The following is a 57671-nucleotide window of genomic DNA, read 5'->3' on the forward strand; positions in this document are numbered from 1 at the left end:
ATGCACAACGGGTACTGAATATAATAATGTAAAGTTATTTCTTTAAAGATGTTGATAAATAAAAAAAATACTTAACTTTTTGGAAATCTTAAAAAAAAGTTAGAGTTTTGTCTAAAATGTTATAAAATATAAAACTATGAGGAGAAGATTAACATCTTTGGGTTTACTAGCTTTCCTAGGATTAGGAACAATGGCTTTTGCTCAAGTTACGGGTGTAGTTAACGATGCTAACAATTTTCCAGAGTCAGACGTAGAGGTTACTGTAAAGGGTACAGATAAAGTTGCGTATACTGACGAGAACGGAAATTTTAACATTGATGCTAAAGTTGGTGATACAATTATTATCAATGGAAAAGAATTTAAAGTAACTTCTACTAATTTAGGAGCTTTAAAATATGATACTGAATCTAAAGATATTTCTTTAGGGGAAGTTACTATATTAGGAGGTATTAAATTAGATCCTGCACAAAAGATTGGATCTTACGAAACAGTAAAAAAAGAAGCTTTTGAAAATACTCCTGTGGCTTCTGTTGATGAGGTATTAAATGGACGTGTCGCTGGTTTAAACTTTTCTACAGGAGGAGGGCAACCAGGATCAGCTAATATTATTGCTATTCGTGGAGCAGGATCCTTTGTTGGTACAACAAATCCTTTGTATGTAATTGATGGAGTTGTTGTTGGAAAAGGAGCAGATAATGCTGGTTTAATGACGTCATTTAATCCATTGTCTTCAATTGATCCTAATCAAATAGAGTCTGTAACAGTTCTTAAAGATGCTTCAGCAACTGCATTATATGGTGCTCGTGGGGCAAATGGTGTTATTGTAGTAACTACTAAACGTGGTAAGTTTAATCAGGCTACTAAATTTAATATTTCTACCGATTTTGCTGTTCAAGGCGAAGCTTATAATGAAAATAAGTACATGAATGCTCAAGAATTTATTCAATGGGGAGGTTTATTAAGATATAATTCTGGATTAGCTACTTCAAGAGAGGCAGGAGAGGAGTACTTTAAAACTTATACTGGATGGGATGGAGTAACTGATACGGATTGGAGAGATGCCGTACAGCGAAATACATCTACGGTTAAAACATATAATTTTTCAGCTCAAGGAGGTGGAGAAAACACTTCATTTAGAGCAGGATTTAGCTACTATGAAAATAACCCTTTAACTCTTTATAGTGGGTTTGATAGATTGAGTACAAGTCTTGCATTTGACCATAAAGCATCAGAAAAATTTAAGTTAGGTGCAAATGTTAATTTTACTACAGTAAAAAATAATACTTATATGGATGGTGGGGCTTTCTCTAACCCTTGGTTAACACAATGGACAGTAAGACCAATTACACCTATTTACAATGCAGATGGTTCATATAACGTTAATCTTGGTGGTGCAGGAGGTCATAACCCTGTAGCAGTACAGGAATATAGTCATATACAAGGTAATATTAATACATTTTTAGCTTCTGTTTACGGAACATATAATTTTACTAAAGATTTAACTTTTGATACGAACTTTGGTGCACAATACCAAACTTTAGCAGAAGAACAATGGTATAACCCTTGGTATGGAGATGGTGTTTCTGTGAACGGACGTCTTTACGAAACAGATTCTAAATATTTTGATTGGAACTGGGTTAATACATTAGGATATAGAAAAGTAATTAATGAGGTTCATGATTTTCAAGCTAATGTTGGTATGGAATACCAAGAGCATAAAATGAAATATGCTTTTGCTCATGGAACAGATTTCTTAATTCCCAAGCCTCAAATGTCAAATGCTGGAACAATTATGGAGGCTGAATCATTTGACAGAAAATGGATTCAATATTCATACTTTGCAAGATTAAATTATATCTTTAATAATAGATTAACTGTCTCAGGACAAGTTCGTAATGATAATAATTCAACTTTAGGAGAAAATAATAAAGGAGGATGGTTTTGGTCTGCAGGAGCGTCTTATAATTTTGCAAAAGATATTAATTCATCTGCAATCGATGTATTAACTATTAGAGGTAATTATGGTGAATTAGGAAATATACCTTATGCAGATTCATGGGGGTCAGTATATAATGGAGTTTCTTTTATGGGAGTATCTAGTATATATAATGAAGACAAAGGTTTCATTGTATCTAATGTAGGAAACCCTGACTTAAAATGGGAAACAACAAAACAATTAAATATTGGTTTAGAATATGGATTTGGTAATGGATTAATTAGTGGTTCTGTTGATGTTTATAGAAAGTTAACAACTGATGCTATTTTTCCTTCTGAAATTTCTTATGATACTCCATCTCCAGTTAATCGTAGTTTTACTAATATTGGAGAAATTGAAAATAAAGGTATTGAAGCAATTTTGACAGTTCGTCCATTTAATAAAGGAGACTTTAGATGGTCATTAACAGCAAATGCTTCTTATAATAAATCAGAAGTAGGTAAAATGTTAGATCCAGATGCCAGATATTTAGCAGGAGGTATGAAAGCTATACAAGAAGGACGTGAGTTTGGAGAATACTATACTTACGGATGGGCAGGTGTTGATAAAGAAACTGGAGCAGGATTGTACTGGACAGATGAGACAAAAACAGCTACAACAACTAATAGAACAGAAGCTGAACAATTCTTTCAGGGTTCTACTCCTTTTCCTAAATGGATGGCAGGTTTAAGAACAGATATGTCTTGGAAAAATATAACATTAAGCGCATTTTTTGCAGGTTCATTTGACTATCAAGTTTATGACTCTTGGCAATCTTACACTTTATCTGATGGTGCTTCTGTTACATATAACCAATTATCGAGTGCATTATATGATTCTTGGACTCCAGAAAATACAGATGCTTCAAATCCTATTCAAACATGGGGGAATGGAACAAATTCAAGAGCTGCATCTTCAAGATATTTAAAAGATGGTGATTTTATTCGCCTAAAAGAATTAAAGTTGGCATATAGTTTTGGAGATAAATTAAAAAATGCAGGTATCGATAATTTAACGATTTATTTAAAAGGTCAGAATTTAATCACTTGGGTTTTTGATGATACATTAACATTTGATCCAGAATCTAATTCTAATGCTTACTCTTATGGCTGGCAAGGAAAAGGAGTGTTCGATTATACTTCTCCTATTATGAAAAGTTATTCAATTGGATTATCTATTGACTTCTAAAAAATTATAAAAAAATGAAAAAAAATATATTTGTATTATCATTATTTACTATAACTTTAGGTTTTACATCATGTAGTGAAGATGATTTGAACCAATTTCCTGATTACGGTATTGGTATGCCAAATGGAGGGAATCCTATAACTGATGAGACAACTATGGCAAAAGTATTAACAGGAATGTATCAACAAATGTCAACTGCTGATGCTTTTGCGTCAACAATCCCAGTTGTTGGTAGTCTTGCATCTGATGACTTTTTTGTTAGTACAAACAATAGTGGTTATTATTTAACAACGAGCAATTTATCTTGGACACCATCATCTTCAGATTTTACAGTTGCTTATAATGAGTTGTATGATGTTGTTGCTCAGGCTAATATTGTGCTAAATGCTACTATTGAAGAAACTACTGCAGTTAAAAAATATAAAGCACAAGCATATACTGCAAGAGGAATGGCTCACTTATATTTAGCAATGGGATGGGCAGAGAATCCTACATCTGGAAAAAACCAAGAATATGGTATAGCTATCTATACTGGTAATTTTGATCCAAACTTAAAATCACCTCGATCTACAGTTGAAGAAACATACAATTCTATTATCGAAGATTTGAAAAAAGGGATTGATTCTTCTAATGACACACCTGCAAGTAAAGCATATTTATCAGCTACATCTGCTAGATTATTATTAGCTAAAGCATATTTATGGAAAGGAGATTATGCAAACGCAATATCTATGGCAAATGAAGCTATTAATAGCGCTCCTGCTAGTTTTTCTTTACTAAAAAATAGTCAAGTTGTTAATTATTTTTATGGTGCAACAGGAGCTTCTGAGAGAGAGTTTGAAAATCAACCTGAGACAGTTTGGGAAGTAGGTTTAACAGCTTTAAATAACCCAGGTGTTAATACATCTATGGGTGTGTTATTTGATTATTTAGATCCAACAAATAAAACAGGTGCTGAAGCAGGTTTGAATGCAAGAAGATCAATTTTAGCAAGACAATCATTATATGATTTATACAATGATGGAGATATACGTAAGACTTTATTTGTAAAAGATACACGTACTTTTGATACTCCTAGTGGTTATTTTATAAACAAGTATAGAAAAACTGTTGGAGGAGTTAATAATATTGGTAATATCAAAATTTTACGTTTAACTGAAGCTAAATTTATCAAGTGGGAGGCAATGGCTAAATCAGGTCAAGGAGCAACTGCTCTAGCTGAACTTAATACATTTGCATTAGAGAGAGGTGGAACTACTTATTCAGGGGACGCCTTAACAGCAGTTTTAACTGAGAAGAGAAAAGAGTTTGCTGGTGAAGGACAACGTTTTTATGATTTAAAACGTAATAATTTACCTATGAACAAAATCTCTAATGTTCCTGCAGGAGCTGTTTCTACTGTAGCGGCTGGAGATAAATTATTTGTTTTCCCAATCCCGTCTTATTCGATTAATGTTAATACGAATATGACACAATATCCTGGTTGGGTTAATTAATAAAATTGATAATCTCAAAAAACCCTCGAAGTAGACTTCGGGGTTTTTGTTTTTTTTATGTTATTTAACAAACTCCCAAGCTCTAATTTCAGCCCAAGAATGTTTATTGTTTTCTAAAGGGAAGCCGCAATGTCCACCGTATTTTGGCATTTCAAATGTGCAGAATTTATGGTTTTTAAAACGTTCGATAGGATAACAATCATTTCCTAAAAAAGGATCATTAGCAGCGTTAACAATCAAACACGATGTTTTGATATAATCTAAAACAGTTGCAGGAGAAGCTTTATGGTAATAATCTTCTTTGGATGAATAACCATGTAAAGCTGCTGTAAAATATTCATCTACTTCGTCAAAAGTTTTGATTTTATCAATCATTTTTTCATTCAGAACTCCTGGAAATTGTTTAGCTTTTACTTTAAATTTTGGAACTAAAGTGCGTTTGAAATTTTTAAAGTAAACAGTATTCGGAAATATCTTTAATGTATCAGCACAAGATTTCAGAGAAATAGGTGCAGAAAATACAACACCACATTTTATCTTATTCGAAACTTCATAACTTCCAAGATAATTCAAAATCAAAGCGCCACCCATCGAATAGCCAATCAAATAAACTTCTTGATAATTTTCTTTCAACGCTTTTTCTACAACTCTGTGTACATCATCAATTGATCCATGATGATACAAACGACAAGTGTCATTCATTTCACCTCCACAAGAGCGATGATTCCAAGCTAGAATATTAAATCCTTTATCATAAAAATAATCTGAACACGAATTAAGATACGTTCGTTTCGAATCGCCTTCTAATCCGTGAAAAAGTATAACTAATTTGTCTTTATTTTCTTGAAATCGCCAATCCAAATTCAGAAAATCACCATCATCAGTTTCCATTTTTTCTCTAGTGTAATCTGGAACAGAATATTTCTTGAATTTCGCTGGAATAATGGTAGAAAGATGTGCGTTTCGATTGATGAAATTAGGTTTCGGATAACTCGAATGTTCTATGTAAGGCATTTAAAATATTTTTACGTCAATTAAGAAATCCTTTTTAATTTCCTCGTTTATATTAGCTAGAATTTTCGATTTTCCCATCAATAATTCTTGTCGCATTGCAGGAGAATTAATTTTTACATACAAAATCCTTTGCCTTACTTCAACTCGATCTGTATATTTCTCGAAAAACTTTCCCATCACCGTTTGCCAAGCCTCTTCTGCTTTGACTTCCCAAATCAATTCTTCCTTTCCACTTTGTTTAATGAAATGCTCCAAAGCTTGTCCAAGCGTTTGCTGATTACTTCTTTTTTCGTACTTTTTCATAAACGGAAAACTTTACTTTCAGAATTAATTTGTTTAATGATTTGCTCTGTTCTTTCGGGATGTGTATCGGTGATAAAAATTTGACCGAATCGTTCCTCGTTCACTAATTTAATCAATTGTGTTACACGATGTTCGTCCAATTTATCAAAAATATCGTCCAATAATAATAAAGGAGTAATGTTTAATGAAGATTTGATCACTTCTAATTGGGCTAATTTCAATGCGATTAAATATGATTTTTGTTGACCTTGCGAACCAAATTTCTTGATAGGATAATTGGTAATCGTAAACAACAAATCATCTTTATGGATTCCGGCTGTCGAATATTGGGCCGAACGATCTTTGTACAAAGCCTCTTTCAGAACCGTTTCAAAAGGTGCATCATTAAGTTGTGAAATATATTCGATGTTTACTTTTTCTCGACCTTCCGAAATTTCATTGTAATATTTCAAGAAGGCATCCAAAAAAGTTTGAATAAATTCTTTTCGAACCTCGTGTATTTTTTTTCCTAAATGAATCAATTCTTCATCATAAATTTCCAAAGAAGTTGAATCAAATGTATTATTCGCAGCAAAGTATTTTAGCAAGGCATTTCGTTGAACTAAAACTTTATTGTATCGCATCAAATCAGCTAAATATTGCTTATTCGATTGCGAAATAATATTATCCAAAAATTTGCGACGAACTTCGCTTCCTTCTTTGATTAAATCACTGTCATAAGGAGAAATCATCACCAAAGGATATTGTCCAATATGATCAGAAATACGATCATAAGATTTTGAATTTCGCTTTAATTGTTTGGGCTGACCAGAACGAACCAAGCAAAAAATCAGGTCATCAGATTCATTTCGATCAAAAGTTCCTTCTAATATAAAAAAATCACAATCGAACTGAATATTCATCGCATCCGAATGATTTAGATACGATTTACTTAAAGCCAAATAGTGAATAGCATCCAAAACATTGGTTTTGCCTTTGCCATTTTGTCCTACAAAAGCATTAATTTTTGGTGAAAATTCGAAATTATTTTCATCAAAATTCTTGAATTGTCGCGCTTTAAGTTCTTTCAAATACATAAAAGCAAAATTACGATATTAATTAGGATTTACGATTGACGAAGTTTGATTTATGAATTTTTATAATGATTTTCAATCCTAAAACAATGATTTTGAAACAAAATGTCGAGTTAAAAATCAAAATGATGTATTTTTGCATCTTTAAAAGAAAGATTTAGAAAAATGGCAATTCAAAAACCATCGATTCCAAAAGGGACAAGAGATTTCTCGCCTTTAGAAGTGAATCGTCGTCAATATATTATCAATACGATTAAGAAACAATTCGTGTTATTCGGATTTTCTCCAATCGAAACTCCATCATTCGAGAATTTATCAACTTTAACAGGTAAATATGGAGAAGAAGGAGATCGATTAATTTTCAAGATTTTGAATTCTGGCGATTATTTAGCAAAAGTTGATGAGCAATTGTTAACAGATAAAAATAGTCAAAAAGTAATTGCGCAAATTTCTGAAAAAGCATTACGTTATGATTTAACTGTGCCTTTCGCACGTTACGTGGTGCAACATCAGAATGAAATTACTTTCCCATTTAAGCGTTACCAAATTCAACCAGTTTGGCGTGCCGATCGTCCTCAAAAAGGTCGTTTTCGTGAGTTTTTTCAATGTGATGCGGATGTTGTAGGTTCGGATTCGTTGTTACAAGAAGTTGATTTTGTACAATTATATGATTCAGTTTTTACAGAATTAAAAACGCCAGTTGAAATTCATATCAACAATCGTAAAATTTTATCAGGTTTAGCAGAAGTAGCAGATATTTCGGCTCAATTGATTGATTTTACAGTGGCTTTAGATAAGTTGGATAAAATTGGTGAAGAAGCGGTAAAAGAAGAAATGCGTGGAAAAGGAATTTCTGATTCTGCCATCGAAATTTTATCACCTTTATTCTCAATGAACGGTGATTATAAAACTCAATTTGCACAATTAAAAGAAATTTTAAAATCTTCGGAAACTGGATTAAAAGGAATTGAAGAATTAGAATTTGTTTTTGAAAATACAACAACTATTGGTTTACAATCGGCTGAATTAGTTTTGAACTTGACATTAGCACGTGGTTTAGATTATTATACTGGAGCTATTTTCGAAGTGAAAGCGAAAATCGGAGAATTCTCTTCATCTATTGGTGGAGGAGGTCGCTACGATGATTTGACAGGAATTTTTGGATTGAAAGATATTTCTGGAGTAGGAATTTCTTTTGGATTAGATCGTACATATTTAGTTTTAGAAGAAAATAATTTATTCCCAGCTTTAGAAGATTCAACAAATATCCAAGCATTGTTCATTAATTTCGGAACGAAAGAAGCTGCTGAGGCAATGAAATTGGTAAAACAATTACGTCAAAGTGGAATTAATACAGAGGTTTATCCTGATGATGCAAAAATGAAAAAGCAAATGGGATATGCTGATAAAAAAAGAATTAAGAAAGTAATTCTTTTGGGTGAGAAAGAAATTGCAGAGCAAAAAGCGACTGTAAAAGATATGATTTCGGGAGAACAAACTGAAGTTGCTTTTGCTGATTTGGCTAATGCGTTATAGATTTTGGAAAGAATCTAATTGTATTTGTTTAATATATAACAAGTTAAATAAGGTTTAGATACAAAATAATAAATAGGCATTATGCCTTAATTCAAATCTATTCAATATATTTGCAAACTATTTAATCAAGAATATAAAATGAGTTTATTAACAGTTGGTACAGTTGCCTTTGATAAATTAGAATCTCCTTTTGGGAAAACAGATAAAATCTTAGGTGGTGCCGCTACATATATCGGTATGGCGTCTTCTTTATTGGGCGTGGATACAGCAATCGTTTCAGTTGTTGGTGGAGATTTTCCACAAGAATACATCGATTTATTAATTTCAAAAGGAATTAATTTAGATGGTTTAGAAATCGTAAAAGAAGGAAAAACATTCTTTTGGGAAGGTAAATACCACAACGATTTGAACACACGTGATACGTTAGCAACAGAATTAAATGTTTTAGAAACTTTCAATCCAGTTGTTCCTCAAGATCGCAAATCTCCAGACGTTTTGATGTTAGGAAACTTACATCCATTGGTACAAAAAGGAGTGTTGACACAGTTAGATAATCGTCCAGGTTTGGTTGTTTTAGATACAATGAACTTTTGGATGGATTGTGCTTGGAATGAGTTAATGGATGTAATCAAAGATGTTGATGTAATTTCTATTAATGATGAAGAAGCGCGTCAAATGTCAGGTGAATATAGTTTAGTGAAAGCAGCTAAAAAAATTATGACATTCGGGCCAAAAACAGTTATCATCAAAAAAGGTGAGCACGGAGCTTTATTATTCCAAGAAGAACAAGTTTTCTTTGCACCAGCTTTACCATTAGAAGATGTTTTCGATCCAACAGGAGCTGGAGATACATTCGCAGGTGGTTTCTCTGGATACTTAGCAAAAACAAACGATTTTTCTTTCGATAACATGAAACGTGCAATTGTTTACGGATCTGCATTAGCATCTGTAACATGTGAAAAATTTGGAACAGAATCATTAGGAGCTTTAACACGTGATGGTTTAGCTGAACGTTTGAAAGAATTCAATAAATTAATGGATTTCTCAATAAATTTATAAGAAAATTATTCATCAAAATATTTAAAGCCTTGCATTTGCAAGGCTTTTTTGTTTTATATTAGATTGTAAATAATTTATATGCAAGCTATTTTTGAAATAATTTTTATTGTGATTGGTGAACTTATAGTAGAAATTTTTGGAATAAGAGTTCGATATATTATTTTAAAACTATTTAATCCGAAGTTAAATTTTGAGGAATTTTCTCAAAATAAATCGGGTTGGCATAAATGTTATAATGCCGTAGTAGGTATGTTAATTCTAATTGGATTAATATTTGGTGTTGCTTTTTTATATTTTAATTAAAATGAAAAATAAAATTATTCACGTTTTGATCCTCGCATTTTCCTCTTTACTTTCTGGAATAATGATTTCGAAAATGTCATTTATCGGAAAAGTTGGAATCACAATTATTTACAACGAATATACGATCCTGAAATCGTGGTGGAAAACAGCCTTGTTATTATTTGTCATACAAGCTGTTATTTTTATTGTATTATCCATTTGGAATGAGAAAACAACGAAACGTTTTAAACGTTTGTTATTGCCTCTCATTTTCCTTTTTATGGGAATTATTGGATTAATTTATTGCTATTACGATTTTACTGAAACCTCACATCGTTTATTGAAAAAGACGTTCCATTTCGGATTTTATATTTTTTGGTTTACATGGTTTGGGAATTGTATATTCTTTATGACAAAAAAATCTCAAAAAGTAGAAGAAATTCCACAAGAAACAGAAGTGTATTAAAATAAAAAAGCTCATCAAATTTTGATGAGCTTTTGCTTTTGTGACCGAGACAGGATTCAAACCTGTAACCTCTTGAGCCGTAATCAAGTGCGCTATTCAGTTGCGCCACTCGGCCATTCCTGATAAGAAACTATTGTTCTTATTTTGGACTGCAAATATACAGACTATTTTTGAATCTGCAAATATTTTTTTAATAAAATTATCCTCGATCTCTGTCTGTAATTAACATCAAGATAAAACTCAAAACAAAAAGTGTATCATTTTCAGTTGATTGATATTGATTTAGTTTAAATTTTCGTCCAAAGAATGAAGGTTCTTTTGATACTTCCATCATTTCTCTTCCTTGTAAATCAGTTAAAACATATTTTGGATTGAAAATATAACCGGAGAAAAATCCTACAACGGGAATTTCACCAACCATTCCGTCCATCATGCGTGTAAAACCACTACGTTCGTTGATTGTAAATAAATGATTATCATTTGCGTCGTAAATATGAAAAGTCGCTTTCCAAAAGGATTTGAAAGTTTTTCGTTTTGCTTTACCAACAACATTTCCGTTCGCATCTGTAATGGTAAAAGTTTGTTGAAAATCGATGATTTTATTCGAACGAAGTTGAAAAAGTTCTTCTTTTTTTGATGAATCACGGTAGATTTTAATCACATCTCGCCACGAAAGAATTTTTTCGCGTACATAAAACACAGGTTGATTATTAGCGTCCGTTACAGAAAAATCATTGGAAAAAGTTGCAATATGAAACTTTATATCAAGCGGAAATTTTAGGTTGTTTAAATTCATAAGTGTTGAGTAATTTTTATCAAAAATAGATTTTTTTCTGACATAAAAAAGGTTCAGAATTTCTGAACCTTAAGTTTATAAATAATTTCTTACTTCATCTAAATGTGTAATTGTAGGAACATCATCCATCGAAAAATTATCATCTAATCGATCAAAGAAAATAGCCGACATTCCGAAAGCTTTTGCGCCAACAGCATCCGCAATCCAATCGTCACCAATGTAAATTGATTCATCTTTTTTAGCACCAGATTTTTCCATTGCCAAAGAAAAAATACGAGGATCAGGTTTCAAGATTTTGATTTCGTCTGCATAAGTCACCGTATCAAAAAAACCATTTAATTCTGATGTTTCAATTTTACGTTTCGAAACTTCGATAAATCCATTTGTGATAATGTGTAATTGATATTTTGGTTTCAAATAATCCAACAATTCCATTGCTCCATCCACCACTTCATTGTAATTGGTAATCGTTTCCATGTATTCTTCTTCAAAAATCTTTGCTAGAGCATCATTATCAATCCCAAGATTATCAAAAGCTTCTTTGAAACGACGAGCACGTAATTCTTCTTTTGTAATTTTTTTGTCACGAATCAAAGCCCAAAGACCTTCGTTGCTATCGTGATAAAATGGATGAAATTCCTCGAATGTAAAACCATATCTATTTTCTACATCATACTTTTTGTAAAGCTCATCTAGCGCGAATTTTGCATTTTTTCTGAAATCCCAAAGTGTGTTATCAAGATCGAAAAAAACGTGTTTTATTGTGTTCATAAATGCAAAGCTAAGGATTTTATGTAGATTTGCTGATGAAGAAAATATCAATTGAAAGCGAAGTTAGAAAAATTTAAAACGAAGAATGCCAAAGGTGTTTTGTCTTTGTTGGCAGGTAACACAATTGCGCAAGTGATTATGTTTATTGGCGGAATTATTTTGGCTCGAATTTATGGTCCAGAAGCATCGGGAACTTACAATGCTTTTTTGAGTTTTGTGGCCATTCTTTCTATTTTGACAACATTTCGTTTAGAGAATATTTTCGTGATTTCAAAATCATCGAAAGCGATTAGAAATTTGTTTACAACCTTATTATTAGTGAGTAGTATTGTAACGATTTTATTCTTTTTGGGTTATGCTATTTTAGAAAAAATTTTCACATTCAAAACCTCCTTATTTATTGTTTTCTTAAGTTGTGTTGCAGGGGTATTTACAGCTTGGAACAATGTACAAAATACGTTGTTTACAAAGTATAAATTATTCAAAAGTATTTCAACTGGATTTGTGATTAATGCACTGTTTTCGGTTTTTTTTCAGTTCATTTTTTATTGGATAGGCTACAAAGAAACAGGATTGATTTATGGAACAATTTTCGGAACTATTTTGTCTTGTGCATATTATTTTTCAATTACAAAAGGACGATTTTCTTCCATTGACTTTGGGTTGGCTAAACGAACAATTTCTAAGAACAAAGAAATCATAAAATATACATTACCCTCAGAATCGTTGAATGCAATTGCTAACAATTTATTGCCAATTATGATCGCGATTTATTTCTTGAAAGAAGATGTAGCTTTTGTGGGAAATTCAGCTAAAGTTTTGGTTGTTCCTTTGACGTTGCTTTCCAATTCGATGTCGAAAGTTTTCTTTCAGAAATCTGCTGCAATGATTGATCATCGTTCGCATCAATTATATGATTTATCGAAAAAAGTGGTGCTGTACAACGTTGGAGCAATTGCTGTTTTTCTTTTGTTGATGAATTGTATCGGAATTTTTATTCTCGAGTGGATGCTTGGACCAGAATGGAGAGGTTTACATATTATGACATGGATACTTTCATTTTGGATTTTGTGTCGTTCTGCAATGAATCCTATTCAGCAAATTGTTGTGGTGATTAAGAAAAATCATTACGCACTATACTTCAATATTTATTTGGTTTTCGTCACATTGATTACTTGTGTGATTGGCGGACTAAATAAAAACATACTTTTGACGTTATCTCTATATTCTTTCTTTGCAGGAATGGGCTATTTGGTTCAACTTTACTTTGTAATGAAAGAACTGAAACGTTATAAAAAGTTAGGTGAATAATTCGAGAAAAAATATTTTAGCTTTAGCATCTTGGTATCCGAGTAGAATTTTTTTAGATAATGGAGATTTTATTCAGCGCCATTTACGTTCTATCTCTACTTTAAATAATGTGACGCTTGTTCATGCAGTAAAAGATGAAAATTTAAAATCTAATTTTGAAATAGATGATTCTATCAACCAAAATGTAAGAGAAATAATTGTTTATTTTAAACCATCTTTTTTTCGCCCGTTTAATTTAATCAAACAATTTATAGCTTTTCTGAAAGGAGTTTCTTTGATTAATAATTTTGATATAATTCATCTCAATGTTGTTTATCCGGCAGGTTTAGTTGCTTTATTTTTGAAAAATAAATACAAAAAACCAATAGTTTTAACAGAGCATTGGACAGGATTTTCTCCAGAACGTTTTATTTCATTTCCATTTTACAAGAAGTTTTTAATTAAAAAAATACTTAGAAAGGTAGATGTTTTAACGCCTGTTTCAAATGATTTAGCACAGAAAATACTTAAAATTTATCCTATAACAATTGTAAAAATTATTCCAAATGTTGTGGATGTAGAATTGTTTTCGGTAAAAGAAGATTGTAAAATAAAAAGAATAACTTTTTTACATCTTTCGCATTTAGAAAATGAACATAAAAATATTTTAGGAATGTTGAATGTTGTTAAAAAGTTAGTTGATAATGGCTATAATTTTGAATTTCAGATTGGAGGAAATGGAGATTTAACTTTGATTAATAATTTTGTTGAAGAAAATAATTTGTCTGCTTTTGTAAAATCTTTTGGGCGATTACAACATTTTGAAGTGAATCAAAAGATGAAAAATGTGAATTGTTTTGTACTTTTTAGTAATTATGAAAATCAACCTTGTGTACAAATAGAAGCTTTTGCTTCGGGAATTCCTGTTATCGCAAGTGATGTTGGTGGAATTAAAGAATTTATGCCAAATAATTTTGGATTTATTGTGAATAAAAATGATGAATCAGCACTTTATAAAGCAATGGTTGAGGTGATAGAAGGTTATGAATTTGCAACACCAAAGGAATTAAATAATTATGTTTTGAATAATTTTTCTAAGGAAGAAATTGCTCAACAATTTGATGATGTCTACACGAAAGTTTTAGAATGAAAGATTTAATCAAATTCATACAATCCTTTTTACAAAACAATGGTTTTTACGTTTTTTTATCTTTTGTGGTAGAAAAATTAGTGATGTTGATTAATACCATTTTCATTGTAAAAATGATTCCTCAAGATGAATTTGGTCGTATAACACTTATCGCATCTATCATTGGGTTTGTTACGCCATGGAATGGATTAGGTTCATTACAGGTTTTGATGAAATTTGGTGCTGGTGAAGAAAATGAACAAACACGTAAAGACCTAAGTCGAAAATTATTTAGAAATGGTGTTATTAATCAGCTTATTTTATGTAGTCTTTTTATTGTAATTGCTAATTTTTATGCCATAAAATTTGATCATTTATTGTGGATTATTCTCTTGTTTTCTGTTCGTCTTTTGGGCTTATTTTTCCAATCACATCTTACAATTGATTATCGTATAAATGGTTTTAATAAAAAGTTTGCTTCATTAAATATATTGATTAACTGTTTGGGACTGATTTTTACATTTTTCTTAACCATCAACTTTGGAGCAATTGGTTATATGATTTCGCTGGCGATTACACCTTTTATTAGTTTATTTTTCTATTCTAAAACAATTTTACAACAATCAATAAGTGGTTTAAGTGAAATGAATTGGAAAATGATGTGGAAATATGGAAGAATGGAATCTTTGGCTTATTTCGCTTCAGAGTTATTGTTTTCGATTGATATTGGAATGATTGCGATTTTTATGACAGATAAAGATATTGCTTTGTATAAAGTTGCGATTCTTTTGCCTATGAATTTATTATTTATTCCGACTATATTATTTCAAACCGATTTTCCTCGAATTATTAAAAATAGTCAGAACAAGGATTTTCTAAAATTTTATATCAAAAATTATTATAAGCTATTCATTCCTATAGGAATTAGTATTCTTTTAGGAAGTTATTTTCTTAGAGATTTTATAATCGAGTTATTTTTCAATAAAAGTTATTTAACTGGTGGTACAGTTTTTTTTATTGCAACAATAGCAGTTGTTTTAGCAATGTTGTTTAGAGTATTATACATTAACTTGAATAGTACAATAGGAAGATCAGATTGGAATGTAAGAGTATCAATCCTCTCAATTGTTTGTTTAGTTATTTTTGATGCGCTATTAATTCCTTTTTATGGAATAGAAGGAGCAGCTTTAGGTATGTTAATAACTTTCTTAATTTCTGGATTATACGCATATTATTTGTTTAATAAGTATTTAAAAAATATTTAAAAATGTCATTATCAAAAAAAATATCAAAATTTATAAATGGATTTTTTCAAATTTGTAAGAATCCTTGGTTATTAAATATTATCATTGACCAAAATGAAAATTGGGAAAAGAAAACGCCAAATCATTATAAGAAAGGACTAAATCAAGTTTCTTTAGATCAATTATTTCCAAATTTTGACGGAAAATTAGATACAGTTGCTTTTTTAGATGGCGGTTCTTTGATTACAGATTTATTACTGCTGAAAAATGCGTGTAAAGAATTTGAACAATGTAAATATTTCGAAATTGGAACTTGGAGAGGAGAAAGTATTGTTAATTTGATTGATGTTGCTGATGATTTGAATACGTTAGATTTAGATACAAAGGATTATAAAACGTATAACTTTTCACAAGATTATGAAAATGCACATGGTTTTTTTATAAAAGATAAATCTAAAATAAAACAACATTTAGGAGACTCGACTAAATTTGATTTTTCAGGATTGAATAAAAAATTTGATGTAATTTTTATCGATGGAAATCATCGTTTTGATTTTGTAGTTTCGGATACAAAAAATGTTTTTGAACATCTGATTCATGAAAACTCTATCGTTATTTGGCATGATTATGCATTCTCGCCAGAAAAGATACGTTTTGAAATATTGAATGCAATTATAAAAGGAGTTCCTAAACAATTTCATAAAAATCTATATCATGTAGAAAATACAATGTGTGCTATTTATACACCAAAGAATTATGAAGGAAATATTCTTAAACTTTACGATAATCCAAAGAGAATTTTTTCTATAGATTTAAAAATTAATTAATGAGAAACAACATGCTTCTGTAGTAGTTTCTGAATATAAAATTTATAACGATTCTTTTTTATAAAAATTGCTGGGTTAGAAATACAATTATCCATCGGAAGTCGCTGAATATTTGTTGAAATCTCATCGTTTTTTATTCCTGCCGTACCAAATGTAAAATCGGATTTTATAGTATTAAAAAAGTTTATAGAAACTCCATCATCTGTAAAAGGAAAAGAAAAAACTCGATAATCCAAATTAAACTTTTCTTGAATGAAATTTAAACTATCATTGGTTTCTTTTAATTGTTCTTCAAAAGAAATATCTCGATAATAAGGATGATTCATTGAGTGGGCTCCAATTGTAAATCCTAGATGAATTAACGTTTTAATTTCATTTTCATTCAAATAAATTTCAACATCATTTAGTTTTATTTCTTGTTTTAAAATTAATGAATTAATTTTTTTAAGATCATGAATAGAATAATTTAAAAGTTCTTTTTTAAGGTTATTGTCTGTAATGTTTTCTAAAATTAAAGCAACTTTATACCGATAAAAAATTTCTTGATTGTCAATAAAATTTGGATTGATGAAAAAAGTCGCATCTAAATTTCGTTCTTTTAATATTGGTGCAATTATAGAGTAACATTCTTTCAAACCATCATCAAAACTAAGATGAAAGTAATTTTCTTGAGGAATAGAACCATTTTTTTCGTATAAATCAATTAATTCAATCATAGAAATATTGACATAATTTTTCTGAAAAAAATCTAATTCACGTTGAAATTGATCAATAGATTTTAATGGATATAATTGATCGATATGAATTAATCTTTTATCTGAAACTGTATGGTAAAAAGGAAATATATTTTTTTTGAATAAATTTAATATCATAAAATAGCAGTCTTAACGTTTGTAAGTAATGAATGCAATTAAAACATTTTATAAAAAAATATTTTCCGAAAAGATAAGAATTAATAATAGAAAAAATTTAAAGAAATTGAATGGATTATTTCTGAAAGGAAATAATTTTTATTGTAATTGTTGCGAACAATCTTTTTCTAAGTTTTTGGATAAATCAAACGGTATAGATAACCGAGAAAATGCTGAATGTCCAAATTGTGGTTCATTAGAAAGGACAAGAGTTTTGTTAGAGTTTATAAAAAATGAAACAGATTTATTGGTTAAACCGAATAAATTATTGCATATTGCTCCAGAAGACGCATTGAAAAATATTTTTAAACAGACCGATAATTTACGTTATATCAATGCTGATATTAACATTAATCTTGCTGATGAAGAAATGGATATTACTTCAATAAATTATCCTGATAACACATTTGATTATATAATTTGTTGTCATGTTTTAGGGCATATTCCAAACGAAAAAAAGGCAATTGATGAATTGTTTCGCGTTCTAAAAAAAGGAGGAAAAGCTTTGATTCAAACTCCTATTCATCCAATAAATAATACGTTTGAAAATGCTGAGCTTAAGACGGAAGAAGAACGATTAAAAAATTATGGTGAAAAAGATTTATTGAGATTGCATGGACAGGACTTTCAAGAAAGATTAAAACGTGAAAATATAATTGTCGAAAAAATAGATTATCGAAATAAAATTGATCATAATTTAGCAAAGAAACTTTCTGTTGGAAATGGCTATCGTGAATTAATTTTTCTTTGTCAAAAAGTCTAAATTAGAATAGTTTGTATAATGATTTTTTATAGCACCAAAACCTTGCATAAATTTAGCTATAGAAGGAATCATAGAACCTTCGAAATCAAGTGTTAATTCTGAATTAGAAAAGTTTTTGATAATGTAATCTATTATGTAAGCTGATCCAAAATTACTTTTTGAATTCTTATTTCTTGCAAAAGCAAAATTATAAACTCGATTTTTAGAAATCATGATTAGTTGACAACCAATTAAATTTTCTTCTTGATCAAAAATTTCATAAATATTAATAATTTTTTGATTAAATAAACTTTGAATTTTTTCTTGCGAATAGTTTATTAAATTATTTGCGATCAAATATTCATAAGATGAATTTATTTTGAAAAATCGATTTAATTGAGTAACTTTTTCAATGTTATAATTGGATTTTTCTACTTTACGAATTTCATTTTTTCTATTTCTACTGTAATTTGAAAATAAAATTTCATAATCTTGATTCAAATCTAAAATATAATTAACCTTTTTCTGTCCCTTCGGTTCAAACATCTCTGTATTTTCCTCATTAAAAGCATAAGCTCTCACTAAATTTCGATGTAGTTTTTTCTCAAAAAGTTGAAAAGTTTCTTTTGAGAAATTTTCTTGATGAAAAACTCCTAATTGTTGACAATAAATTGGTTGTGTAATAAATTTTATACCAATTTTTTTTGTATATGGCAAAGGCATTATGGCTTCATAATCGTTCAAAACATAACAATCCCAATTGTTTTCAACTAAAGCATCCAAATAAAAAACTTCGGCATAAATGCGGTAATTCACCGATTTGTTGAGACATTCGGTATATTTATTAACATCTAATTTTTTTCGAGAAACTCTTTTTATCATTTAAAAATACTTTCGTAAATTTTTCGCCATTCAGTCCAATCTTCGTTCAAGTTTGATTGGTGGAATAATGTTATAAACGTTCCGTTTGTGGCTTTAATTGTTTGTTTCAATCGTTTTATTTCCTCTAAAGCTTGTTGCGGTGTTAATTTTAAATAATTTTTCAATGTAACATCCATTGCGACAAAAGGATATATTTTTAACAATGTTTGTTGATTTCTTGATAAGTCAAACCATTTGAATGGAGTAGATGTTCCAGCTCTAAAGCCTAATTGATGTGGGAATCCCATGGTGTAATCTTCCAAAATTTCATTTATTAACAATTGTTGATAAGTGTAAGGGAAATTCAATTTAATGAAATGTTGACGTGATTTTTTTATCGGTTGATTGCTAATTTTTTCTAATCGATTAATTTCAATTGTTAATTTATTTTCATCAAAATTAGATTGATAAGAAGGGTGAATTCCAATTTTTGCCCAAGTTGAAATGTTATTTATTAAATTTTTTTGAGCATTATTTTTCCAATGATGATTTTTATCGAAAGTAGAATAATCGCCCAATAACCAAAAGAAAACTGTTTCGATTTGATGTTTTTCAGCTAAAACTTTCAAATAATCAAATGTATCGTAAGGATCTTTTTTTTGCTGATTTAAAATTTTGATTTGATTCTGAAATTCTTTGAAATCACCTTTTAAAATTTTCTTTGAAAGTGAACCAAATTTTATTTTAGGAGAATGATGAAGATATTTCCATGCATAATCTACGTCATGAGTATTAATCTGTTTGAAAACTCTCTGTTTAAAATAAATTTCAGGAAATTTAGACTTTATCTTTTTTTGAATTTCAATACAAATTTCATCTACAATTGGTTTCGAATAATCTAAATCCGAACCTAAAAAACGATTGTGTTTATCAAATTTTTCTGGTTTTGCAATGTATTCTTCATAACGAGAAAGCCAATAAAAACATTTCCCAAATTCGTTTAAAATTGAATAATCAACATTTTCTTGAATGGTAGTTTCCAATAAAATATCATCAACTTTATAATTGATTTCATTTTCTAAAAATTGATTTGAAAAGTTGATTTTTGGTAAAATTGATTGTGAAAACTCATCAAAATCTGTAGTCGTTTTGTAGTCAATTCCAGAAAAATTATGAAAAATAAAATCGAAAATATATTCAATTCGATTCGTTATTTTTTCTGTAAATATGATGATTTTTTGACTCAAAATAGTTTTCAATAAAGCTTAAAGATATCAAATTAGACCATCATCCGCAAATGAATAAAAATCTTTTTGAGAAACAATAATGTGATCTAAAACTTGAATATCTAAAAGAGTGGCACCTTCTTTTATTTTTCGAGTAATGTGTATATCAGACTGACTTGGAGTAAGATTTCCAGAAGGATGATTGTGAGAAAGTATCATTCCAGTTGCCATTAACTCTAAGGCACGTTTAAAAATTACTCGAATATCGACAGCGGTTTGATTAATTCCACCTCGTGAAATTTGCTCAGTTTTAATGATTCGATTTCCTTGATTGAGAAACATTACCCAAAATTCTTCGTTTGGTAAATCACCAATTTGTTGTTGTAAAATTATGGCTGCGTCTTTGCTTGAAGTAATTTTGTCGCGTTCTAAAATCTCTTGCGAATTTCGTCTTCTTCCAATTTCCATTGCTGTGATTATCGAAATTGCTTTTGCTTCTCCAACTCCTTTGAATTTGCATAAATCTACAATTGAATATTTTGCTAATTCATTCCAATTATTGTTTGCAGAATTTAAGATTCGTTTTGCTAACTCTACAGCGGATTCATCACGATTTCCACTTCCCATGATAATCGCTAACAATTCGGTATCAGAAAGTGACGAACGCCCTTTTAAAGCTAATTTTTCGCGAGGACGATCATCTTCATTCCAGTTTTTTATCGAATTTTTATTCTCTAAGTAATCCATTTATATAAGGGATTGATTTTGTATTTTACAATATAATAAAAAAAGCTCGAACAAATTTGTTCGAGCTTGATATTTAATGAAATAGTTTTTTTTATTTATTGACTTTTGCCCAAGTATCTTTAAGGGTAACTGTTCTATTGAAAATTAACTTTTCTGTAGAAGAATCACGATCTAAAGCAAAATATCCAATACGTTGAAACTGGAATTTATCCTCCACTTTGGCTTCTTTCAAAGCAGGCTCAGCAAAACCTTCTTTTACAGTTAAAGAATTTGGATTGACAAATTGTAAAAAGTCAACATCTTTCTCTGCATCTGGAGATTCAACTGTAAATAAACGATCATATTCGCGAACTTCGATCGGAATATTCTCTGTTGCAGAAACCCAATGCAACGTACCTTTTACTTTACGTTTAGAAGCTTCAGTTCCACTTCCAGACTTCGTTTCAGGATCGTAAGTTGCATAGATTGTTGTGATATTTCCTTCAGCATCTTTTTCTACTCTTTCAGCTTTAATGAAATATGCACCTTTCAAACGAACTTCGTTTCCTAATGATAAACGGAAGAATTTTTTAGGCGCTTCTTCCATAAAATCTTCACGTTCGATGTAGATTTCTCTTGTGAAAGGAACGATACGAGTTCCAGCTGTTTCATCTTCCGGATTATTCTCAATTTCTAATTCCTCCACTTGTCCTTCTGGATAATTTTCGATTACCACTTTCACTGGATCAATAACAGCAAAAACACGAGGAGCAATTTTATTTAAATGATCACGAACAGAGAATTCTAATAACGAAATATCCAATACATTATCACGTTTTGCAACACCGGCTGTATTCCAAAAATTCTTAATCGATTCTGGCGTATAACCGCGACGACGCAAACCTGAAATAGTAGGCATACGTGGATCGTCCCAACCTGTTACAACTTCTTCTTGAACCAATTTCATCAACTTACGTTTACTTGTAATCATGTACGAAACATTACCACGAGCAAATTCGCGTTGTTTTGGTTTTTGAGGTTGATTTGGTAGTTCCACATTGTTCGCGTACCATTCGTATAAATCGCGATGATTTTTGAATTCTAATGAACATAATGAGTGTGAAATTCCTTCGATATAATCAGATTCTCCATGCGTCCAATCGTACATTGGGTACATTTTCCAAGTGTCTCCAGTACGGTGATGAGGACGTTTCAAAATACGATACATAACAGGGTCGCGCATGTTCATATTAGGAGAAGTCATGTCTATTTTTGCACGTAAAACATGTGTTCCTTCTTCAAATTCTCCCGCTTTCATTCGTTCGAAAAGATCTAAATTTTCTTCAACAGAACGATTTCTATAAGGAGATTCAATTCCTGGTTCAAAAGGTGTTTTACGTTGTTCATTAATCACTTCTGAAGACTGGTCGTCGATGTACGCTTTTCCTTCTTTAATTAATTGAACAGCCCAATCGTAAAGCTGCTGGAAATAATCAGAAGCATAGCGTTCTTCAGCCCACTCGAAACCTAACCATTTCACATCTTCGCGGATAGAATCTACGAATTCTTGCTCTTCTTTGTCAGGATTAGTGTCATCAAAACGTAAGTTTACAGGCGCATTGTAACGCTGTCCTAAACCGAAGTTTAAGCAGATTGCTTTTGCATGCCCGATATGCAAATAACCATTTGGTTCTGGTGGGAAACGAAAACGTAAATTTTCTTTCGGCATCCCGTTGGCTAAATCATCTTCGATGATTTGCTCAATAAAATTCAATGATTTTTTTTCTTCTTCCATTTTTTAATTACGATTGAGTTTGCAAAGGTACGAAATTGACAATAAATATAATGTCGAAAATTCCGGATTTTACAATTAGAAAAATTCAATCAAAAAATAGAAGTAAATAAATGATTTATAATGGATAAGTTACCCCAAATAAATTTCCAATAATCCGTTTGGAATTTGGATAAGCATTGCTTTTTCGTTACGATTAACTTCTAAGATCCACTCATCAATCATCGGGATTAAGATTTCTTTTCCGTTTGCATCTACTTCAAAATAAGCTTGTGCAGCAGAATCGTTAACAGATTTTATCGTTCCAACTTCTGTATTTGTTTGATCATAAATCGTGAAACCAACAATTTCGTGGTAATAAAAATCTGTTCCAGAAAGTTCTGGTAATGATTTTAGAGGTAAATAAAGTTCGCGATTGATTAATTTGTCGACATCTTCGTCTTCAACATCTTCAAATTTTACTAATAATTTTGTGCCTTGATAAGGCTGAGAAGTTTCGAAAAAAAATGGAACCAGTGTACCATCTTGCTCGATGAACACTGCTTCCAAAGTATCGTATAATTCTGGTTCGTCTGTATCCAAGTGAATGATTAAATTACCTTTGAAACCATGTCTCTTTGTAACTTTACCTAAATAGTAGCAATCATTTTTTGTCATTTGGAACGTCTCTGAACTTAAAAATTATTCTTCTGTAGCAACTTCTTCAGTTGTACCTTCTGCTTCTTCAGCAGGAGTTTCTTCAACTTGTGCAGCAGCTTCAGCTTCCTGAGCAGCTTTTACACGAGCTTCATTAACAGCTTTTTCAGCTTCTAATGCAGCAGCTTTAGCAGCAGCAGCACCTGAAGTTAAACCGTCTTTTTTAGCTTGAACTTTTTCACCTTTAGCTTCTAACCAAGCGTCGAAACGTTTGTCAGCTTCTTCTTGAGAAAACGCACCTTTAGCAACACCACCTAATAAGTGTTTTTTCATAAAAGCACCTTTGTAAGATAATAAAGCTTTAGCAGTATTAGTTGGCTCAGCACCAGTTTGTAACCATTTTACAGCAGAATCAACATTTAATTCTACAGTTGCAGGGTTAGTAATTGGGTTGTAAGTACCTAATTTTTCGATGAAACGACCATCACGTTTTGCTCTTGAGTCAGCAACTACGATGTGAAAGAATGGTTTTCCTTTACGACCATGTCTTTGTAATCTAATTCTTGTAGCCATAGTATAACTAATTATTTTGGGAACTCGTCCCGTTTTACAAATTTGAGGTGCAAATATACAAAAAAATAATAATATGAATTAGAATTAGTATTCAGATATTAATTCTAATTTTGTATAAATCAATTTCATGAAATATTTAACATTAATGATACTTACATTATTATTGTCATGTAAGACCAATTCTACTGAGCTTAATAAGAAAAATGATATAGACTCGGTGATTATTAATGATGACCATATTAAAATTAATGATACACTAATTATAAGAGATTCAACAATAACTCCTTCAATAATTAGTGAATAAAATTACATAAATAAACATAGTATGAAGAAAACATTTATTTTATTATTTACATTATTTGGATTGTCAGCTTCTTTTGCGCAGGATAATAATGCGATTTTTTATAAAAAACTGGAAGAGCAGCAATTAAAGAATGAACAGAAGTTTAATAGTCTACAGAATAAGAATGCTAAATCTGTAATTGTAGATCAATCAAAAGGAATTTCTAATCTCGCAGGTTTTATAGAAGATTCACCTTTTTTTTACCAAACTGATGATATTAGAGCAAATACAGGAGCGGGTATTACTGAGTTACAAAATGAAGGTATTAATAGTTTTGTTTTGAATGGGAAAGATGTTAGTGTACTAGTAATGGACGGAGGGGCAGCGCTAGGAACACATATTGAGTTTAGAGATCTTGATTATGGAAATTCAAGCAGATTATTTGATACCGAAAATGGAGCAACTGCAATATCTGATCATGCAACTTCTGTATCAGGTTTTATTGCAGCCGAAGGTAGAGCTTCATTTAATGGATACCCACAATATGCAGCTAAAGGAGTATTAACAAAAGCTAAAATAAAAAATAGCAGTTTTAATACAACAACAAATGGAAACAATATACAGAAGCTTTTAAATGCAAAAGAAAATTTATCTAATCATTCTTATGGTGTAAATTTAGGATGGGATAATTATTATTCTAAGACAGATAAATTAGGTCCTGGATGGTATTTTAATATGACAAATTATCAAGATTTAGTTAAGGACGCCAGTGCTACTTTGAGTGGATCTTATTATAGTTCTGATGCTGATTTTGACAAGACGGTTTATAATAATCCAAATTATATTGTTGTTAAATCAGCAGGTAATTATTATGGTTCGGGACCAGATGCCTCTGATACTAATCCAAAATTCCAATACAAAGATGGGATTTGGACACCTTTTACTGCATCGGAAGTAATACCTTCAAAAAATTGTATTAATGATGCATATTGTATTGGTTGGGGGTCATTGGCTAAAAATATCATTGTTGTAGGAGCGGTTAAATTACCGAATACTACTGATTATAAATTTACGACATTAACAAAAGATAATAGAGCAACATTTTCAAGTGTTGGACCTCGTAAAGATGGAGCAATTAAACCAGATATTTCTACTTATGGAGATTCTTTGATTGCTCCTTCATATGACTCATCAAATCCTACACAAAATAATGTATTTATTATAGGAAGTGGTACATCTTTTTCTGCACCAATTGTGACGGGGGCAATGGGAATGTTGACTCAGTTACAAAGATTAGTAAATAATAATTCTACATTTACTTTTTTTGGAGATGAAGCTAAAACACTACTTTTACATACTGCTGATGAGGCTGGAGATAATGATGGACCAGATATTTATTTTGGTTGGGGATTATTAAATACTAAAAAAGCAGCAGAGGTTTTATTAGATGATACAAAATTGTTTGAAAGAAAATCAAAAGTTTCAGGTACAGATATAGTGTATGAAATAACTTCCGATGGAACACCTTTGAAAGCAAGTATTTCCTGGATAGACCCAGAAGCAGCTTATTTTAAAAATATAAATGATTTATTTTATAATCAGTCTTCAAGATTGATTAATGATTTTGATTTAAGAGTAGTAGAAAGTTCTACAAATGTTACTTATTTTCCATGGAAATTAGATTTAAATAATGTTACTGGTCCTGCAATCAAAGGAGATAATACAGTAGATAATTATGAACAAGTTCTTATAAAGACTCCAACAAAAGGAGCAAAATATAAAGTTATTATTTCAAATAAAGGAAATTTAATAGATAACGCAGGAGTTAAAAAGAATCAGGATGTTACTGTATTGATAACAGGTAGAACAACTGGAGCTCTTAATACAGATGAGTTAGCTGTTGATAAATCGATTTCTGTTTATCCAACATTAGCAAAAGATATTGTAAATGTACAGACAACTGAAAAAATAACAGTTGTAGATATTTTTGATATGACCGGAAAAAAAGTTTCGTCTTCGGATAAGAAACAAATTAATATTTCAAATTTACCGACAGGTGTTTACATTATTAATATCAAAACAGATAAACAATCGGTTTCTAAGAAAATTGTAAAACAATAGAACAGTATTTTTTCTATTAATTTAAAACTTCAATAACATTGTTATTGAAGTTTTTTATTTTAGCGTGAAATAGATTATTAAAAAATGAACAAACAAGAAATACTTATTCAGACACAAGCTTATATCAAAAAAACTTTTTTAGATGAAGGAACAGGACACGATTATTTTCACATAGAACGTGTGGTGACAAATGCGAAGAAGATTTTAGAAACTGAAAATGCAGATTCTTTTTTGGTTGAATTAGCAGCTTGGACACATGATATCGGTGATTATAAATTGCATAATGGAGTTGATAAATCGGAGGAATTAATTAGAAAATTTTTAGAATCAATTCATGTAGAGGAAGAATCAATTCAGAAAGTATTGGAAATAGTCTCGCAAGTTTCATTTAGTAAAGGAAATAAACCAACAACTATCGAGGCTGAAATTGTGCAAGATGCTGATCGTTTAGATGCAATTGGAGCGGTTGGTATTGCGCGTTGTTTTGCATATGGCGGAAGTGTAGGTAGTATTTTATATAATCCGTACGATAATTCGAAAGACGCTTCTAGCGTGCAACATTTTTATGATAAATTATTTAAATTAAAAGAGTTGATGAATACCAAAACAGCAAAAGAAATTGCTTTAAAACGTCATCAGTATATGGAAAATTTTATCGAAGAATTTTATCAAGAAGTGAAATAATATTGTAACTTATTATTCATTTAATTATCCTCAATGCAATTAAAATCTACTCTAATTTATTTGTCATTTTTGTTGATATGCAGCTGTGTTTCTGTAGAGAAATACAATGCACATATTGATAAAGAGATTCCTGCAAATAAATTGAAAAAAGATGTAGATTTTGTTTATAAAAAACTAAAAAGATATCATCCAAAATTAGATTTATACACTTCTCAAAAACAAATTGATTATAAATTTGATAGCCTAAAAAAAACAATTCATCAACCATTGAAACCAAATGATTTTTATGTCAAGTTTTTTCCGATTTTCGAAAGTTTAGAACATGGTCATACAGATATTTATCCGATATATAAACGAATAGAAAAGAGTAAGGAAAAAAAATACAAAGAATCTAAATCTGCTTTTAGTGATTATAGTTTTTTTTGGCAAAATGATTCAGTTTTTTTAGTGGCAGATTACAGTAAAATCAATCCGATTAATCAAGGTTCGGCTTTGCTTTATATAGATAGTGTTTCTACAAAGTATTTATACGATAAATATAAAAAAAGTATTTATGGAGATGGTGAAAATCAAACTTTTTCGGATAATGTGTTTAACAGAACTTTTCTTAATTATTTTACTTTAGAAAATGGAATTAAAGATTCGGTTGAATTAACCTTTAAAATGGGAAATTCAATCATCCGAAAAAAAACATTTCGCACTTATCCCAAACCTAAAAGTGAAAAGGTTGCAGAAACACCAAAAATTACAAAAGAGCAGAAAGAAGTTGAGCGAAAAGTAAGGATAAAACAAAAGAAATATGGTTATTCTAAAAGCTCCAAAACCTATTCTAAAGATTTGGCTTTTCCTACGAATGATAGTACGATAGCGGTATTAAAAGTAACAGATTTTAGAAAAGGTAAAATACGCGAACTATATAAAGAAGTTTTTACGGATATCAAGAATCATAAAGTCCAAAATTTAGTTCTCGATCTACGCAACAATGGTGGTGGTTACCTAAAAGATTCACACTATTTATACGCTTATTTGGTCGATGATTCCAAGGCATTTTTAGGTGAAAAAATCGTCGCGAACAAAACCTCTTTTGGCAAGTCGTTGTACAATCTTTTTCCCGTTTATTCCTATCCGTTGCTTTGGTTGGGATCGGGTTATACTTATTTTTCGACGTCAAAAAATGCTAAAAATGAATACGAATTGCACATGCCTTTTTCGCATGTCAAAATAGATAAAGAGCTCGTGTATCACCACAATTTGTATGTCATTATAAATGGTGGTTCTTACTCTGCTTCGGCGTTGATTTCGGCTAATCTTCAACTAAAAAATCGAGCATTTTTTGTAGGTGAAGAAACGGGAGGAGATTTTAATGGAACGGTTGCTGGGTTGATGCCAAAATTTACGTTGCCCAATTCCAAACTCAAAATTTCGGTTGGTACAGTTTATCTTTCTCCTATTGAAAAGCGAGATGAACAGGCGCATGGTGTTTATCCAAACCAAGTTATTCAACCTAATTTGCAAGATAAAATTAAGCGTACGGATGCTGAACTGAAATGGATTTTAAATGATATTAAAAAAGGAAATATCGAATACAATAAAGTTTTAAAAAAAGAAAATCATCTCCTGAATTAAGGAGATGATTTTTATATTTTTAGCGTTTGAGCGGGCTATTCGTTACAATCTTTTTTGTAGACACCGCGTCTACAAAAAAGGATTTCCACTACTATCCCTAACGCATTTTATTTTTTGTTGAAACTACAAAAAATAAAATTTTGTATTGTATCAAACGGCGTTTTATGATCAATTGTAAAACAATCTATTTTCTCAAAATTATTTTCAAAAGTAGAAGTTAAAGAAGTTTTATCATTTTGTTTTATTTCCAAACCACTACATTTTAATGGTCCGTTTTTCGAAAAAGTTCCAATTACCATATTTCTTTTTACAGCTTTCGCGACCAAATCTTGGTACTTTTTGATGTCATTTTCTTCTATTAAAAAATGAAAAACTGCTCTATCGTGCCAAATATCGTATTGTTCCGTAGGTTCAAATTCGGTGATATCAGCAACAATCCAAGTTACTTTTTCTGCATTATTTCCTAAACGCTTTTTTGCTCTTTCCAACGCGTTTGCAGAAATATCCAAAACAGAAATATTTTCATATCCTTCTTCCAATAAAAAATCGACCAACTTACTATCTCCACCACCAATATCAATAATTTTAGCTGTTTTATCAGCTCCAAAAGAATGAATAAAATTTAAAGAAGTTTCTGGTTTTTCTTGTGTCCAACTCACTTCTTCTGGAGTTTTTACTTCGTATATATGTTCCCAATGAGATTTTTTATTGTCGTTCATAGCTTTTGTATTTTGTTTAGGTGCAATTTCGACTTTTTATTTAAAATGAAGCATAACAAAAATTACAGAACTGTGAGTCTATTTTTTTCTATAAAAAAACACCTTTTACTTTAACATAAAAGGTGTTATAGTCTTTATATTAAACCTGTTTAAACTTTTATTTTTCTAGAAAGCAAAACGATAAAAGCAATATAATGTAAATTCGTCCAATTAATTACAGAAGTTTCAAACCTAAGCCAAAAAAAATGTATTCAATGTGACTATTCTTTTGTTAAAATAATATTTTGAGGTAAGTCAATCTCTTTGCTGATTTTTGATTGATTAATTCTAATTCTATTAATATTCTCTAACATTTCTAGTTTTATATGTTTTGAATCTATATATAATATTTTAAATTTTAAACTTTTATTTTTAGAGACATGTTTTATTGTTCCTTCTAATTTATTAGATGATTCATAAGTAGTTCCTAAAATAGTAGACTTCTTATCAGTAAAACGACTGTTAATGTATTGAGTGGAATTTTCAACAACTATATTATTAGAAATGTATTTATGAAAACCTATTAAAACATCTGTTTTTACATTGTCATACATAGGAAGATCTATATTATCTTTTTTAAAAATTATTTTCAAAGATTTACCATTATCTTTCCAATACCAAGTCCCTATAAAGTTATCTATATTATTATTTAGGTTATTACTATTAGATGTTGTTTTTAAAGTTTGAGAATGAACTTGTAAAGATATTATCATAATAATGATAGATATAAAAAATTTAATTTTATACATAATTAATTGCATTTTGTTTCATTTATTTTACCATTTGTAGCACTTGATAATAGTTTCCAATCATTTAGTTCTGAATCGGATTTAAGTAATTTCAATCCTGATTTTTGAGCTTCTAGATATTTAAGAAATAAATATTCATTCGTAGAAACACTATTAGATTCTTTAATTCCAGAGCTTTGATATACAAGATTGTAGTAGTCGTACACAGAGTCACTTATTTCATTTCCGCCCATCATAACGATATTTGAAAAATTATCAAAACTTTCAAAATCATCAATTATAATATAATATTGAGTATTTTCTGTTACAAGACCAAAAACAAAGGAATTTGCATCTTTAATAAATCCATTTTTATATAAATATGTTAAATTTAAAATATCATCAGCTGAAAAGACAGGGGGTAAACCTTTAAAATGAGAATGTAAAAAACCATCTATTTGACCATAAAAATTAAAATCTACACCAGCTTCTCCTTCATTTCCTTCAAAATGAGTTTCATTTATATTATTTCCATCAGCATTTAAAATATAAACATGTTCCTTATTTTCAGAGGTTTTAATTTTTAAATCTTTCATTAAACTTTTACTTTTATCATTTTTTCCAATAGGTTTTATCTTATCACATGGAGTTTTAAATGGACTAATAATTCCACCTCCTCCACCGCCTGGAGGATTGTCAATACACTCAACAAATTGAGAACAACCACTACTTCCTCTGTTTTCAGGAGGTGTAGTATAACAATTTGAACAACCACTTCCACCTGGATTAGGAGTTATTATTACCTCGTCTAAATCACAAGAAGGCAAACCTTCAAAACCACAATTATCTCCATTAGCTTTTTTGTTAATTGAATTATTGATTTGTTTATCAAATTTTTCTTGAAATAACTTTACGTTCGAAATATACAATTCACTATCCTTTTTCACATAACTAAAAAAGACATTGGTCCCATTATCAGTATAGCTTGCAATTAATAAACCATCTACTGAGTTATTTTTAATTCTAGGATACATCACCCATATATCTCCATTTTCATCAAAAATAGTTTGTGAATGTAATCGATTTTCGATGTAAAATTCTTTACTTTCTACAATAACATTTTGTAAAGAGTTCTTTTTATGTTCGACAATGTTCGTAGTGTTTACAAGTCCTGATATATTAGTATTGTGTATACTATCATATCGTTGCATTAAGATAGAAAAACCATTTGCATAATCAATAGCAGATTTATTACTTTTTCCTTGAATGTTTGAAGATTGTGAAAAAATAGCAAACGTTTTCTTTTCTTGTTCTGTTTTTTCAATTTGAATAGTATCTTCCTCTAATACACAGCTATTAAAAATAAGTAAACAGAGAAGAAATAATAGATTTTTAAAATAAAGTTTCAGTAAAAATACATCAAAGATTAATAACAGTCAAAACGGTTGTAAATAAAGACTTTACAGCCGTTTTATGATTTTTTGGTAATGAGGTAAAAAGCAGTAAAAAGCGAGGTTTGGCAAAAGTAAGGTTACTAAAACGTTACTTTTAAACATTAGAAATAATCGTTTAAAATACTGTATTTCAGCTTTTTGCATAGTTTTTCATATTGTTCCGTAGCTCACATAGGTTTAATTTTATCATTAAGAATTGTGAGTATGGAAACGACAAAAAAATCAACGTTTAAGGTATTGTTCTACCTTAAAAAGAACGCCCCAAAGAAAAACGGAAAAGTTACGGTTATGTGCAGAATTACCGTAAACGGCAAACAGTCTGCATTCAGTACCAAGCTGGATATTTCCGCAACAAATTGGGATTTGAAGTACGGCAGGGTTTTGGGTAAAAGCCGAGAAGCACAAGACACAAACAGGAAACTTGACAAAATTCGTTCGGGTATTGAGGAATGCTATTCCAAAATTCTAAAGAATGAGGGGGCTGTAAACAGTGCTAAACTTAAAAATGCCGTTCTTGGGATGGAAAGCGGAGAACTGACCTTTTTCAAATTCTATGAACAGTTCCTATTGGACTATGAGAAAAAGGTTAATAGTGGACTTCGGGTAAATGGCACACGCAGTAAATACAAAATACTTTTAAAACACCTACGAAATTTTGCACTTACAAAATACGGTTATTCCGATTTGTCCTTTAATGACCTTACACCTGGTTTTGTACAGGACTTTGATTACTACCTGCGTGACGACCAAAGCTTGACACACAACACCATTTGGCTGTATATGATTGGATTTACTACGCTTTGCCGATTGGCAATGAGTAGAAAACATCTTGCTTTCAACCCGTTCAGCGAATACAAGAATACTAAAAAGGACAAAGACCGTGGCTATCTGCTACGGAACGAATTGGAACAGCTCGTAACGTTCAACTGCGAGAAAAAGAAAGACGAATTGGTTAAAGACCTGTTTGTTTTCAGTTGCTTTACAGGTCTTTCCTATTCAGATATGAAAGGACTTAGAAACAGCAATATTCAGGATTTCTTTGATGGCAACCAATGGATTATCATACGTAGGAAAAAGACAGCCACATCGTCAAACGTGATGCTGTTGGATATTCCTAAAATGATTATTGAGAAATATGCGGGATTTTCAAAGGATGGAAAGGTATTCCCTGTACCATCAAACACAGTCTGCAATGACAGCCTAAAGAGAATATCCCAACAGATTGACTGTCTAAAAGAAAAGAGAGTAACGTTCCATTTGGCACGTCATACATTTGCTACCTTGTTTTTGAGTGAGGGTGTTCCGCTGGAAAGTTTAAGCAAGATGTTAGGACATAAGAACATTGCTACCACACAGATTTATGCCAAGATACTCAACGAGAAAGTCGGAAAGGATATGCAAAAGGTTTCCCATAAATTCAAGGGTATGGAACGGTCTTTCATTACTCAACTTTAATATAATATTCTTCAGATGATAGATTTGGAAGTTCCATCATCTTAATAAATAATTATATTTCATTATATTCGTATTTCATCCATATTGTAATACTTAAATCATAAATTCAGAATAATGCCATAATGATTACGAAGTTCAAATCAATCAATAACCTTGCTGTTTTCCAAAATTTCAATTGGGACACAGCTATTCGCGACGATGGAAATAATATAGTTTTATTTAAACCAATCAACATTTTATACGGACGTAACTATTCTGGTAAAACAACTCTTTCAAGAATAGTAAGAGCATTAGAAATAGGCAACATTTCTGATAAATACGAAAATCCACAATTTGAAGTAAGCATTCAAGACATTGCAGATACAACGCAAAATAATCTAACGGCACACGGAAAGAAAATCAGAGTGTTTAACGAAGATTTTGTAAAAGACAACCTTCGTTTCATTGTGAATTCGGATGAAAGTATTACCCCATTTGCAATAATTGGAGGTAATGCCACCATTGAAGAAGAAATACAAACATTAAAACATGATTTAGGTAGCAACGAAGAAGCAAACGAAACTGGATTTTATCTTGAACTTAAAAACGCTACAACAATTGCAAACACAGCATTACAAGCGTATCAAACAGAGAACAGTAGTTTGAGCCAACAACTAAGCCATAAAGCAACTAACAACCCTAACGGAATAAAATACAAATCTGAAAAGTTTGGTGACCAAAATTATAACATCAATAAACTTCAAAATGATATTTCCACTGTTTTAGAAACTTCGTTTCTACCATTAACAGATACCGAAATAACAGAAAAACAAAATTTACTGAATGAGAGAACAAATGCAGATATTCCCACAATTGTAAAACCAAATTTAGATTTAAACACGCTTAATACAAAAGCGAAAGAACTTGTTACGAAATCAATCAGCAGTTCTAACAAAATCGAGCAACTTTTGAAAGATGCTATTCTTAATCGTTGGGTTAAAGATGGACGACAAATACACAAAGATAAACTTGAACAATGTGCTTTTTGTGGCAATGATATTTCAGAGAATCGTTGGAACGAACTGGACAGCCATTTTGACGAAGAATCTGAGAAATTAGAAATAGAAATCAATGTGTTAATTTCTCAAGTTGAAAATTCAATTCGCGATGTTGATTCACAACTTCAAATCGACAAAAGTGCTTTTTATTCAAAATTTCATTCGGATTTAGATAGATTAATTTCACTAAGACATAACATCGTTGATAAAATCAAAATAGAATTAAATCGCATTATTACAAGCCTTAAAGAACGAAAAGATGACCTTTTAAATACTAAAGAATATATTGATATTATTGATAATAGTAAGAGAATTCAATGGTGTTGGGAAATTTTTGAAAAATATAAAAATGAAGCAAACGGGTATAGTAATTCCTTGGGTAGCGAACAAACAGAAGCAAAAAAACTTTTGAAATTACGTGAAGTCTCCGATTTTGTAACAACAATTCAATATTCGAATGCAACCGCAAGAATACAGACATTGAAAGAAACTTCTGAAAACGAAACACAGGGCAAGCAAGCTGTAGAAGAGAAAATTAGACAACAGATTACCCAGATTGAAGATAAAGAACGCCTGATGAAAGATGAAGAAAAAGGAGCGTTGAAAGTAAATGAATATCTAAACAATTTCTTCGGGCATGATTTTCTAACATTACAAGCCTTAGGAGATGCAGATGTTTCAGGCGGTAAAAAAATACGATTTGAAATAGTAAGAAACGGAAAGAAAGCACACCACCTAAGCGAAGGTGAATGTAGTTTGATTGCATTTTGTTACTTTATGGCAAAACTTGAAGATGTTGATACCAAAGGAAGCAAACCAATCATTTGGATTGATGATCCAATTTCAAGTTTAGATAGCAATCACATTTTTTTCGTTTATTCTCTTATTAATGCTGAAATTATTGCCAAACAAGAGTTTGAACAAATATTCATTTCTACACACAACCTTGATTTTCTAAAATACTTGAAACGTTTGCCGAGTGCTTTAAATAAAAACCAGAGTGCATACTTCTTGATTACACGAGAAAAAGAAAGCAGTAAAATCAAAATAATGCCACGTTATTTAAAGGATTATGTAACTGAATTTAATTTTTTGTTTCATCAAATTTATTTGTGTTCAACAGCCAATGCTGACGATGAAATCCAACATAACTTATTTTACAACTTCGGAAACAATACACGAAAGTTTTTAGAAGCATTTCTTTATTACAAGTATCCAAATGCAGTCGAAAAAGACGATAAACTAATAAGATTTTTTGGAGGGAATAGACAAGCTTCAAGCTTAACAGACAGAATAAATAATGAATTTTCACATTTAGAAGCATTGTTTGAAAAAGGTATGACCCCCATTGATATACCTGAAATGAAAAAAACTGCAACATTCATTTTAGATAAAATCAAAGAAAAAGACAGTGAACAATATGAAGCTTTACTTTTAAGCATTGGAGTCGAAGTTCTTGCTGAATCAGAAACGCCTCAATCATAAATATTACAGCCCATTGTTTTTAAGCAGTGGGCTGTTTCTTTAATTGACTGATATGTTTACGGTTTCAAAGCATCCATTTTACGGCTAACGCTGATAGTTATTTTCCAACACCTTGATAATATCGCTTTCACGGAAAAGGATTTTCCGTTCGAGTTTAATAAAGGGTATCAGTCCGTCATCTCTGTACTGTTGTAACGTCCGTTTGCTGATGTGTAGCATTTGGCAAACCTGTTCGCCTGACAGGTAGATTTCTCCTTTTAAGAGTGGGTGGAAATATTCCCTGATATACAGCAGTTCGTTTTTGATACCTACCACAGCTTCGAGCAGGGCAAGCATATCCTCGTTTGAATTTCCAATCTGTTTCATTTCTTTTGCTTTTTTAATGTTCGCTCTCCCTGCATAAGTAACTCCACTTCGGACAATCTGAAATATGTTTTCCGATTGATTTGCGTTGCCCCAAGAATTCCTTTTGCCCTATATGTCTGCAATGTTCTTTTACTGATATTGAGTAATTGGCAGGCTTCCTGTTGGTCGAGCCATTTCGTTGCCTGTTGCAGTGCTTTGTAGGGTGCAGTTATTTCCAAAATCAATTGAGAAACTTCCTTTACTTCCCTGTGCAATGCATTTAAAATCTGAATGTCTAAAACTGTTATTTCCATATCACGTCGTTTAAGCCTCGAAAGTAGAAGCTATTTTAATAGATAGCTTTGATGTTGCCGTCAAAGGTTGCATTTGGCGTTCAGAGGCATTATGTTCCCAAAAAAGAATAAAAAGGTTGCAAATTTAAGGCGGACATCCACCGCACCACCCAACCAAAAGCTTACGGCATAATGGCAGGGCAAATATGGTGGCTTCGCCAAGTTATTGTGTTTCCCCTGCCACCCTTCGGGACTTATTCCGTTTCCTTTTGGTCTTTCCGCCTGTCCGCCTTGTTAGAATGGCTTTCTTTTTTTTCTGTTTTTTTGTTTTGGAAAATAATTTTAAGAGGGAGCTACGCACCACTCCCGACACCGCACCACAATCAAAACAACGGTTTGTGCTTATCGTTGTAGATTTCGCTAATCAATTCCCCGAACTCCTGAAAGTGGTATTCGATAATGTTGTTGAGATACGCATAAATTGTCAGCTTGTCAATGCCCATAATGTTGGTAAGCCTGTTAAACCTATCGTGGTGTTCCTGCCGTACATAGACCGATTTTCCTTTGCTTGCAGTTGTGGTCGGAATTTTAAAAAACTGTTCACAATAGTCCTCTTTGTTCAGCTTCTTTGGCTTGGAGGTACTTTTTTTCGTGGTCTTCGCTGACGGTTTGGTTTGTTCCGTTTCTGTTGCTATTTCCTCGGGATCTTCCCCTGCAATTATGTTCATCAGTGCTTCCTCGTCTACTTCGGGTTTGGCAAAATCTGCCCGATGTGTTACTGCATGTTGTTCCGTCAAAGGTTGTTTCTTTTCATCAGTTAGGAAATTTTCAATAGAGAAATCCTCTTTTTCGGGTTGCTGTTTTTTGTTTTCTTCGTTTATCATATCGCTTGTTTTTAGTATTATATCCAATTAGCTGTTTGGTTAACTAAGCAATCAGCTGTATATACAGTTGTATCTATGTAACCAACTATCTACCTATGCACATGCATACTCTTAATTGGCTAGTTCATTAACTCAAAAACTTATAATTAGTCTGCATTCAATCACGCAGATTAGCTGTCAGGATTTATGCTGTTTAGTTACTTTAATAAGGATATAACCAATCAGCCAACTAACCACACAAAGAAAATAAAAGCAATCCCAATCCGTATAGAAGTGGCACTATTTGGCGTTCATTGGCTTTATTTGGCATAACTGTAAGTAATTGTTATTCAAATAGTCTTGTCGAACTTTGTAATTGAAGCGACTGATTTTTTTGGCTAACTCCAATCCGTTTGCAAAACGGATTTTTCTGAACTCCTGTTCAGAGCAAGTTATCTCTTGAGGTCCTCGAAATAAATTTCCGTACCTCAAGAGCACTTGCCCTTGCAGGGGGCTGGAAACGGCTCCGAAGTCGCTCGTTTGTGTAAAATTAAAATGGATTATTATGGAAGAGAAAAACAGAAAACAGATTAAAAAAACAGGAAGGAAACCAAAGATTGACCCTGCGGTTCATCGGTATTCCATCAACCTGAATGCAGAGGATAATGCCAAGTTTCTTGCCCTCTTTGACCAATCGGGGATAAGTGTAAAGGCACATTTTATTACGGCTTGCATCTTTCAAAAGACGGTAAAGACCGTAAAAATTGATATGGATGCAATAGATTATCACGAAAAATTGACCCGATTTTTTAGCCAATTCCGAGCAATCGGAACAAATTATAATCAGGTTGTGAAGATATTGTACCGCAATTTTTCAGAGAAAAAAGCAGGAACATACCTTTTTAAATTGGAAAAAGAAACCATTGAATTGGTAAAAGTCACTAAGGAAGTCATCCGTTTAACACAGGAATTTGAAGAAAAGTATCTGAAAAAAGAATAAAGTTATGATCGCAAAAATCGGAAAGGGAAGCAATATGTACGGAGCGATTTTGTACAATCAGCAGAAAGTGGACAGGGAAAACGGATCGGTTTTGTTGCTGAACAAGATACCCGACACAATGAATGGCAGATATTCCGTAACGTATTTTAACAAGTGCTTTGAGCCGTACCTGTCGGCAAACATCAAAACGGAGAAAACGGTACGGCATATTTCATTGAACCCCAACCCAAAAGACAAGGTCAGCGATGAACAGTTTACCGAAATGGCACAGGAATATATGGAGCGTATGGGCTACGGCAATCAGCCGTATATCGTTTTCAAACATACGGACATTGACCGCACGCATATACACATTGTTTCAACCTGTGTAGGCATTGACGGCAAGAAAATCCCCGATGATTACGACCATCCACGTTCAATGACTATCTGTCGGGATTTGGAAACGAAATACAACCTGCACAAAGCCACCGAGCAGGAACAGAAACAAGCTGATAAGATTTTCAAAAAGGTGGAACAGCAGAAAGGCGACATTAAAAGTCAGATTGCTTCGGTAGTACGGCATCTGCCAAAGTATTATAGCTATTCTACTATGGGTGGTTACAATGTTTTGCTGTCACTTTTCAACATTACAGCTGAAGAAGTTAAAGGAGAGCGGAACGGACAGCCCGTAAACGGATTGGTATACGTGGCATTGGACGAGAATGGAAATAAGGCAAGCAATCCGTTCAAGGCATCACTATTTGGAAAAGATGCAGGCGTTGCAGAACTTCAAAAACATTTTGAGCACTCCAAAGAGAAAATGAAAACCAACCCTGCGAGGTCAGTATTAAAGAATACCATCGAATTGGCTATACATACTACAAACAGCGAAACGGATTTTAAAAAGCAACTTGTAGAACAAGGTATCAATACCATTGTCCGCAGGAACGACAGCGGACGGATTTATGGTATAACTTTCATCGACCACGAAAGCCGTACCGTTTGGAACGGCTCACAATTAGACAGAAATTTGTCGGCAAACGTATTTAATGATTGGTGGAACAACGGAAATAAACCCGAACTGAAAACACAGGATAACCCTGTTTCCAATACGGACACATTAGACCACCAACCGACAAAAGACCTTTTCGAGTTTATCTCGCATGAACATTCGCACAGCTCCGATTTGGGATTGTTCAGTCTGTTGCCAGATGCACAGGGCGAGGATTACGAAGAAGGACAGTTTACCAAACGGATGAAGAAAAAGAAAGGCAGAAAGTTATAACAGATGACATCATTGTCAATAAAGAAATTTTTAAAAAAAATCTAAAGTAAGTTTACCAATTTAAATATCCATCATTTTTATAGCAAGCATAATGTTTAGAATCTAAAAGTTTACTATTTTAGTAGATTCTTAAGGATAATAAATCCCTAATCAAATAACGCTTATTTCAATGTCAGAAGAACAGAAGAAAATATTAGAGCAACAGCTCTGGAATATAGCCAATACACTGCGTGGAAAAATGAATGCTGATGAATTCCGAGATTATATTTTGGGATTTATTTTTTATAAATATTTGGCTGAAAAAATGGAAATTTATGCGAACTCCATTTTGGAAAAAGATAAAATCCAATTCAGAAATATTGATGAAAACACAGCCGAAGGCTTAGAATACATTGAAGCTATTAGAGAAGAATCTCTTGAAACCTTAGGGTACTTTTTAAAACCATCTGAATTGTTTAGTGAAATCGCTAAACGAGGAAATAGCGGGAGCAACAATTTTATTCTTGAAGATTTACAGAAGATATTGACCAATATTCAGTTAAGTACAATGGGAACACAAAGTGAAGAAGACTTTGAAGACCTGTTTTCTGATATGGATTTAAATAGTAATAATTTAGGAAGAACAGCAGATGCCCGAAATGCTATTATTGTAAAAGTGTTGGTGCATTTAGACGAAATTGATTTCAAATTGAATGATACAGAACTTGATGTATTGGGTGATGCTTACGAATATTTGATAGGTCAGTTTGCCAGTGGTGCAGGAAAAAAAGCGGGCGAATTCTACACCCCTCAGGAAGTATCTAAAATTCTCGCAAAGATCGTTACGACTGGTAAAAACCGTTTAAAATCGGTATATGACCCAACCTGTGGTTCAGGTTCATTATTACTGCGTGTAGCAAGAGAAGTAAAAGATGTCAATAATTTCTATGGACAAGAAATGAATCGAACAACGTACAATCTTGCCCGAATGAATATGATACTTCACGGCGTACATTATCTGAAATTTGATATCAAACAGGAAGACACTTTAGAACATCCTCAACACGAAGGTTTGTTAGCAGAAGCCATTGTAGCAAATCCACCATTTTCAGCCAACTGGAGTGCTAATCCTCTGCATCTTAGTAACGAACGTTTTAGTCAATACGGTAGATTAGCCCCTGCAAGCAAAGCAGATTTTGCCTTTGTACAACACATGATTCATCATCTTGCTGAAAACGGAACAATGGCTATTGTATTGCCACACGGTGTCTTGTTTAGAGGTTCGGCAGAATTACATATTCGAAAATATCTTATTGAACAGAAAAATTATTTAGATGCTGTAATTGGTTTACCTGCCAATATTTTTTACGGAACTGGTATTCCGACTTGTATTTTGGTGTTTAAGAAATGTAAGGAAGATCCTGACCATATCCTATTTATTGATGCAAGTAAAGAATTCGAGAAAGTTAAGAACCAAAATATGTTACGTGAAGAGCATATCAATAAGATTGTGGAAACTTATCGTAATAGAACCGAAATTGAGAAATACAGTCATTTGGCTACTTTACAAGAAGTTGCAGAAAATGACTATAATCTTAATATACCTCGTTATGTAGATACTTTCGAAGCTGAAGAAGAAATCGATATCCAAGTTGTAATGCAGGAAATTAAATCTTTGGAAGCCAAGCGAGCGGAATTGGACAAAGAAATTGATGTGTATTTCAAAGAATTGGGACTTGTTTTTTAATTTTTTATAATGAAGCCAACAATCAATATATATTGCGATGAAAGTTGTCATTTACAGAATGACAAAGAGCCTGTTATGGTTATCGGGGCTGTTTATTGTCCGATTGAAAAGAAGGAAGAAATTTTTGAAAGATTGTATAGTTTTAAACTCAAACACAACCTTATTCCTAAAAATAAAAAGAATGATAATGACAATCGAACCTACTATGAGCTAAAATGGAACAAAGTTTCAAAATCAAAAATCGAGTATTACAAAGATGTAATCAATTATTTTTTTGATGATGATGACTTGCAGTTTAGGGTGCTTGTAGTTTCTAATAAATCTGCAATAGATTATGAAAAGTTCATTCATACACACGATACATTTTACTATAAGATGTATTTTGGAATGTTGAAAGCTATCTTGAATCCTGAAAACTCTCATCATATTTACATAGACATTAAAGATACCAGAAGTAAAGAAAAAGTTCACAAACTGGAACAGGTTTTAAGGAATGACAAATACGACTATTCTAAAGAAATTATTAAAAAAGTACAACAGGTAAGATCTCACGAAGTGGAAATTTTGCAATTAGCCGATTTATTAGTAGGTGCTACTGCTTATGTAAATAGAGAATTATCAAATAGTAAAGCTAAAAATGAATTAATCAATCTCATTAAACATCGCTCTAAATATTCTTTAACAAAATCTACTTTATTGAAAGAGCGAAAGTTCAATGTTTTTATTTGGAAACCACAAAAACCTTATTTTGTATGAGTTTAGTGTTTCCTGCATTGATATCTTTTGGCGAATATGGTGGAGTTTTTTCAACCTATTTTGACGCTGTTTATTCGGTTTTTCATAACGATTTTATCAAAGCACACCCTATTTATGAAGGTCTAAAAGTATCTGTGAGAAAATACCCGGAAGTAGACGGAATGCATCGTACATTTTATCACATTACGCACGAAGGAGAAGACGAAGCTAATAGACAACCTGATTTTAGAAGAATGGAACGGATACGTTTTCCAAAGTTTGTTATAGAAAACTGTGAACACGAAGAAATTCTCATCTGGAAAAATGTAAGAGGAAAAGATGAACGTACTGTTTTGTTTAATGAATCTGAAAATTATATTGTGATTTTAACCGACAGAGGAGGATATTATATGTTCATAACAGCTTACTATATTGAAACAGAACACCGAAAAAGGAAGTTGTTAAAAGAATACGAAACGTATATAAAAGCCAAAACCGCTTAGCGGAACTAAACGGCTTCTTATACTCCTTTAACACTTACATCCAATAAAGAAATGGTTACTGAGCTGATGCAAAGGTACAAAATAAAAACAAAAAAGCAAATAGATTAAATCCCTAATGCTGAATAAGAAGATAATACTATGACCAAGATACAAAAAGATAATAAAAATGTAGCTAAGTTCCCAAATTTGAGATTTCCAGAGTTTACCGAAGAGTGGGAAACTAAGAAGTTGGGGGAGATTGCTACATTTTCAAAAGGAAAAGGGATTTCTAAAAGTGAAATTGAAGAAAATGGAATTACTGAATGTATAAGATATGGCGAACTATATACACATTACAGAGAAGTCATTAACGAAATAAAATCTAGAACTAATGTAGATAAATCGGCTTTAGTATTAAGTGAAGAAAATGATGTTATCATCCCAGCATCTGGAGAAACAACAATAGATATTGCTACGGCTTCCTGTGTTTTGAAGCCAGGTATTGCATTAGGAGGAGACTTGAATATTATCAAATCCAAAAATGATGGAGTATTTTTATCTTATTATTTGAACAGCAAGAAGAAAATGGAAATAGCAAATTTGGCTCAAGGCATTTCTGTAGTGCATTTATATTCAAGTCAGTTAGCTTCTCTTTCATTGAGTTTACCAACTAATCAAGAACAAGAGAAAATATCAACTTTCTTGGCAAAAATATCTGAAAGGATTGACTGTTCAATCAAAATACTGATACATCTTAAATCCTTAATTGAAAGTCTTAATGATTCTTTATCGGAACAAAAAATAAGAATTAATTCTAATTTCGAAAATTGGAAAAAAGTAAGGCTTGGAGATTTGGGATATACTTTCACTGGTTTGTCTGGAAAAACAAAAGAAGATTTTGGTAATGGAAAAAGATACATCCAATACAAGCAAATTTTTGATTCTTCCAAAATCGCAATTGAAAATTGTGGATACGTAAATGTTTCAGAAAATGAAAATCAAAATAGTGTAAAATATGGGGATATCTTTTTTACAATTTCTTCTGAAACTCCTGATGAAATTGGGATGAGTTCTGTTTTGTTAGAAGATGTAAAAAATGTGTATCTCAATAGTTTTTGTTTTGGATTTAGACTAAATTCATTTAACGAAATGCTACCTGAATTTGCTCGTTTTTTATTTAGAAGTAAAGTCGTTCGGAATGAAATAAAAAAGTTAGCACAAGGAAGTACAAGATATAATATGTCGAAAACAGAACTTTTAAAATTAGAAATTTTATTGCCATCAATAAAAGAACAAAAAGAAATTTCAGCATTTCTTTCTTCCCTAGACCAAAAAATCCAAACAGAAAAATCAATTTTAGAGCAACTGGAAATGCAAAAGAAATACCTATTACAGCAAATGTTTGTTTAACATTCTAAACAAACATATTTTGCAACAAAAACTTTTTCTGTTCTTCTAATTTTTGCAAAAGTTGGGTTTCCATATCAATTTTTGAGTCGATAGCGGAAAGGAAATTAGCGATTTTGGTTTGTTCGGGAAGCGAGGGGAATGGAATTTTGATACCAAGTAATGTTTTTTCGTGTATTCGTTTGCTTCCTGAACCAGTTGCAAAATCTTCTAAAGGTTTGTAAAATTCTTTTCTTCCCATTAAATATAAAAGAAATGAAGAATTTATTTTGGAATTATTTATCTCTAGTGTAGGAACATCTCCTGAAGATAAAAAGCCATCAAATTCATCTGGAATTATGTCAAACGCACCATTAAACAAGTTTTGCTTTCCATAAATAAATTGTCCTTTTTTTCTAATAAAGTAATTTGTTGCTCCAAATGATAAAGTATCAGTATTATCATTTTTCAAGACACCCTTTAGATGAAGTTTTACAGTAAGTAATTTGTTCTTATCAATATTTTGAGCTTTTGTTTTTTCTGGAATAGACATTACTTCTCCTAATAAAATTTCCTCCCACTCCGAAAAATCATTTCCTTTATCATCTTTAAACCTAAATTCTTGCGAAAATATTTTTTTAGCAGTGGCTGTTTTTAGAGTTTTTAAATCGTTAATTATTTTGCTTTGGGTTTGAATTCTTTCATCAAGTAAAGCCAAAAACGATGATATTTTGCTTTGCTCTTCTACAGAAGGAAAAGACAATTCAACTTTTGAAATTCTTCCAACATTAATACTTAAAACTTTTGAGCCTTGAGATTCTTTTTGAATTTGGGTTCTGACAGAATTAGATTTAAACAAATAACCACTAAAACCTAAATGAAAAATATCTTCTTTTGGTCTTGCTAATAAAGTATGCAATCCTGAAAGTAATTTTTCTCCATTGGTATTTATAATCTCAATGCTTTTACCAACATCATTTAGATCTTCTGAAGCATCTGCGAATATAATATCTCCATTTTTACAATAATTTTCATCCGAAATTCTACTAATATCTATTTCTTCATTGATGAAAGGAACTGATTCACAATTAATATCAAATAAAGTTTGAAATTTCGTATGAATATCTCCGTAATGAATGTTTTTGACTGTTCCATATTCATAATTCAGATTTTCACGAGAAAAAGAATTGGTTACTTTAAAATCCATAACCTCCCCCAACTTCTTCACTTCCCACTCTCCTTCGAACTCAGGAAATCTAAGATTAGAGATTTGCTTTGGGTTATTTGGAACATTTGAATTAAGGATTCTTAAACCTCAATTAAGAAGATTAATAATCCTCAATCCTTAAATGTTTTCCTTTGTAACTAAAAATCTTTAATTCAAAAAAAATGGACAAAAAACAACTCTCAGAAGTCATTGCACTATGGAAAGCAGACAAAAAAAATTATGTGAAAAAATCAACATTTTCGGCGTATGTATTACTCATCGAAAATCATTTATTGCCTTCTTTTGGTAATCAATACGAAATTCAGGAAGCCGATGTGCAAGCTTTTGTGTTGCAAAAATTAGAAGCTGGTTTAAGCCAAAAAACCATCAAAGACATTTTAATCGTCTTGAAAATGGTGCTAAAATTCGGGGCAAAAAACAAATGGATTGCTTACGAATCCTTCGAAATTCAATACCCTACCATCCGAGAAAGTCAGCAAATAGAAGTGCTTTCAAGAACGCACCAAAAAAAAATAATGAATTACATACAAGAGCATTTTACCTTTCGGAATTTGGGTGTTTTAATTTGTTTGTCTTCAGGTATGCGAATTGGCGAAATTTGTGCCTTAACTTGGGAGGACATTGATACCGACAACGGAGTAATCAGCGTGAATCGTACCATTCAAAGAATCTACGTGATAGAAGAGGGAACCCGAAAAACAGAACTCATTTTAGACACACCAAAAACCAAAAATTCCATTCGCGAAATCCCTATGAACCGAGACTTAATTCGATTGATAAAGCCCATCAAAAAAATAGTAAATCCCTCATTTTTTGTACTCACCAATGATGCCAAACCTACAGAACCCAGAACATACCGCAGTTTCTATAAAAACTTAATGCAATATCTTGAAATCCCCGAAATAAAATTTCACGGATTAAGACATAGTTTCGCCACACGTTGTATCGAAAGCAATTGCGATTACAAAACGGTAAGCGTACTTTTAGGACATTCCAACATAAGTACTACTTTGAATTTGTATGTTCATCCCAATATGGAACAAAAAAAGAAAGCCATTGAGCAGATGTTTAAAGCATTGAAATAAGTTCTAAATTATGAATTGGGAGAATATTTTATTTTACTAAATTTGTAAGTAGTTGAAATAACCATAATAACCTCCTAATTCATAATTATTTTGAGCAAACAGTCTGAGCAAATTTTAGAAGAACAACTCCTTATCCAATTACAAAAATTGGGATATAAATATATTACTATAGCTGATGAAAAATCTTTGTTGGCAAACCTTAAAACGCAATTAGAAAAGCACAATCATATACAATTTAGTGAGAGTGAATTTGAAAAAGTATTAAACATTCTCAATAAGGGATCTGTCTTTGAAAAAGCCAAGGTATTAAGAGAAAAGAAGCATCATATCGTTAGGGATAATGGCGATAATCTATATTTTGAATTTCTTAATGTAGAACATTGGTGTCAAAATGAGTATCAGGTAACCAATCAGATTACACAGGAAGGAAAATATCAAAATCGCTATGATGTTACGCTGTTGATAAACGGTTTGCCATTAGTACAAATTGAGTTAAAGCGAAGAGGTTTGGAAATGAAGGAAGCATTTAACCAAATCAACCGCTATCAAAAACATAGTTTCGGAGCAGGCAAAGGCTTGTTTCATTTTGTACAATTATTCGTTATCAGTAACGGGGTAAACACCAAATATTTCAGTAATTTCGGAACACACAAGCAGGAATATCTTCAGACTTTTCACTGGACAGACGAACAGAATAATCCACTCAACAACATACTGAATGGTTTTACGGATACTTTTTTAGAACCTTGTCATATCAGTAAAATGATCTGCAAATACATTGTGCTGAATGAAACCGCCAAAGCTTTAATGGTGCTTCGACCGTATCAGTACTATGCAGTAGAAAACATAATCAAAAAGGTAAAAGAAAATGAAATTCTGAACGGTTATAATATTGAAAAAAACGGATATATTTGGCATACAACAGGAAGTGGTAAAACTTTAACCAGTTTTAAAGCTAGTCAGATTTTATCTAATATTCCAGCCATCAAAAAGGTGGTTTTTGTGGTAGATAGGAAAGATTTAGATTATCAAACCAATCAGGAGTATGATAATTTCAGTAAAGGCTCTGTTAGTTCTGCTACTAATACAGATGATTTAGTTCGAAAATTTAACGATCCGAATGTTCGAATCATTGTTACAACTATCCAAAAGCTGAACAATGCTATTTCCAGTCGAAATTTAGCCAAAATGAAAGCTATTCAGAATGAAAGAATGGTCTTTATCTTTGATGAATGTCACCGCTCGCAATTTGGTGATACGCATAAAAACATCGTAAATTATTTCACTAACATTCAGTTGTTTGGTTTTACAGGTACACCAATTTTAGAGAAGAATTCCGATGGAATGAAAACCACGGCAAGTCTTTTTGGAAAGTGTCTGCATAAATATGTAATTACTGATGCCATACGTGATGAAAATGTTTTGAAATTCTCGGTTGAATACATTCAGACTTTTAAACAGAAAGAACACATCATTGATTTAAAAGTGGAACAAATCAACGAAACAGAAGTCTTTGAAGCCCCTGAACGTAAAGAAGCAATCGTAGATTATATCATTCAACATCATGATCAGAAAACACAAAACAAGAAATTTTGTGCGATGATGTGTGTACAAGATATTGATTCGGTTATTCAATACTATGAAATTTTTAAACGTAAAAAATTAAATGGGGAGCATAATCTTAAAATAACAACTATTTTCAGTTTTGCTCAGAATGAAGAAGAAATGGAAGAACAAGTAGCTGCTCAAATCAATATGGCTGCTGAACCTCAAACTGAATACGGATATAAACCGCACCGTAGAGAGTTATTGGAAAATTATGTTGAAGATTTTAATGAGATGTTTGGTGAAAAGCAAAATATCAAAGACAACGAAGGATATTACAATTATTACAATGCCGTAGCTAAAAAATCGAAACACCCAAAACACGAAGCGGATATTTTATTAGTTGCTAATATGTTTTTGACAGGATTCGACAGTAAATCTTTGAACACCTTATATGTTGATAAAAATCTTCAATATCATGGACTGATACAAGCTTTTAGCAGAACCAACCGTATATTAGATAAGAATAAAACCCAAGGAAATATTGTCTGTTTCAGAAATTTAAAAGACAAAACAGACGAAGCTATTGCCTTGTTCAGTAATAAGGAAGCTATTGATGAAATTATAGTTGAACCTTATGAGATTTATGTTGATAAATTTAACGAAGCAACACAAAAATTATTAGAAATCGTTCCAGAAGTTACGTCTGTTGATGGATTATATTCAGAAGAAGATAAATTGGAGTTTATCTTAGCTTTTCGTGCTTTGATGCGCCTACACAAGAAGATGAGTCATTATACAGAATTTACTTGGGATGATTTACAGATTGAAGAACAACTATTTGCAGATTACACGAGTAAGTATTTGGATTTAAAAGATGGACTGGGAACAGATCCTTCACCTGAAAAAACATCCATTCTCAATGATATAGATTTTGAATTAGAATTGATAAGACGTGATACGATTAATGTTACGTATATTATCCAATTGTTGGTCAAATTCAAGTCCAAACACAGTGCGAAAGATAAAGAAAGCATTGAAAAAGAGATTGCCAACTTATTGAATACTGAGGTTTCATTAAGAAGTAAAAGAGACTTGATTGATAAATTTATTCATGAGAGTCTACCAAATATTGAAGATACGGATACTATTCCCGAAGAATTTGAAAAATTCTGGAATGTAGAGCAACAAAAAGCACTTCAAGAATTAGTTAAAACGGAAAATCTATCTGAAGAAAAAACTGAAAGATTGATCGAAAACTATCTTTTTACGGAACGCGAACCTTTACGAAAAGAAATTTTAGCACTTCGAGAAGAAGGAAGACCAAGCGTTTTAAAATCAAAGGAAATCGGAGATCGTATTCTAAATAAGATTTTAGGTTTCGTGGAAACTTTTGTTACTGGAATATCAGGAAATTAATGTTTTATACAAGTGGTATTCATAAGAATCAAAAATATTTAAAAGTGATAATTAAAGGATAGATAACTTGGAACCTATCCTTTGTTTTTTTTTGTATATTTGCTATGAGCTAACGGAAACACGTTGAAAAGTAAAGCAATAAGCACCGTTACCAAATCGTTACCTGACTTTTTTGATAATCTTTATAAAAGCTTAGTATCCAACCAATACAGCTTTTTCCTGAAAACTTTAAAATAAAGTTTATTCATAGTATTTTTAGTGTTAAAAACTAATTTACAATAAATTATAAGAAAATAAAATAACTTTACATAATCATTATTATCTATCTAAATAATTTAGGTTAAATTATTGATATTGTGAAAGTGCTGTTTTGGATAAATAAAATTGATTCAGAAACTTCTTTGTAAGGCGTATTTTATCGTTGAAACTGCATATCCAAATTAGCTATTTTGTAAGTGTTATTACCCAAGTTTTCGTTTAATCTTCTTGTAGTTTTTTGAGCGAATAATTTTTCCTTTATCTGTAATCAAAAGAGCAGCGTAATCTTTTTGCTGATTGATCAAATTCAATCCTTTTTCTTTTCCTAAAACCATGATAGAAGTGCTAAAACCATTACACATTTCAGCATCCGGACCAATAACTGTAACCCCTGTTAATCCTGTTGAAGGAATTCCAGTTTTGGGATTAATAATGTGTGAATAGCGAACTTCATCAATCAAGATAAATTTTTCGTAATCACCAGAAGTCGTAACAGCAGCATTTTTCATTGAGAGAATATCCAACATTTTATGTCGATTAAATGGATTTGTAATTCCAATTTTCCAAGGTTCTCCATTTGGTTGATTTCCCCAAGTTGTCATATCACCAGAAGCATCAATTATACCCGCTTGTATTCCTAAGTCTTGCATGAAAGTTCGTGCTTTTTGTGCTGCATAACCTTTTCCTGTTGAACCAAAACCGATTTTCATTCCAGCTTTTTTTAAGAATATTGTTGAATTTTCTTCATCTAAAATAATGTTTTGATAACCGATTTTTTCGATGGCTTTTGAAATCTCTTCCTGAGTTGGAATCTTTTCCATTGAACCATCAAATTTCCATATTTTGTCCATTGCCGCAAAGCTAATGTCAAAAGCACCATCGGTTAGTTGCGAAAAATAAATCGCACGCTTTGTTAAGTCAAAAACTTCTCGATCTACTTTTATCGCCTTTATTCCTGCATTTTGATTGACAAGAGAAACTTGCGAAGTTGGTTTCCAGTCAGAAATCAAATTCTCAATTCTAATCATTTCATCAATTGCTTTATTGATGTTTTTTTCAACGGAAATAGAATCGGAATCAACCAATGTAATTTTGAATTTACTTCCCATTAAAATTGTATCTCTAACTCCAACCGTTTGAGCATTCATCGGAGTTAGAACATACAATAGTATAAAAGTGAATATATTTTTTAGAATGAATTTCATTTTGGTTTATTCATTTGTTATTCTGAGTTTATCGAAAAGTATAAAGCTTAAAGATACCTCGACAAGCTCGGTATGACAGGTATTAGGTTATTCTGAACTTGTTTTAGGATTGCATCAAAATTATTTTTCTAGTAACAATCCGTCAAAAATTGCCCATTTGTTTTGAATTCTTCGAATGATTTATTCAAATGTTCTTGACAGATTTGTTCCAAAACTTTCTCTACATCATGTTGCATTGTGAGAGCACCACAAATCATAAGAATTCCACCATTTTGTAATGTTTCAGCAAAGAATTTAGCATCACGATTGACTAAATCCATCACATACTGTTTATTTTCTTCACGAGAAAATGCAATGTGAAATTGACTCAAATGATTCGTAAAAATTTGTTTCGTAGCAAATTCTTGATAAGATTTTGTTGTTTCATTATCATGTCTGAAACCACAGTATAAATGCGTTTCAATATTTTTTGAATTCTCATCAATCATCCCAAGAAAAGGTGCAATTCCTGTTCCGTTTGCAATCATCACAACTTTTGAAGCTTTTGGAAATCTAAAGGCTTTATTTTTTACAATTCGAGCTTTAATCGTAGAATTTTGAACCAAATTATATAAATATTGAGAACCTAATCCAAACTCATGCAATTTTACAATTAACTGTAATTTATTATCTACTTTTCCAACCGAATATAAGCGTTCTTTGTGATCACTTTCGGGATAAATTGCTAATAAATCTCCAGATTTGAATTTCTCTTTTACATCTAAAATAACTTTAAATGTAGCATCTTCTTGTGTGATTTTAGTGGTAGAAATAACCTTAACATTTTTCAGTTCTAGTGCTTTTCCAACATACATCGCAGGCGTTGTTGCTAACGGAATATCTGTCGTTTCTTTGTATGCAATGACCCAATTTGTGAATTCTTCCGGCGATTTATCATTTACTGTTTTCAAATCCAATAATTGAGTAGCCCATTTTTGATCATTCAACCATTTGTCAACTTTAACTGCATAGCCACAATAATCTGAATATGCTCTTGATCCAAATCCTACAACAGAAAATTCGATGGATTGGTTTTGTGGAAATTGTGTGATTAATTGTTCAAATTTCTTAGCATTCGCAGGCGCATCACCAATTCCATAAGTGGAAGTAAAAATGATGAGTTGTTTTGCCTTTGGATAAATTTCATATTGATTCATCTGAGCGATGAATGATTTTTTCCCGTTTGCTAAAAATTGTTCTTGAATTTTTGAAGCAAAACCAACAGTCGATCCATTTTCAGAACCAACTAAAAGGATAATTTCAGCTTCGATAGCTTTATATTTATTTTTGCCGATTTTCGTTTTTGTACGTTTGAACGTAATTACAAATCCTGACCAAATAAAAAATAAAATATTAAGTGAAGCAATTCCTAAAATCGCTGCCCAAATCACATTGGTGCGACCCGTATGTAAATCGATATTAAATTTTTCTACAATTGCAGAATAAGGATTTAGCGATTCTGAAATAATCGCTCCATTTACTTGATTCACCGAAACCGATTTTTTTCTTAAATGGACTATAAATGGTTCTGCTTCATCATCTGGAATAAAAGGAAATTCAATCTTTTCAACACTACTTAATTTCGTGTTTTTGAAGAATTCAATGTCTTTTAAATCTTTTGGTTGTAAATTTTCTTTGACTTGATGCTCAATTTCTTTTGGTTGACCAACTAAAGGTTCTAATCGCGCTAAGAAAATCAATGTTCCTGTTAATGCAATGATTAAAACTGGAATTAATAACCAACGTCCAGTTACAACATGGAAATATTGTGAAAAGGAGTCTTTGTTAACTTTGGTAAAGAAATTTAGAATTCCTTGTTGACGTTTTACGATTAAGATTAATCCACTTATTGAAATTAACATCAATAAAAAAGAGACGACACCAACAATTGCTCGTCCTGTTTCCTTTAGAAATAATGAACGGTGCAAGGCTGTGACCCAATTGATGAAATCACTTTTTGGAACAATTTCACCAATCTTTTTTCCTGTTGTAGGATCAATGTAAGATTTGATCGAATTTCCATCTTCGTCCATAGCATCAATCGTCACAAAATCATTGTGATCAACTTTTACTTCAATTATTTCAAAATAATGCTCGCGCAAAGTTGGTAAAACTTGCGCGAGTGTTATGTTATCGAAATTTTCTACTTTGTATGCGGGCGATTTTTCGTTTATTGCATCAACAGCCAAAATTACTCCTGTGATAGATAGAATAACTAAAAATGCTGAAGATAAAATTGCAAGACTCAAATGCGCATATCTCCAAATAGATAATGTCATTTTATTGAACTTTTATAAAACGTACGGCTTTAATATAAACTGAACCTTTGATACCTGCTTTGTTGTCTAAATCCGAAGAATTTAATGCAACTTCAGCATCTTTTGCGACGTATTTTTGAGTTTCTACAGCAGATTCAAAACGTAATTTGTATCCTTTATTCAATTTTGCAGTATCAAACTCGATGACACGTGTCGCTCTCGCTCCTCCAGCAACTGAAGCACCTGTGATTCCGTTTAATTTTTCTTTCTTTTTACTATTGAATTTGTGCCATTCTTTTAACGTGTTATACCACTCGTTATCTGTTCCCAAAACACCTAAAGTTTTTTCGTATTGTCCTTTTGGATTGATTAATGAAATCACTACATAGGCTTCTTTTCCCGTGTAATTATTCATCTGAATCATTGTTTTGTATTTTGTTGTTTGTGCAAAAGTGGCAGTTGCCATTAAGATTACAACTAATCCAACTAATTTTTTGATTAAGTTAAATTTCATCTCCTTCATTATTTTAAAAAGTCAATAGACACATTATTTTTCTTTAAGAATTCGTTTTCTCCAGCCAAATCATAAGCTGTTTCGTCAAATTCTGTTTTAATATCTTTTTTCGCTCCAGCAGCAACCAAAGTTTTTAAGGTTGCATCATCTTTCGCAATCAAAGCTGCTTTGTGTAACGCTGTATTTCCGTCTTCATCTTGTGCATTAATATTCACACCTAATTCAATCGCTTTCTTCACCAAATTTACATTTCCTTTATCAACAGCGATGTGTAACAAAGTTGCACCTTTGCTTTGAGTAGCTTTAAAATCAACTTTTGCATTTGTTAATAAAGCTTGTTTTTCAGCGAATGATTCATCATTTGGTTTGAAAGAATTGAACCAATAATAAGCCAAATTATTTCCATCTTTATCAACAATATTAGCTTTAGCGCCTTTTTCTAATAATAAAGAAACGATTTGAGATGTTCCAGAAGCAACAGCTTTCGTTAAAGCTGACTCACCATTTTTATTAATCGCATTTACATTATTTGCTTTTGATAAAAATGTATTGATTAAATCTGTGTTTTTTCCTCCAGCAGCAACCATTAATGCAGTGTTTCCTTCTTTATCAGCAATTTTAGCATCAACACCTTTTGATAAGATAAAGTTGATTGTTTCAGAATTTCCTCTGCGAGATAAAGCGTGTAACAATGTTTGTCCGTCTGGATTTAACGCTTTCGGATTTAATTTATATTTTGTAATTAATTCTTGGAAAACTTCTACACCATTTTCTTTTGTTCTCGAACCTTGAGTGGCAAAAAATAAAGCTTGATCTGTAGGTTTTACACCTTTCGCGATTAATTTATCTATGATTGATAAGTTTCCTAATTTAGCAGCATAATCCGCTACAGTACGTCCGTTAGCGTCTTTTTCGCTTAATGATAAACCTTTCGAAATAAAATATTCAGTAACTTTTAAATCATCATCATTTGCAATCGCTTCCATAATTAAGTTAGTCCCATTTTCACCTTTCACTTTTGGATTGGCACCAGCTTTAATTAACGCATCGTAAACCGCTATATTTTGATTTCCAGCACTCGCAGCATACGTAATTACATCGTAACCGTGGCTATCTTTGTAGTGAACATCAGAACCTTTGGCTAATAAATAATTTACCAATTCTAAATTCCCCGCAGCCGCAGCCCATTGAAGATAAATTCTTGAGTGATGCGTTTTTTTATCAATAGAATTTCCTTCTTGTTCAATTAAAAATTTAATCACATTAAAATCTGCTTTGTTGTTAATCGCTATTACAACAGGATCAAAGAAACCACCATTTTGAAAAGAAGGACTATTTCCTTTCGAAATTTCAGTTTTTACAGTTTCTATTGTTGGATTATTTTTCCAAAAACCAGCGTCCATCAACGTATTCGTTTGAGCTTGAATAAATGAAGCAGCAAGGATAGCAGCAGAAATGAATAATTTTTTCATATGAATAGAATATATTGTAATGATTATTTAGACTAATTTTAATTTGATTTCAAAAGTATTATTTTTATTTATATTAATTCTAATTAAATCAAATAAATTTGGCTAATTCTGCTAAACATCAGTTTTTTGAAAACAAAAAAGATTGCTAATCTGCAATCTTTTATATTTCTAAACTACTTTATTCAGCTCGTCTTGGACCATTTTCTCTCGATTTCAAAACATTTTCTACATCTTCTAATTTGAAACCTTTGGCTTTTAATAAAATTAAATAATGATACATTAAATCCGCGGCTTCATTAATAAATAAATCATCGTTGTTGTCTTTGGCTTCAATTACCAATTCAACTGCTTCTTCACCTACTTTTTGCGCAACCTTATTGATTCCTCTTTTGAATAATTTGTTGGTATACGAATCTGGATCATTGTCCAAATCAATTCTATCGTTAATGGTTTGTTCTAATTCATATACAAATCCGTGGTTGGTTTCTTCTTTAAAACAAGTCGTAGAACCCGTATGACAAGTTGGTCCAAAAGGTTTTGCTTTGATTAAAACTGTATCGTTGTCGCAATCAACCGCAATTGATTTAACCTCTAAGAAGTTTCCTGATTCTTCACCTTTTGTCCATAATCTATTTTTTGAACGAGAATAAAAGGTCACTTTTCCAATTTCTTGGGTTTTGTTAAAAGCTTCTTCGTTCATATAACCTAACATCAAAACTCTATTGTTAAGATAATTTTGAATAATAACGGGAACTAATCCGTCATTACTTTTATTGAAATCGATCTTCATCGTATCGGAATATTTTGTTCTTTTAAATAATTTTTAAGCGTCGGAATTGGAATTTCACCAAAGTGAAAAATACTTGCAGCCAATCCACCACTTGCTTTTGTTTGGGTAAAAACTTCTGTAAAATGCTCCATTTTTCCAGCTCCACCCGAAGCTATTACTGGAAGATTTACAGTATCAGCAACTGCTTTTGTGATATCAATTTTGAAACCAGCTTTTGTCCCATCTCCATCCATAGATGTTAACAGAATTTCGCCAGCGCCAAATTCTTCTACTTTTTTGACCCAATCTAAGGTTTCCCATTCGGTTTCAATTTTTCCACCGCTTACGAAAACTTTTTGTGTTCCATTTACATCGCGAGTATCTACAGCAACGACTACACATTGCGATCCAAATCGAGCAGCTAAATCTGCAATTAATTGAGGATTTTTAACCGCCGAAGAATTCACCGAAACTTTATCTGCGCCAGCTTTGATGACCGCCGAAGCATCTTCCACCGAATTGATTCCACCACCAACTGTAAACGGTATATTAATCGCCGAAGCAATTTTCTCCACCATTTCAGCTAAAGTTTTACGCTTTTCAATGGTAGCTGTGATATCCAAAAACACCAATTCATCAGCGCCTTCTTCTACATATTTTTTTGCCAATTCTACTGGATCTCCCGCATCGCGTAAACCCACGAAATTAACCCCTTTTACCGTTCTTCCATCTTTGATGTCCAGACACGGAATGATTCTTTTTTTTAACACGTAGTATATTTTAGATTTACGAATTCAGATTTACAATTTAGGAATTTGCGATTTAATGATAATCGACAATCGTAAATCAAAAATCTCAAATCATTTATTTTGTTTATTTCTTAAAGTTTTTATTGAGCTAACAATAATTGATAATATTTCGTTGAGCTCGATTTTTAACTGATTAATTTTAGGTGATTCAAATAATTTAGATTCCTCTAAAATTTCCAACCAATAAATAGTTTCGTCAGTTTCTTCTTCAACGATTTTGAGTTTATTAATAAAATCAGCCGTTGATTTTGCACGACAAGCTGCTCTATAATTTGCTCCAATTGAAGTTGCACTTCGAATGATTTGATTAGAAATAGCTCTTGTTGCAATCGAATTTGGGAATTGATTAATCAAAAGAATAACGTCTATTCCAATTTGTTTTGTTCGTTTCTTAATAATCTCTTGCACTTTGTTTATTTTAGATTTACGATATACAATTTACGAAATCTTAATCGTAACTCGTAACTCATAAATCGTTAATCGCTAAATCAACAATCGTAAATCCTTCAAATCAATTCTCCCTTCATAAATCGCTTTCCCTAAAATTGCTCCTTCGCAACCTAATTCTTTGACTTTAATTAAATCGTCGATAGAAGATACTCCGCCAGAAGCAATTAATTTGACATCCGACGCTGCTAAAATTTCAGCGTACAATTCGTTTGAAGTTCCTTGTAACATCCCATCTTTCGCAATGTCTGTACAAATCACATACTCAATTCCTTTGGTTTTATATTCTTGAATAAAATCTATTACATCTAATTCTGAGGTTTCTAACCAACCATGTGTAGCAATTTTTCGATCTTTAGCATCTGCGCCTAAAATGATTTTATCGCTTCCATATTGTGAAATCCATTCTTGAAATAAAGTCGGATTTTGAACCGCAATACTTCCACCTGTAATTTGATTCGCACCACATTCAAAAGCAATTCTAATATCATCATTAGCCTTAATTCCACCTCCAAAATCAACTTTTAAATTGGTTTTAGAAGTTATTAATTCTAAGGTTTTATAATTGATGATTTGCTTTGATTTTGCGCCGTCTAAATCCACCAAGTGCAAATATTCGATACCGTAATCCTCGAATTCTTTTGCTACTTCCAACGGATTTTCGTTGTATATTTTTTTTGTATCGTAATCGCCTTGCGATAATCTGACGCATTTTCCGTCGATAATATCTATAGCTGGAATGATTCTCATAATTGTTATGTTAGATTTACGATCTTGGAATTACGAATTACGATTAAAAAAAATAATCGTAATTCGTTAATCTACCTTCGTAAATTATTTTAATTCTTTCATGACCTCTTGGATTGCACGTTCCAATTGTGGGTCTTTATTTTCTAGTCGATCTAAGAACGTGTTTTTAATATAAATGTCAGGTTTAACACCAGTTTTTTCTAAATTTTGTCCATCCAAAGTATAAGTTCCC

52 protein-coding genes and 1 tRNA gene (1 of these 53 running past the window's edge) are annotated in these 57671 nt (G+C 31.6%); 24 read left to right on the forward strand and 29 right to left on the reverse strand.

The window, feature by feature from the left end:
- Window positions 1-136 precede the first annotated feature (136 nt).
- Window positions 137-3163 (forward strand): SusC/RagA family TonB-linked outer membrane protein, encoded by a 3027-nt coding sequence (locus tag N5D46_RS01720; protein ID WP_280049002.1) that lies wholly within the window; start codon window positions 137-139, stop codon window positions 3161-3163.
- Window positions 3164-3177: 14 nt separating this feature from the next.
- The gene (locus N5D46_RS01725; protein ID WP_280049004.1) at window positions 3178-4659 is read left to right on the forward strand and encodes a RagB/SusD family nutrient uptake outer membrane protein; all 1482 of its coding nucleotides are present in this window, start codon (window positions 3178-3180) and stop codon (window positions 4657-4659) included.
- Window positions 4660-4719: 60 nt separating this feature from the next.
- Here the strand turns inward: N5D46_RS01725 and N5D46_RS01730 are convergent, their stop codons facing one another.
- The 3 genes from N5D46_RS01730 to recF are packed head-to-tail and all read right to left on the reverse strand — an operon-like array spanning window position 4720 to window position 7052.
- Entirely contained in the window at window positions 4720-5673 is a 954-nt protein-coding gene (locus N5D46_RS01730; protein ID WP_280049005.1) for an alpha/beta fold hydrolase, read from the reverse strand.
- A complete protein-coding gene (locus tag N5D46_RS01735) occupies window positions 5674-5976 on the reverse strand; it encodes a DUF721 domain-containing protein (protein WP_280049006.1) in 303 nt (100 codons plus the stop codon).
- A complete protein-coding gene (gene recF / locus N5D46_RS01740) occupies window positions 5973-7052 on the reverse strand; it encodes a DNA replication and repair protein RecF (RefSeq protein ID WP_280049007.1) in 1080 nt (359 codons plus the stop codon). The genes N5D46_RS01735 and recF overlap by 4 nt, the downstream gene beginning before the upstream one ends.
- A gap of 162 nt (window positions 7053-7214) precedes the next feature.
- On the opposite strand from recF, the gene hisS reads away from it, so the two are divergent.
- From hisS to N5D46_RS01760, 4 genes are all read left to right on the forward strand, one after another.
- Entirely contained in the window at window positions 7215-8585 is a 1371-nt protein-coding gene (gene hisS / locus N5D46_RS01745) for a histidine--tRNA ligase (protein ID WP_280049008.1), read from the forward strand.
- 138 nt (window positions 8586-8723) lie between these two features.
- Complete coding sequence (locus N5D46_RS01750; RefSeq protein ID WP_280037889.1) at window positions 8724-9644, forward strand: PfkB family carbohydrate kinase; 921 nt, start codon at window positions 8724-8726, stop codon at window positions 9642-9644.
- A gap of 78 nt (window positions 9645-9722) precedes the next feature.
- A complete protein-coding gene (locus N5D46_RS01755) occupies window positions 9723-9947 on the forward strand; it encodes a hypothetical protein (protein ID WP_280049009.1) in 225 nt (74 codons plus the stop codon).
- A 1-nt stretch (window position 9948) separates the two neighbouring features.
- Window positions 9949-10392 (forward strand): hypothetical protein, encoded by a 444-nt coding sequence (locus tag N5D46_RS01760; RefSeq protein ID WP_280049010.1) that lies wholly within the window; start codon window positions 9949-9951, stop codon window positions 10390-10392.
- A 41-nt stretch (window positions 10393-10433) separates the two neighbouring features.
- On the opposite strand, the gene N5D46_RS01765 is transcribed toward N5D46_RS01760, so the two are convergent.
- The 3 genes from N5D46_RS01765 to N5D46_RS01775 form a co-directional block, all read right to left on the reverse strand.
- A tRNA-Arg gene (locus tag N5D46_RS01765) sits at window positions 10434-10507 on the reverse strand.
- A gap of 84 nt (window positions 10508-10591) precedes the next feature.
- Complete coding sequence (locus N5D46_RS01770; protein ID WP_347881016.1) at window positions 10592-11248, reverse strand: LURP-one-related family protein; 657 nt, start codon at window positions 11246-11248, stop codon at window positions 10592-10594.
- Between the two features lie 15 nt (window positions 11249-11263).
- Window positions 11264-11959 (reverse strand): YjjG family noncanonical pyrimidine nucleotidase, encoded by a 696-nt coding sequence (locus N5D46_RS01775; RefSeq protein WP_280049011.1) that lies wholly within the window; start codon window positions 11957-11959, stop codon window positions 11264-11266.
- Between the two features lie 51 nt (window positions 11960-12010).
- On the opposite strand from N5D46_RS01775, the gene N5D46_RS01780 reads away from it, so the two are divergent.
- Genes N5D46_RS01780 through N5D46_RS01795 form a run of 4 tightly spaced genes read left to right on the forward strand, consistent with a single transcriptional unit; the run spans window position 12011 to window position 16449 of the window.
- Window positions 12011-13270, forward strand: coding sequence for an oligosaccharide flippase family protein (locus tag N5D46_RS01780; RefSeq protein WP_280049012.1), 1260 nt, complete (start codon window positions 12011-12013; stop codon window positions 13268-13270).
- A complete protein-coding gene (locus N5D46_RS01785) occupies window positions 13263-14399 on the forward strand; it encodes a glycosyltransferase family 4 protein (RefSeq protein ID WP_125350776.1) in 1137 nt (378 codons plus the stop codon). The genes N5D46_RS01780 and N5D46_RS01785 overlap by 8 nt, the downstream gene beginning before the upstream one ends.
- Window positions 14396-15643 (forward strand): polysaccharide biosynthesis C-terminal domain-containing protein, encoded by a 1248-nt coding sequence (locus N5D46_RS01790; protein WP_280049013.1) that lies wholly within the window; start codon window positions 14396-14398, stop codon window positions 15641-15643. The genes N5D46_RS01785 and N5D46_RS01790 overlap by 4 nt, the downstream gene beginning before the upstream one ends.
- 2 nt (window positions 15644-15645) lie before the next feature.
- The gene (locus N5D46_RS01795; RefSeq protein ID WP_125349542.1) at window positions 15646-16449 is read left to right on the forward strand and encodes a class I SAM-dependent methyltransferase; all 804 of its coding nucleotides are present in this window, start codon (window positions 15646-15648) and stop codon (window positions 16447-16449) included.
- On the opposite strand, the gene N5D46_RS01800 is transcribed toward N5D46_RS01795, so the two are convergent.
- Window positions 16446-17321, reverse strand: a complete 876-nt coding sequence (locus N5D46_RS01800) for a polysaccharide deacetylase family protein (RefSeq protein WP_280049014.1) — start codon at window positions 17319-17321, stop codon at window positions 16446-16448. The genes N5D46_RS01795 and N5D46_RS01800 overlap by 4 nt on opposite strands.
- Before the next feature lie 28 nt (window positions 17322-17349).
- On the opposite strand from N5D46_RS01800, the gene N5D46_RS01805 reads away from it, so the two are divergent.
- The gene (locus N5D46_RS01805; RefSeq protein WP_280049015.1) at window positions 17350-18123 is read left to right on the forward strand and encodes a class I SAM-dependent methyltransferase; all 774 of its coding nucleotides are present in this window, start codon (window positions 17350-17352) and stop codon (window positions 18121-18123) included.
- On the opposite strand, the gene N5D46_RS01810 is transcribed toward N5D46_RS01805, so the two are convergent.
- From N5D46_RS01810 to N5D46_RS01835, 6 genes are all read right to left on the reverse strand, one after another.
- The gene (locus N5D46_RS01810) at window positions 18097-18984 is read right to left on the reverse strand and encodes a hypothetical protein (protein WP_219033877.1); all 888 of its coding nucleotides are present in this window, start codon (window positions 18982-18984) and stop codon (window positions 18097-18099) included. The genes N5D46_RS01805 and N5D46_RS01810 overlap by 27 nt on opposite strands.
- Entirely contained in the window at window positions 18981-20210 is a 1230-nt protein-coding gene (locus N5D46_RS01815; protein ID WP_280049016.1) for a polysaccharide deacetylase family protein, read from the reverse strand. Before N5D46_RS01815 ends, N5D46_RS01810 begins: the two co-directional genes overlap by 4 nt.
- A 27-nt stretch (window positions 20211-20237) precedes the next feature.
- Window positions 20238-20936 (reverse strand): DNA repair protein RadC, encoded by a 699-nt coding sequence (gene radC, locus N5D46_RS01820; RefSeq protein ID WP_125349537.1) that lies wholly within the window; start codon window positions 20934-20936, stop codon window positions 20238-20240.
- Between the two features lie 91 nt (window positions 20937-21027).
- Entirely contained in the window at window positions 21028-22710 is a 1683-nt protein-coding gene (locus N5D46_RS01825; protein WP_125349536.1) for a glutamine--tRNA ligase/YqeY domain fusion protein, read from the reverse strand.
- Window positions 22711-22839: 129 nt separating this feature from the next.
- Window positions 22840-23364 (reverse strand): ribosome maturation factor RimM, encoded by a 525-nt coding sequence (gene rimM, locus N5D46_RS01830; protein WP_280049017.1) that lies wholly within the window; start codon window positions 23362-23364, stop codon window positions 22840-22842.
- Window positions 23365-23388: 24 nt separating this feature from the next.
- Window positions 23389-23916 (reverse strand): 30S ribosomal protein S16, encoded by a 528-nt coding sequence (locus N5D46_RS01835; RefSeq protein ID WP_180905332.1) that lies wholly within the window; start codon window positions 23914-23916, stop codon window positions 23389-23391.
- A gap of 325 nt (window positions 23917-24241) precedes the next feature.
- On the opposite strand from N5D46_RS01835, the gene N5D46_RS01840 reads away from it, so the two are divergent.
- The 3 genes from N5D46_RS01840 to N5D46_RS01850 all read left to right on the forward strand — a co-directional run bounded on the left by N5D46_RS01840 (window position 24242) and on the right by N5D46_RS01850 (window position 28630).
- On the forward strand, window positions 24242-26320 hold the full coding sequence (locus tag N5D46_RS01840) for a S8 family peptidase (RefSeq protein WP_280049018.1): 2079 nt from the start codon (window positions 24242-24244) through the stop codon (window positions 26318-26320).
- 84 nt (window positions 26321-26404) lie between these two features.
- Entirely contained in the window at window positions 26405-27004 is a 600-nt protein-coding gene (locus tag N5D46_RS01845; protein ID WP_219033870.1) for an HD domain-containing protein, read from the forward strand.
- 33 nt (window positions 27005-27037) lie between these two features.
- On the forward strand, window positions 27038-28630 hold the full coding sequence (locus N5D46_RS01850) for a S41 family peptidase (protein ID WP_280049019.1): 1593 nt from the start codon (window positions 27038-27040) through the stop codon (window positions 28628-28630).
- Window positions 28631-28737: 107 nt separating this feature from the next.
- On the opposite strand, the gene N5D46_RS01855 is transcribed toward N5D46_RS01850, so the two are convergent.
- The 3 genes from N5D46_RS01855 to N5D46_RS01865 form a co-directional block, all read right to left on the reverse strand.
- Entirely contained in the window at window positions 28738-29349 is a 612-nt protein-coding gene (locus N5D46_RS01855; RefSeq protein ID WP_280049020.1) for a class I SAM-dependent methyltransferase, read from the reverse strand.
- A 260-nt stretch (window positions 29350-29609) separates the two neighbouring features.
- The gene (locus tag N5D46_RS01860) at window positions 29610-30149 is read right to left on the reverse strand and encodes a DUF6705 family protein (protein WP_280036674.1); all 540 of its coding nucleotides are present in this window, start codon (window positions 30147-30149) and stop codon (window positions 29610-29612) included.
- Complete coding sequence (locus tag N5D46_RS01865; RefSeq protein ID WP_125349856.1) at window positions 30140-31327, reverse strand: hypothetical protein; 1188 nt, start codon at window positions 31325-31327, stop codon at window positions 30140-30142. Before N5D46_RS01865 ends, N5D46_RS01860 begins: the two co-directional genes overlap by 10 nt.
- Before the next feature lie 447 nt (window positions 31328-31774).
- Between N5D46_RS01865 and N5D46_RS01870 the strand changes: the two genes are divergently transcribed.
- Complete coding sequence (locus N5D46_RS01870) at window positions 31775-33025, forward strand: site-specific integrase (protein ID WP_280049021.1); 1251 nt, start codon at window positions 31775-31777, stop codon at window positions 33023-33025.
- A 122-nt stretch (window positions 33026-33147) separates the two neighbouring features.
- Window positions 33148-35547, forward strand: a complete 2400-nt coding sequence (locus N5D46_RS01875; protein ID WP_280049022.1) for an AAA family ATPase — start codon at window positions 33148-33150, stop codon at window positions 35545-35547.
- Window positions 35548-35631: 84 nt separating this feature from the next.
- Here N5D46_RS01875 and N5D46_RS01880 read toward each other — a convergent pair whose 3' ends face one another.
- The 3 genes from N5D46_RS01880 to N5D46_RS01890 all read right to left on the reverse strand — a co-directional run bounded on the left by N5D46_RS01880 (window position 35632) and on the right by N5D46_RS01890 (window position 37069).
- Complete coding sequence (locus N5D46_RS01880) at window positions 35632-35913, reverse strand: helix-turn-helix domain-containing protein (protein WP_280049023.1); 282 nt, start codon at window positions 35911-35913, stop codon at window positions 35632-35634.
- Window positions 35910-36206 (reverse strand): helix-turn-helix domain-containing protein, encoded by a 297-nt coding sequence (locus tag N5D46_RS01885; protein ID WP_280049024.1) that lies wholly within the window; start codon window positions 36204-36206, stop codon window positions 35910-35912. The genes N5D46_RS01880 and N5D46_RS01885 overlap by 4 nt, the downstream gene beginning before the upstream one ends.
- A gap of 362 nt (window positions 36207-36568) precedes the next feature.
- Window positions 36569-37069, reverse strand: coding sequence for a DUF3408 domain-containing protein (locus tag N5D46_RS01890; protein ID WP_125349861.1), 501 nt, complete (start codon window positions 37067-37069; stop codon window positions 36569-36571).
- A gap of 544 nt (window positions 37070-37613) precedes the next feature.
- Here N5D46_RS01890 and mobA point away from each other — a divergent pair.
- From mobA to N5D46_RS01920, 6 genes are all read left to right on the forward strand, one after another.
- Window positions 37614-38048: a conjugal transfer protein MobA gene (gene mobA, locus N5D46_RS01895; RefSeq protein ID WP_280049025.1), complete on the forward strand. Its 435-nt coding sequence runs from the start codon at window positions 37614-37616 to the stop codon at window positions 38046-38048.
- Between the two features lie 4 nt (window positions 38049-38052).
- Window positions 38053-39312, forward strand: a complete 1260-nt coding sequence (gene mobB / locus N5D46_RS01900; protein ID WP_280049026.1) for a conjugal transfer protein MobB — start codon at window positions 38053-38055, stop codon at window positions 39310-39312.
- Between the two features lie 169 nt (window positions 39313-39481).
- On the forward strand, window positions 39482-41038 hold the full coding sequence (locus N5D46_RS01905) for a type I restriction-modification system subunit M (protein WP_280049027.1): 1557 nt from the start codon (window positions 39482-39484) through the stop codon (window positions 41036-41038).
- A 9-nt stretch (window positions 41039-41047) separates the two neighbouring features.
- A complete protein-coding gene (locus N5D46_RS01910) occupies window positions 41048-41794 on the forward strand; it encodes a DUF3800 domain-containing protein (protein ID WP_280049028.1) in 747 nt (248 codons plus the stop codon).
- Window positions 41791-42276: a hypothetical protein gene (locus N5D46_RS01915; protein ID WP_280049030.1), complete on the forward strand. Its 486-nt coding sequence runs from the start codon at window positions 41791-41793 to the stop codon at window positions 42274-42276. The genes N5D46_RS01910 and N5D46_RS01915 overlap by 4 nt, the downstream gene beginning before the upstream one ends.
- A gap of 138 nt (window positions 42277-42414) precedes the next feature.
- Window positions 42415-43665: a restriction endonuclease subunit S gene (locus N5D46_RS01920; protein ID WP_280049031.1), complete on the forward strand. Its 1251-nt coding sequence runs from the start codon at window positions 42415-42417 to the stop codon at window positions 43663-43665.
- A gap of 4 nt (window positions 43666-43669) precedes the next feature.
- Here N5D46_RS01920 and N5D46_RS01925 read toward each other — a convergent pair whose 3' ends face one another.
- The gene (locus N5D46_RS01925; RefSeq protein ID WP_280049032.1) at window positions 43670-44869 is read right to left on the reverse strand and encodes a restriction endonuclease subunit S; all 1200 of its coding nucleotides are present in this window, start codon (window positions 44867-44869) and stop codon (window positions 43670-43672) included.
- Window positions 44870-45030: 161 nt separating this feature from the next.
- On the opposite strand from N5D46_RS01925, the gene N5D46_RS01930 reads away from it, so the two are divergent.
- Both N5D46_RS01930 and N5D46_RS01935 read left to right on the forward strand, forming a co-directional pair.
- The gene (locus N5D46_RS01930) at window positions 45031-45954 is read left to right on the forward strand and encodes a site-specific integrase (RefSeq protein WP_280049033.1); all 924 of its coding nucleotides are present in this window, start codon (window positions 45031-45033) and stop codon (window positions 45952-45954) included.
- Between the two features lie 90 nt (window positions 45955-46044).
- Window positions 46045-48918, forward strand: coding sequence for a type I restriction endonuclease subunit R (locus N5D46_RS01935; protein WP_280049034.1), 2874 nt, complete (start codon window positions 46045-46047; stop codon window positions 48916-48918).
- Between the two features lie 461 nt (window positions 48919-49379).
- On the opposite strand, the gene N5D46_RS01940 is transcribed toward N5D46_RS01935, so the two are convergent.
- From N5D46_RS01940 to N5D46_RS01980, 9 genes are all read right to left on the reverse strand, one after another.
- Window positions 49380-50381, reverse strand: coding sequence for an FAD:protein FMN transferase (locus N5D46_RS01940; protein WP_125349869.1), 1002 nt, complete (start codon window positions 50379-50381; stop codon window positions 49380-49382).
- Between the two features lie 128 nt (window positions 50382-50509).
- On the reverse strand, window positions 50510-52699 hold the full coding sequence (locus tag N5D46_RS01945; protein WP_280049035.1) for a PepSY domain-containing protein: 2190 nt from the start codon (window positions 52697-52699) through the stop codon (window positions 50510-50512).
- A 1-nt stretch (window position 52700) separates the two neighbouring features.
- On the reverse strand, window positions 52701-53192 hold the full coding sequence (locus N5D46_RS01950) for a DUF2271 domain-containing protein (RefSeq protein ID WP_125349871.1): 492 nt from the start codon (window positions 53190-53192) through the stop codon (window positions 52701-52703).
- An 8-nt stretch (window positions 53193-53200) separates the two neighbouring features.
- Window positions 53201-54664, reverse strand: coding sequence for an ankyrin repeat domain-containing protein (locus N5D46_RS01955; RefSeq protein WP_280049036.1), 1464 nt, complete (start codon window positions 54662-54664; stop codon window positions 53201-53203).
- Between the two features lie 178 nt (window positions 54665-54842).
- Window positions 54843-55454, reverse strand: coding sequence for a bifunctional phosphoribosyl-AMP cyclohydrolase/phosphoribosyl-ATP diphosphatase HisIE (hisIE, locus tag N5D46_RS01960; RefSeq protein ID WP_280049037.1), 612 nt, complete (start codon window positions 55452-55454; stop codon window positions 54843-54845).
- A complete protein-coding gene (hisF, locus tag N5D46_RS01965; protein ID WP_038336482.1) occupies window positions 55451-56203 on the reverse strand; it encodes an imidazole glycerol phosphate synthase subunit HisF in 753 nt (250 codons plus the stop codon). Before hisF ends, hisIE begins: the two co-directional genes overlap by 4 nt.
- A gap of 90 nt (window positions 56204-56293) precedes the next feature.
- Window positions 56294-56650 (reverse strand): four helix bundle protein, encoded by a 357-nt coding sequence (locus N5D46_RS01970; protein ID WP_221410148.1) that lies wholly within the window; start codon window positions 56648-56650, stop codon window positions 56294-56296.
- A 75-nt stretch (window positions 56651-56725) separates the two neighbouring features.
- Window positions 56726-57439, reverse strand: coding sequence for a 1-(5-phosphoribosyl)-5-[(5-phosphoribosylamino)methylideneamino]imidazole-4-carboxamide isomerase (gene hisA / locus N5D46_RS01975; protein WP_280049038.1), 714 nt, complete (start codon window positions 57437-57439; stop codon window positions 56726-56728).
- 84 nt (window positions 57440-57523) lie between these two features.
- On the reverse strand, window positions 57524-57671 hold the 3' portion of the coding sequence (locus tag N5D46_RS01980; protein ID WP_280049039.1) for a S41 family peptidase. The gene runs 2972 nt beyond the window's last position; 148 of the gene's 3120 nt are visible here — the last part of the coding sequence; the start codon falls outside the window, past its right edge — the gene reads right to left on this strand; its stop codon occupies window positions 57524-57526.

This window comes from Empedobacter sp. GD03865, from assembly GCF_029840775.1.
Classification (GTDB): domain Bacteria; phylum Bacteroidota; class Bacteroidia; order Flavobacteriales; family Weeksellaceae; genus Empedobacter; species Empedobacter falsenii_B.

What these genes read in the sequence shown, in the direction of transcription:
- N5D46_RS01720 (WP_280049002.1), top strand. Translation starts at nt 137, where the DNA reads ATGAGGAGAAGATTAACATCTTTGGGTTTACTAGCTTTCCTAGGATTA.
- N5D46_RS01725 (WP_280049004.1), top strand. Translation starts at nt 3,178, where the DNA reads ATGAAAAAAAATATATTTGTATTATCATTATTTACTATAACTTTAGGT.
- N5D46_RS01730 (WP_280049005.1), bottom strand. Translation starts at nt 5,673, where the DNA reads ATGCCTTACATAGAACATTCGAGTTATCCGAAACCTAATTTCATCAAT.
- N5D46_RS01735 (WP_280049006.1), bottom strand. Translation starts at nt 5,976, where the DNA reads ATGAAAAAGTACGAAAAAAGAAGTAATCAGCAAACGCTTGGACAAGCT.
- recF (WP_280049007.1), bottom strand. Translation starts at nt 7,052, where the DNA reads ATGTATTTGAAAGAACTTAAAGCGCGACAATTCAAGAATTTTGATGAA.
- hisS (WP_280049008.1), top strand. Translation starts at nt 7,215, where the DNA reads ATGGCAATTCAAAAACCATCGATTCCAAAAGGGACAAGAGATTTCTCG.
- N5D46_RS01750 (WP_280037889.1), top strand. Translation starts at nt 8,724, where the DNA reads ATGAGTTTATTAACAGTTGGTACAGTTGCCTTTGATAAATTAGAATCT.
- N5D46_RS01755 (WP_280049009.1), top strand. Translation starts at nt 9,723, where the DNA reads ATGCAAGCTATTTTTGAAATAATTTTTATTGTGATTGGTGAACTTATA.
- N5D46_RS01760 (WP_280049010.1), top strand. Translation starts at nt 9,949, where the DNA reads ATGAAAAATAAAATTATTCACGTTTTGATCCTCGCATTTTCCTCTTTA.
- N5D46_RS01775 (WP_280049011.1), bottom strand. Translation starts at nt 11,959, where the DNA reads ATGAACACAATAAAACACGTTTTTTTCGATCTTGATAACACACTTTGG.
- N5D46_RS01790 (WP_280049013.1), top strand. Translation starts at nt 14,396, where the DNA reads ATGAAAGATTTAATCAAATTCATACAATCCTTTTTACAAAACAATGGT.
- N5D46_RS01795 (WP_125349542.1), top strand. Translation starts at nt 15,646, where the DNA reads ATGTCATTATCAAAAAAAATATCAAAATTTATAAATGGATTTTTTCAA.
- N5D46_RS01800 (WP_280049014.1), bottom strand. Translation starts at nt 17,321, where the DNA reads ATGATATTAAATTTATTCAAAAAAAATATATTTCCTTTTTACCATACA.
- N5D46_RS01805 (WP_280049015.1), top strand. Translation starts at nt 17,350, where the DNA reads ATGAATGCAATTAAAACATTTTATAAAAAAATATTTTCCGAAAAGATA.
- N5D46_RS01810 (WP_219033877.1), bottom strand. Translation starts at nt 18,984, where the DNA reads ATGATAAAAAGAGTTTCTCGAAAAAAATTAGATGTTAATAAATATACC.
- radC (WP_125349537.1), bottom strand. Translation starts at nt 20,936, where the DNA reads ATGGATTACTTAGAGAATAAAAATTCGATAAAAAACTGGAATGAAGAT.
- N5D46_RS01825 (WP_125349536.1), bottom strand. Translation starts at nt 22,710, where the DNA reads ATGGAAGAAGAAAAAAAATCATTGAATTTTATTGAGCAAATCATCGAA.
- rimM (WP_280049017.1), bottom strand. Translation starts at nt 23,364, where the DNA reads ATGACAAAAAATGATTGCTACTATTTAGGTAAAGTTACAAAGAGACAT.
- N5D46_RS01835 (WP_180905332.1), bottom strand. Translation starts at nt 23,916, where the DNA reads ATGGCTACAAGAATTAGATTACAAAGACATGGTCGTAAAGGAAAACCA.
- N5D46_RS01840 (WP_280049018.1), top strand. Translation starts at nt 24,242, where the DNA reads ATGAAGAAAACATTTATTTTATTATTTACATTATTTGGATTGTCAGCT.
- N5D46_RS01845 (WP_219033870.1), top strand. Translation starts at nt 26,405, where the DNA reads ATGAACAAACAAGAAATACTTATTCAGACACAAGCTTATATCAAAAAA.
- N5D46_RS01850 (WP_280049019.1), top strand. Translation starts at nt 27,038, where the DNA reads ATGCAATTAAAATCTACTCTAATTTATTTGTCATTTTTGTTGATATGC.
- N5D46_RS01855 (WP_280049020.1), bottom strand. Translation starts at nt 29,349, where the DNA reads ATGAACGACAATAAAAAATCTCATTGGGAACATATATACGAAGTAAAA.
- N5D46_RS01860 (WP_280036674.1), bottom strand. Translation starts at nt 30,149, where the DNA reads ATGCAATTAATTATGTATAAAATTAAATTTTTTATATCTATCATTATT.
- N5D46_RS01865 (WP_125349856.1), bottom strand. Translation starts at nt 31,327, where the DNA reads ATGCAACGATATGATAGTATACACAATACTAATATATCAGGACTTGTA.
- N5D46_RS01870 (WP_280049021.1), top strand. Translation starts at nt 31,775, where the DNA reads ATGGAAACGACAAAAAAATCAACGTTTAAGGTATTGTTCTACCTTAAA.
- N5D46_RS01875 (WP_280049022.1), top strand. Translation starts at nt 33,148, where the DNA reads ATGATTACGAAGTTCAAATCAATCAATAACCTTGCTGTTTTCCAAAAT.
- N5D46_RS01880 (WP_280049023.1), bottom strand. Translation starts at nt 35,913, where the DNA reads ATGAAACAGATTGGAAATTCAAACGAGGATATGCTTGCCCTGCTCGAA.
- N5D46_RS01885 (WP_280049024.1), bottom strand. Translation starts at nt 36,206, where the DNA reads ATGGAAATAACAGTTTTAGACATTCAGATTTTAAATGCATTGCACAGG.
- N5D46_RS01890 (WP_125349861.1), bottom strand. Translation starts at nt 37,069, where the DNA reads ATGATAAACGAAGAAAACAAAAAACAGCAACCCGAAAAAGAGGATTTC.
- mobA (WP_280049025.1), top strand. Translation starts at nt 37,614, where the DNA reads ATGGAAGAGAAAAACAGAAAACAGATTAAAAAAACAGGAAGGAAACCA.
- mobB (WP_280049026.1), top strand. Translation starts at nt 38,053, where the DNA reads ATGATCGCAAAAATCGGAAAGGGAAGCAATATGTACGGAGCGATTTTG.
- N5D46_RS01905 (WP_280049027.1), top strand. Translation starts at nt 39,482, where the DNA reads ATGTCAGAAGAACAGAAGAAAATATTAGAGCAACAGCTCTGGAATATA.
- N5D46_RS01910 (WP_280049028.1), top strand. Translation starts at nt 41,048, where the DNA reads ATGAAGCCAACAATCAATATATATTGCGATGAAAGTTGTCATTTACAG.
- N5D46_RS01915 (WP_280049030.1), top strand. Translation starts at nt 41,791, where the DNA reads ATGAGTTTAGTGTTTCCTGCATTGATATCTTTTGGCGAATATGGTGGA.
- N5D46_RS01920 (WP_280049031.1), top strand. Translation starts at nt 42,415, where the DNA reads ATGACCAAGATACAAAAAGATAATAAAAATGTAGCTAAGTTCCCAAAT.
- N5D46_RS01930 (WP_280049033.1), top strand. Translation starts at nt 45,031, where the DNA reads ATGGACAAAAAACAACTCTCAGAAGTCATTGCACTATGGAAAGCAGAC.
- N5D46_RS01940 (WP_125349869.1), bottom strand. Translation starts at nt 50,381, where the DNA reads ATGAAATTCATTCTAAAAAATATATTCACTTTTATACTATTGTATGTT.
- N5D46_RS01945 (WP_280049035.1), bottom strand. Translation starts at nt 52,699, where the DNA reads ATGACATTATCTATTTGGAGATATGCGCATTTGAGTCTTGCAATTTTA.
- N5D46_RS01950 (WP_125349871.1), bottom strand. Translation starts at nt 53,192, where the DNA reads ATGAAATTTAACTTAATCAAAAAATTAGTTGGATTAGTTGTAATCTTA.
- N5D46_RS01955 (WP_280049036.1), bottom strand. Translation starts at nt 54,664, where the DNA reads ATGAAAAAATTATTCATTTCTGCTGCTATCCTTGCTGCTTCATTTATT.
- hisIE (WP_280049037.1), bottom strand. Translation starts at nt 55,454, where the DNA reads ATGAAGATCGATTTCAATAAAAGTAATGACGGATTAGTTCCCGTTATT.
- hisA (WP_280049038.1), bottom strand. Translation starts at nt 57,439, where the DNA reads ATGAGAATCATTCCAGCTATAGATATTATCGACGGAAAATGCGTCAGA.